This is a genomic window from Sphingomonas sp. Leaf412, assembly GCF_001425405.1.
In the GTDB taxonomy this organism is placed as follows: Bacteria; Pseudomonadota; Alphaproteobacteria; order Sphingomonadales; family Sphingomonadaceae; genus Sphingomonas.
Genome location: NZ_LMQP01000003.1, coordinates 956,871 through 997,261 on the forward strand (window position 1 = coordinate 956,871; position 40,391 = coordinate 997,261).

Genomic DNA, 40,391 nt, shown 5'->3' on the forward strand with positions numbered 1-40,391 from the left:
GCGACGAACTCCGCCACCGACACCGTCTCCGCCCGCCGCGTCGCCTCGATCCCCAGAGTCTCAAGCGTTTCAACGGCTTGCGGCACACCCTTCAAACTCTGCCGCAGCATCTTGCGTCGCTGCCCGAACGCAGCCGCGGTGATCCGTTCCAGCACCTCCAGCCGGACGCCCCCGGGCGCCGCATCGGGCAGGATGTGCACCACCGCCGACATCACCTTGGGCGGCGGGGTGAAGGCGGAACGGTGCACCGGCATCGCGATCCGCGGCGTCGATCGCCACTGGCTCAGCACCGCCAGCCGCCCGTAATGCTCGCCGTCGACCGGCGCGACGATCCGCTCCGCCACCTCGCGCTGGAACATCAGCGTCAGCGATCGCCACCACGGCGCCCAGTCCGCCGACAGCCACCCGACCAGAAGGGCGGTGCCCACGTTGTACGGCAGGTTGGACACGATATGCGGCGCGTTTTCGAACAGCGACCGCGCATCCACCTCGGTCGCGTCGCCCTCCACGACGGTCAGCCGCCCGGGATACGCCTCGCCCAGCTCCGCCAGCGCCGGGATGCAGCGCCGGTCGCGCTCGATCGCGGTCACCCGCGCGCCCGCCGCCAGCAAGGCGCGCGTCAGCCCGCCCGGTCCCGGTCCGACCTCCAGCACCTCGGCATCGGTCAGGTCGCCCGGTATCCGCGCGATCCGCGCCAGCAATTGCGCGTCGAACAGGAAATTCTGCCCCAGCGCCTTCGACGCGGTCAGTCCGTGCCGCGCGATCACCTCGCGCAGCGGCGGCAGGTCGGGTGCGGTCACGCCGCCCGCATCCGCGCCGCCGCGTCGGCCATCGCGATCGCCGCGATCATCGGCCCGGCATGCGCCTCCCCCCGGCCCGCCAGGGCGAAGGCGGTGCCGTGGTCGGGGGAGGTCCGCACGATCGGCAGGCCCAGCGTCATGTTGACGCCCTCGTCGAAATACAGCGCCTTCAACGGGACCAGCGCCTGGTCGTGATAGGCGCACATCGCGACGTCGTAGCGCTCGCGCGCCCGTCCATGGAACATCGTGTCCGCCGCCCACGGCCCGATCGCGTCGATGCCTTCGTCGCGCAGGATCGCGATGGCGGGGGCGATGACGTCGATCTCCTCGCGTCCCAACGCGCCGCTCTCGCCCGCATGGGGGTTCAGCCCGGCGAAGGCCAGCCGCGGCCGCTCGATCCCGAAATCGCGGCGCAGCGCGCGCGCGGTGACCCGCGCCTTGCCCAGGATCAGGTCGACGGTCAGCAGCCGGGGCACCTCGGCCAGCGGGACGTGCACCGTCATCGGCACGACGCGCAGGCCCGGTCCGGCCAGCATCATGACGGCGTTCTCGGGCGACACGCCGCATCGTTCGGCGACGAATTCGGTCTGTCCGGGCTGCGTGAAGCCGATGGCGTACAGCTGCGCCTTGGACACCGGGCCGGTCACCAGCGCGCGCGCCGCCCCCGACCGCGCCAGCCCGGAGGCCAGCTCCAGCGCGACGAGTGCGGTCCGCGCGCCGTCCAGATCGGCGACACCGGGCGTCACGCAACCGGCGGTATCGATCGCGAGGACCGGCAGGCCATGGTCGAACGCCGCGACCGCCTCCGCCGGTGCGGCGATGCGCGCCACCGGGCCGGGCCATACCGCGGCGACGGCACGCGGATCGCCGACGACCATGAAGGGGGGGAGCGCCGCGGCACGACGTGCCTCCCACGCGCCGGCGACGATCTCGGGCCCGATCCCTGCGGGGTCGCCCATCGCGACCACGATGGGGGCGTGGGCGGGGAAGGGGGCGACGGGCATCACGCCCGGCTCACCGATATTCGATCACCGCGTCGCGGCGCAGGTCGCGCAACGCCTGCTGCGCGCGCAGGTTGACGCGCTGCTGCTCCAGCTGGCTCTGGATCTGTTCCGCCCCCGGCATCTGCCCGGACGCCACTTCGTCGCGGCCGCACAGGACCAGCGTGCGCACGCCGTCGGTGGGCGATCCGAACGGCGGGGTCGCCTCGCCCACGTTCAGCTTCGTCATGATCGCCTGCAACGGCGCGGGCAGGTCGCGGACCCGGATCGCGTCATTGTCGACGACCTCGGCGTTCAGCGTCGCCGCGACTTTGGCGACCGACCCGCAGCCCTGCAATTTCTGGATCGCCGTGGCGAACGCCGCGGTCTTCGCGCTGGCCTGCGCCTGCGTCGTGCCTGCCGGGAACTTGATCGTCATCTGCTTCAGCGACAGCTTCGAATCGCGCGGATCCGCGGTCAGCACTTGGCGCTTGTCGACCAGGTACAGGATCGAAAAGCCGCCGGGCACCGGGATCGGGCCGGCGACCTGCCCGATCTGCATCGTCTGCGACGCCTCGGCCAGTTCGGCGGGCAGCTGCGCGCTGCGCACCCAGCCCAGGTCGCCGCCGACGCCGCGGGTCGACGCTTCGGAAAAGTTGCGCGCGAAATAGCTGAAGGGCGCCTGTCCCTTCTGGATCTCCGCGATCACCTGCCGCGCATTGGTCAGCACCTGCTGCTCGCGGTCGGGCGTCGCGGCGAGGTAGATTTCGTTCAGGTGATATTCCTCGGTGCCCTTCGCCGCCTCCAGACGGTCGATGATGGCCTTCACCTCCTCGTCGCCGACGTTGACGAACGGTTCGACCTTGCGGCGCAGATACCGGTTCCAGGCCAGTTCGCCCTCGATCTGCCGCCGCATCGACCGGTCCGACGACCCCGAATCGCGCAGGTAGGCGGCGAAGCCGTCGGGGGCGCGGCCGAAATTCTTGGCGACGCGGGCGAAGCTCTGGTCGATCTCGTCCTTCGTGATCGTGACGTCCGCGGTCCGCGCCTGCTGGATCTGCAACGTCTCGTCGATCAGCTGGCGCAGCACCTGGAGCCGCAGCCGCTCGCGGTCCTCCGCCGACAGCTTCACGTTGTTCGCCGCCGCGATCAGCGCGACGCGCTGGTCCACGTCGGTGCCCGTGATGACCGTCTCGTTCACGATCGCGGTCGCCTTGCGGACGTTGGGATCGACCTTGCCGAAGATCTGGAGGTTGGCGGGGATGTCGAGGCCGGAGTTGGCCGGGACCGACTGGTCCTCCACCGTCTGCGACCATGCGGCCCCGGCGGCGCCCAGCATCAGCGCGGAGATCGTGAACCGGCGGGCCAGTGCCCGGACCTTCGTCGTCATCATCACGTGCTTTTCGAAACCTTCGCGCCGATGTGGGATGTGTCGGCGACCGATGCCCCATCGCGCCTGAACCGCGGCTTAGCGCCCGATGTTCTTCAAGGAAAGCGTGAACAGGTACGCGTTCCCCCGGCGCGCGTCCCCGGTGCTGCGATAGTCGCGCCGCCACGTCAGCCCCAGGTCGATGCAATCGTCGCCATAGGCGATGCCCAGCCGGTGGCGCAGCGGCGTGAACCCGTCCGAGGTCGACAGGACGTCCTCCGACTTGTCGGTCAGGTCGATGATCGCGGAGCCCCACACCGACCAGTAGCGCGCGAACGCCGCCCGCCCGCCCAGGCGCACTTCCTCGCGGTCCTGCAAATCCTCCAGCGAGGTGATGTCGCGATTCAGCCGCAGATAGCCGATCGTGCCGTAGGTCGCGCGCGATCCGACGGTGGCGTCCACCTCGTTGCGCCGGATCGCCAGGTCGTCCTTGTCGAGGCGATAGCGGTGGATGAACGACACGAAATCCGCGACGCGCACCGTCGTGCGCCCGACGATATCGGAAAAACTGTCCGACAGGCCGGTGCCGTTGGGCAGGATCGAGGGCCGGCTGTCGAGGCGGTAGCTCTGCCCGATGTTGCTGGTGATCGCCACGCCGGGCAGGTCGAGCGCCCAGTCCGCGCCATACGTCACGCGGCTGGAATCCTCCCAGCGGTCGTAGCCGGGGAAGCGGTTGAGCGAGAAGAGGTTGGTATCCTCCAGGTCTACCGCGCGCGAATCCTCGTTCGGCACGCGCAGGTTGGCGATACGGGGGGAGGCGACGACCTGCACGCGCGGGGTGAAGCGCTGCACGCCGCCGAACGCCTCGCCGATCAGCGGCCATTTCACGTCCGCCGCCACCGCGCCGATCGCGCGGGTCGAGAAGCCTTCGGTCCCGCGATAGCTGACGATGTTCGTCGCGCCGGTGTTCTCGGCATTGTACACGTCGGCGCGCGCGAACGCGGTCAGGATCACTTCCTGCCCGCCCGACGTGACGCCCCTCAGGTCCCAGCGCCCGCTGGCGAAGGCGCGCTGCGTGTCCTGCCCCTCCTTCCGCCCGATCGCGAGCGTGTTGAGTTGCAGGTTCAGCGTCCCGCCCAGCACGGTGTCCGCGACGCGGCGGCGATAGTCGATCTCGGGCAGTGCGACGGGCTGCAACCCCTGCCGCTCGCCGACCCGCATCGTCTGCACCGCCCAGCCCGCGATCGACAGGTAGCTGTCGCGGTCGATCCGTTCGATCGACAGGTTGGTGCGCAGCCGGTCCTCGCGCGAGATGTCGTAGCGGCGCAGGAACGTGCGGTCGGATACCAGGCGCAGCGACCCCGACATGCTCCAGTTCGGGTCGAGCTGGAACCGGCCGACGCCGTCGATATAGCCGCGGAAGGCATGCTCCGTCGCCGACGCGAACCCGGTCGAGAGGTCCTCGCTGCGGCGGCTGGACGTGGCGTAGCCGCGGACCGCGAACGCGCCCAGTTCGGTGCGCTGGGCGTACCGCGCCTCCAGCATCGGCAATTCGCCCGAGAAGATGTGCGGCGCCACCACCAGCGACTTGTCGGGCGACAAGGCGATGTTGATCGGCAGGACCAGTTCGACGCCGTTGACGCGCGACAGGCCGATACTGGGCGTCAGCAGGCCGGTGTCGTTGCTCGCGGTGGTGGGCAGGCTGAACGACGGCAGCGCGGGGCTGGCCAGCCCGAACAGGTGGACGCGCGGACGCTCGAAATACACCCGCTCGCGGTCGGGGCGATAGGTGACGCGGACCGACGTGATCTTCCACGTCGGCTCCTTCGGGCATCCGTCGGCGTCGGCGACCGCGCACGGGGTATAGGCGGCGCGATCGAGCCGGACGGTGCCGTCCTCCTCGCGCGTACCCTTCACCGCCGCCAGCCGCCCGCCGCGTTCCAGCACGACCAGCATGTTGTCGACCACCCCGTCGCGCAGCGAATCGGTCAGGTCGATCGAATCGCCGTAGGCGACGTCGCCCTGCGGGTTCGTGACCGCGACGTTGCCGGTCGCCAGCACGCGCCCGGTCTTGCGGTTCCACGTCACCGTGTCGGCGCGCAGGCGATCGCCGCGGCGGCTCATGCGGACGTCGCCGGTCGCGGTGACGACGTCCTGCTCATAGGCGTATTCGAGCGTGCCAGCGCTGAACTGCACCTGGTCCGGGTCGGCGGCGACGGCGCCCTCGGGCGCGGGCGGCGGCGGGCCGCGATCGGTCAGGTCCTGCGCCCCGGCGTGCGACGCGGTCGTCAGGAGGGCGGCGCCCGCGAGAAGGTACAAACGCAACACGACGATCCCGCACCGGCCCCTTCGCGATCCGGGATGCGGCCGCGTCGACAGCGCCTATCGCATCGTCGCGCCACGGCTGCAACGCTTTGCCAGTCGCGACATCGCGGCGTAGGGGGTGGGAATGATCGATAAGGAACGCGCCGACATGAAGATCGCCTTCGCCGCCACCCGTCCCGCCGACGCGGGCGTGATCGCGCTGCCCGTCCGGAAGGGCGCCGCGCCGACGCTGGGGGAGGGCGATCGCGCACTGGTGCAGGCCGCCGCGGCGGCGCAGCGGTTCGAGGGCGAGGCGGGCACCGCCGCGGAGGTCTACGTCCCCGGCGCGCAGGGGGCGACGCGCCTGCTGCTGCTGGGCGTCGGCACGGGCGACGACGCCGCGTTCGAGCGCGCGGGCGGGGCCCTCACCGCGCGGCTGCTGACATCGGGCGTGACCGCGGCGGTCGCCGACCTGTCGGGCGAGGACCCGCTGGCGGTCGCGCGCTTCGCGGCGGGCGCGGCACAGCGCGCGTGGCGGTTCGACGAATATCGCACGAAGCTGCCCGAGAAGCAGAAGCCGACGCTGGCGACGCTGACCGTCGTGGGCGACGATTCGGGCTGGGCCGCGCGCGCCGCGATCACCGACGGGATCGCGCTGTCGCGGACGCTGAAGACGCTGCCGCCCAACATCCTGTATCCCGAAAGCTTCGTCGCGCGAGTCACCGCCGCGGTCGACGGGCTGGGGCTGGAGGTGACCGTGCTGGACGAGGACGCGATGCGCGACCTGGGCATGGGCGCGCTGCTGGGCGTCAGCCAGGGGTCGCGGCGCGAGGCGCGTATCCTGGCGCTGAAGTGGAACGGCGGCGGCGATGCGCCGGTCACCGCGCTGGTGGGCAAGGGCGTGACGTTCGACACCGGCGGCATCTCCATCAAGCCCGCGGCGGGGATGGAGGACATGAAGTGGGACATGGGCGGCGCGGCGGCGGTCGCGGGCGCGATGCTGACGCTGGCGACGCGCAAGGCGAAGGCGAACGTCGTCGGCGTCATGGGCCTGGTCGAGAACATGCCCGACGGCGATGCGCAGCGTCCCGGCGACGTCGTCACCAGCATGTCGGGACAGACCGTGGAGGTCATCAACACCGATGCGGAAGGGCGGCTGGTGCTGTGCGACGCGATCACCTGGACGCAGTCGGTGTACAAGCCCGCGACGATCGTCGACCTCGCGACGCTGACCGGCGCGATGATCGTGGCGCTGGGCAGCGAGCACGGCGGGCTGTTCGCCAACGACGATACGCTGGCGGAGCAACTTCTGGCGGCGGGCCGGGCGACCGGGGACCTGCTGTGGCGCTTCCCGCTGTCGCCCGCCTATGACAAGCTGATCGATTCGCCGATCGCGGACATGAAGAACGTCGGCCCGCGCGGCGCCGGCTCGATCACCGCGGCGCAGTTCATCCAGCGCTTCGTCGACGACGGCGTGAAATGGGCGCACCTCGACATCGCGGGCATGGTCTGGGCGGACAAGGACGGCGCGACCTGGGCGAAGGGGGCGACGGGCTACGGCGTGCGCGTGCTCGACCGGTTCGTCGCGGACAATTGCGAGGGGTAAATTAGGGACACCCGGCCTCCGTTCGCCCTGAGCGTAGTCGAAGGGAATGCGGTGACGTTGCCCCATAGGCTTCGACTTCGCTCAGCCCGAACGGAGGATGGTGGAAGGATATCATGCAGGTCGACTTCTACCACCTGACCGCGATGCCGCTGGAACGCGCCCTGCCGCGGATCGCGGAGCGCGTGGTGGCGGGCGGCGGCCGGTTGCTGATCGTGGCGGAGGAGGAGGCGCAGCGCGTCGCGCTCGATCGCCTGCTGTGGACCTATGCCGCGGACGGCTTCCTGCCGCATGCGCAGATCGGCGGCGCGGACGATGCGCGGCAACCGGTGCTGATCGCACCCGACGTGAACGCCGCCAACCGCGCGCGCAACGTGGCGCTGGCGGACGGTATATGGCGCGACGACGCGCTGGATTTCGACCGCGCCTTCCACTTCTTCGACGAGGGCCGGATCCGGGAGGCGCGCGCGGCGTGGAAGTCGCTGGCGGACCGCGACGGCGTCGAGCGGCGGTACTGGAAGCAGAACGAGGCCGGGCGCTGGGAACAGGCGGCGTAGCGGCGCCCGCTTGCCTCCGCCCCCGCACGCGCCTACGGGGGCGCCACTTTTGCCGCATCCCAACATCAGGAGCACGTGACCGTCATGGCCGCGAACCGTACCTTTTCGATCATCAAGCCCGACGCCACGCGCCGCAACCTGACCGGTGCGGTGACGAAGATGCTGGAGGAAGCCGGCCTGCGCGTCGTCGCCTCCAAGCGCATCCAGATGACGCGCGAGCAGGCCGAGGGCTTCTACGCCGTCCACAAGGAACGCCCCTTCTTCGGCGAGCTGGTCGACTTCATGATCTCCGGCCCCGTCGTCGTGCAGGTGCTGGAGGGCGAGAACGCCATGCAGCGCAACCGCGACATCATGGGCGCGACGAATCCCGCCAATGCCGAGCCGGGCACGATCCGCAAGGAACTGGCCGAATCGATCGAGGCGAATTCGGTCCACGGGTCGGATTCGGACGAGAATGCCGCGATCGAGATCGCCTATTTCTTCACGCCGGAAGAAATCGTCGGTTGATCGACTGGCGCCTGCGACGGGCGGGGGCGGGCGATGCCGCGCGCCTGTCGCTCGTCGCGGGCGCGACGTTTCTGGAGGCGTTCGCGGGTGTCCTCGACGGCGACGACATCGTCGCGCATGTGGCGCGCAACAGCAGTGCGGCGGCGTTCGACCGCTATCTGTCCGACGGTGCGATCGTCACGCTGGCGGAGGCCGCGACCGGCGCCGCGCCGCTGGGCTACACGCTGCTGACCGACCCCGACCTGCCGGTGGCGCCGCGCGACGGCGATATCGAGCTGAAGCGCATCTATTCCCTCGCGCCGATGCACGGTGGCGGCATGGGCGCGGCGCTGATGACGCGCGCGATCGACGACGCACGGGCCGTGGGACGACGGCGGATGCTGCTGGGCGTCTACGGCGGGAACGCACGGGCGCAGCGCTTCTACCTGAAACAGGGTTTCGCCGTGGTCGGCGAGCGCCGCTTCCGCGTCGGCGCGACGTGGCACGACGACCTCGTCTTCGCGCGAGAATTGTAGCGCGCGCGACGAAAGCCTGTCCCGACGGTACCGGTCAGGGCGTCATTTCGATGTTCTGATACCAGCCGTTCGAAAAGAGGGTCACCGTCCTGGTGACCAGCCTGCTGCCGCCGCACGTCGTCGCGTTGAAGACGACGTAGGTGATCTCCTGCCCGGTGCTCCAGAAACCCAGATTGATCGCGACCCCGTTCGCGGCCGTGACCGTGCGCGACGTCCGGTTGGGGAGGATGAACGCGATGCAACGTACCGCATTCGTGCGGTTATAGGCGGTCACCGCGATGTCCTTCAGCAGGTACTGGGCGGACGCCGGAATCGCGGTGGCGGCGATGCACGCCAGGATCGTCGCGAGCGAGGATAAACGTCGTACCATGGGCCTGGACCTTCGGTGGTGACCGGTGTCCCGCCGATACGGCCGCTTCATGTCGGTTTGACGACGGGCCGTGTCCCGTCGCGGCAGGCGTCAGCGCCCGCCCGCCTCCAGCAACCGCCGCGGCGCGGCCAGTTCCCAGCTCCGCGCGATCCGGTCGTCGACCAGCGGCCAGTCGACCTCGCCGGTAAGGTCCATCGATACCCAGCCCGACGGCCCCAGATAGGCCGGACGCGAATAGACCTGCGGCGCCGCCTCGATCAGCATCGCCTGCTCGTCCGCGCCCCCGGTACGGACGCACACGACGGTCAGGCCGTCGTCGTGGTGGTCGTCGCGGAACTGCGCGAACTGCTTGCCCGCGACGAAGAAGGTCGGCTGGCCGTGGCTCTCCCGCTCCTCGGTTTCCGGCAGTGCGAGCGCGGCCTCGCGCAGGCGGGACAACAGGTCGGTCATCGCGTCACGAACTCCTTCAGCGCGGCGGGATACAGCCGATGTTCGGCCGCCAGGACGCGCGCGGCCAGCGTGTCGGGGGTGTCGTCCGGTTCGATCGGGACTTCCGCCTGCGCCAGCACGTCGCCCGCGTCCAGCTCCTCGGTCACGACGTGGACCGAACAGCCCGCGACGCGGTCGCCCGCCGCGATCGCGCGCGCATGGGTGTCGAGGCCCTTGTAGCGGGGCAGCAGCGAGGGGTGGATGTTGACGATCCGGTCGCGCCATGCCGCGACGAAATCGTCCGACAGCAGCCGCATGTACCCCGCCAGCGCGATATAGTCCGCCCCCGCCTCGCGCAGCGCGGCGTCGAGCGATGCTTCGTAGGCGGGCTTGCCGATCCCCTTCGGCGACAGCGCGAACGTGGGGATCGCCTGCTCCCTCGCCCAGCGCAGGCCGGGCGCGTCGGGCTTGTTCGATGCCACGACGCAGATTTCATATCGCCCGTCCGCCTGTTCGACGAGCGCCTGCATGTTCGATCCCCGGCCGGAGATGAGGATGGCGACCTTCGGGACCGTCATGCGCTATGCGTCGCGGTCCAGTCGGCACGCGCGCTCCACGTCTCGGTCGATCCGCGGACGGTGCAGCCGCGCGCGCCCGCCTCGACGCGGCCGATCCTGAAGACCGTTTCGCCCGCCGCCTCCAGCGCGGCGGCGACGTCGTCGGCGGTGTCGGCGGCGACGATCACCGCCATGCCGACACCGCAGTTGAACGTGCGCGCCAATTCCTCCGGTTCGATCGCGCCCTGCCCTTGCAGGAACGCCATCAGGCGCGGGAGCGGCCAGCCGTCGGCATCGATCACCGCATGTGCGCCCTGCGGCAGGACGCGCGGGATATTCTCCAGCAACCCGCCGCCGGTGATGTGCGCCAGCCCCTTGATCCGCCGTTCGCGCAGCAGCGGCAGCAGGCTGGCGACGTAGATGCGCGTCGGCGCCATCAGATGGTCGATCAGCAGCCGTTCCTGGTCGAACAGGGCGGGGCGATCGAGCTTCCATCCCTTGTCCGCGGCCAGCCGGCGGACGAGGCTGAAGCCGTTGGAATGGACGCCCGAGGATGCGAGGCCGAGGATGACGTCACCGGCCGCGATGTCCGCGCCGGTCAGCACGTTGTCGCGCTCCACCGCGCCGACGCAGAAGCCCGCCAGGTCGTAGTCGCCGTCGGCATACATCCCCGGCATCTCCGCCGTCTCGCCGCCGATCAGCGCGCACCCGGCCAGTTTGCACCCTTCGGCGATCGAGGCGACGACGCGCGTCGCGACGCCCTCGTCCAGCTTCGCGCTGGCGTAATAGTCGAGGAAGAACAGCGGCTCCGCGCCCTGCACGATCAGGTCGTTGACGCACATCGCGACCAGGTCGATGCCGACGCCGTCATGCCGGTCGTGGTCGATCGCCAGCTTCAGCTTCGTGCCCACGCCGTCGTTCGCCGCGACCAGCAGGGGGTCGGTAAAGCCCGCGGCCTTCAGGTCGAACATGCCGCCGAACCCGCCCAGATCGGCGTCCGCCCCCGCACGGCGCGTCGCGCGGGCGAGCGGGGCGATGGCGCGGACCAGCGCATTGCCCGCCGCGATCGAAACGCCCGCGTCGGCGTAGGTATAGGGTTCGTTGCGGCGATCGGTGCTCATGCCGCGCGGGTTAGGATGTGAGGGGGCGGGGGGCAAGAGTGTCTCCCCTCAAGCCCCCTCCCCGAAGGAGAGGGGGCTTGCGCGGTGCGCGAGCCGACGCCGCAACCATTCGCCGCTTGGTTTTCCCCCGCCGCTTCGCCAAAAGGCGCGCGACATGCGTCGTCTCGTTCTCGCCCTTGCCGTCACGGCCTTCGCCGGCGCCGCCGTGGTGGCGCAGATCGAGGGCGGGGATCGCGGCGTCGCGGCGGTCGACAGCAGCCGCGATTTCGAGGTCGCGGGGATCCGCGTCGACACGAGCGGGCCGAATGCGGACGCCGCGCGACTGGCGGGCTGGCGCGAGGCGCAGCGCAAGGGCTGGGTGCAATTGTCGCAACGGCTGGGCGGCGGCGGCGCGGCGCTGCCCGACGGCGTGCTGGACCAGGTCGTCTCCGCCATCGTCGTCGACAGCGAGGAGATCGGGCCGAACCGCTACATCGCGCGGCTGGGCGTCCTGTTCGATCGCGATCGCGCTGCGTCGCTGCTGGGGATCAGCGCCTATACCAGCCGCTCGTCGCCGATGGTCGTCATCCCCGTCGTCTGGTCCACCGGCGTCGGGACCGCGTTCGAGCAGCGGACGGCGTGGCAGGAGGCGTGGGCGCGCTATCGCACCGGACAGAGCGAGATCGACTACATCCGCCCCGCGGGCAACGGGCCCGACCCGTTGTTGCTGAACGTCGGGCAGACGCAGCGGCCCGCGCGCGGCTGGTGGCGCAGCACGCTGGACCAATATGGCGGGCTGGACGTGTTGATGCCGACCGCGCGATTGTACCGCCAATGGCCCGGTGGGCCGGTGATCGGCGTGTTCCAGGCGCGACAGGGGCCGGACAACCGCCTGCTGTCGCAATTCACCCTGCGCGTCGGCGCGGCGCGGGGGCTGCCCGCGATGCTGGACACCGCGGTCGCGCGGCTCGACGGCATCTATCAGGGCGCGTTGCGTAACGGGCAACTGGGCCTCGACCCCGGCCTGACCGCGCCCGAAGCGACGCCCACTCCTTCCGCCACGCCGACGCCGGGGATCGACCCGTTCGCGCCCGAGGCGATCGCCGCCGCCACGACGACGATCACCGTGCAGTTCGATTCGCCCGACGCGGGCGCGGTCTTCGCCGTGGAGGGCGCGATGCGCGGCGTGACGGGCGTGGCGCGCGCCGCGACGACCAGCCTGGCGCTGGGTGGCGTATCGCTGATGCAGGTGGGCTATGCCGGCACGCCCGAGGCGTTCCGTGCCGCGCTGGAGGCGCGGGGGTGGCAGGTGCTGGGGTCGGGCACCACGTTGCGCGTGCGCCGCGCGCCGCAATTGCTGCCGCCCGACATCCAGCCCGACGCCGCGACGACAGGGTAGGGCGGGGGCCGACGTCATGACGCAGATCGCGCTGCCGCTGGCCTGGCCGGACGAGGGGGGCGAGGGCGGGTTCCTGGTCACCGCATCGAATGCGCAGGCGGCACGGACGCTCGAACATTGGGCGGGATGGCCGGTGATGGCGGCGCTGCTGATCGGTCCGCCGCGATCGGGGCGCAGCACGCTCGCACGCGTCTTCGCGGCGCGCAGCGGCGGTACCGTCATCGACGACGCGCAACGGCAGGATGAGGCCGCGATCTTCCACGCGTGGAACCGGGCGCAGGCGGAGCGGCGGCCGCTGGTCGTCGTGGCGGATGCCGCGCCGCCCGCCTGGGCGGTGGCGCTGCCCGACCTGCGTACCCGTTTGGCCGCCGGTCCGCTGGCGACGATCGGCCCGCCCGACGACGCGCTGGTATCCGCCTTGCTGGAACAGGGCTTCGCGCGGGCGCGGGTCGATGCGCGGCCGGATCTGATCGCGTGGCTGTCGGCGCGGGCGGAGCGGAGTCACGTATCCGTCATGCACGTGATCGATACGCTGGTCGCGGCCGCGCTCGGCGGGCATCGCCGGTTGTCGATCCCGATGGCGCGCGAAACCCTCGGCGCGTCCGCGACGTTCATCCCGGATACCCCCCCATCATGACCCGCCCCGCCAGCCTTTCCCGCGACACGCGCGACGACGATCCGTTCGAGGAGGCGGGGAGCGAGCGCTATTTCAATCGCGAACTGTCCTGGCTGGCGTTCAACCGCCGGGTGATGGAGGAGGCCTGCAACGAGGCGCATCCGCTGCTCGAACGGCTCCGCTTCCTCTCCATCTCCGGCTCCAACCTCGACGAATTCTTCATGGTCCGCGTCGCGGGGCTGAAGGGGCAGCAGACCAAGGATGTCGAGCGGCGGTCCGCCGACGGCCTGACCCCGACGCAGCAGCTGGCGGGCATCACCGCGGAGGCGGACGCGCTGCTGGCGGGACAGCAGGGCGTGTGGCGCGACGTGCGCGCCGCGCTGGCCGACGCGGGGATAGAGGTGCTGGGCCATCGCGCGATCGACGCCGCGCTGGATGCGACGCAGCGCGCATGGCTGGACACGCATTTCCGCGAGCAGGTCTTCCCGATCATCACGCCGCAGGCGCTCGATCCCGCGCACCCGTTTCCCTTCATGCCCAACAAGGGGATGGCGGTGATGTTCGACCTGGTCCGCCGGTCGGATCAGGAACCGATCCGCGAGCTGGTGATGCTACCGGCGGGGATGGCGCGCTTCATCCGCGTGCCGGGGGAGAAGGCACGCTACATCGCGGTCGAATCGATCCTGAAGCGGTTCGCGGGCCTCATCTTCCCCGGCTACGACGTGCTCGGCGCGGCCGAATTCCGCGTGCTGCGCGACAGCGATATCGAGATCGAGGAGGAGGCGGAGGACCTCGTCCTCTACTTCGCCAACGCCATCAAGCGGCGCCGCCGCGGGCGCGTCATCCGGCTGGAGCTGGAGACGAACATGCCCGAAAGCCTTTCCGCCGCGCTGCGCGACGAACTGGGCGGGGCCGACGCGATCGTGACCGAGACGGGCACCTTCCTCGGCATCGGCGACCTCGCGGCCTTGGCGGACGAGGACCGGCCTGACCTGAAATTCCCCAGCTTCACGCCGCGTTTCCCGGAGCGCGTCCGCGAGTTCGGCGGCGACTGCTTCGCCGCGATCCGCGCCAAGGACATCGTCGTCCACCATCCGTACGAGACGTTCGACGTCGTCCTGGCCTTCCTGAAACAGGCGGCGAACGATCCCGACGTCGTCGCGATCAAGCAGACATTGTATCGCGCGGGCAAGCAGTCCGCGGTCGTCAACGCGCTGATCGCCGCGGCGGAGAACGGCAAGTCGGTGACCGCGGTCGTCGAGCTGAAGGCGCGGTTCGACGAGGAACAGAATCTGTACTGGGCCAGCGCACTCGAACGCGCGGGCGTGCAGGTGGTGTACGGCTTCATCGACTGGAAGACTCACGCGAAGGTCAGCATGGTCGTCCGGCGCGAAGGGGGGGCGTTCAAGACATACTGCCACCTCGGCACCGGCAATTATCACCCCGTCACCGCGCGCATCTACACCGACCTCAGTTTCTTCACCGCCGACCCGCGCGTCGGGCGCGATGCGGCGCGGATGTTCAATTACATCACCGGCTATGTCGAACCGGCGGACATGGAGCTGATCGTCCTGTCGCCGCGCTCATTGCGCGACAAACTGATCGAGAAGGTCGACGTCGAGATCGCGAACGCGCGCGCGGGGAAACCCGCCGCGATCTGGGCGAAGATGAACAGCCTCGTCGATCCCGCGCTGATCGAGAAACTGTACGAGGCCAGCGGCGCGGGGGTGGAGATCGACCTGATCGTCCGCGGCATCTGCTGCCTGCGCCCGCGCGTGCCCGGCATGTCCGAACGTATCCGCGTGAAGTCAGTCGTCGGCCGCTTCCTCGAACACAGCCGCATCGCCGCGTTCGGCAACGGCGCCGCGCTGCCCAACGACGGGGCGGTGGTCTACATCTCGTCGGCCGATTGGATGCCGCGCAATTTCGACCGCCGCGTCGAATATATGCTGCCGATCGAGAACGAAACCGTCCACGACCAGATCCTGGATCAGGTGATGGTGGCCAACCTGATCGATAGCGAGCAGAGCTGGGAACTGGAGCCCGACGGCACGTATATCCGCGTCGCGCCGGGCGAGAAGGGATTCAACCTGCACCGTTATTTCATGACCAATCCGTCGCTGTCGGGGCGCGGCGCCGCGCTGGAGGACGGGACCGAGGTACCGACCCTGTCGCTCAGGCGCAGGGCGTGAGCCTGCTGCGGCGGCGCGCGCAGGACGTTTCGATCGAACCGCGCTCCGCGATCGTCGACATCGGATCGAACTCGATCCGGCTGGTCGTCTACCAGGGGCCCGCGCGCGTGCCCGCGGTCCTGTTCAACGAAAAGGTGCTGGCCGGATTGGGGCGCAGCCTCGCCGCGTCGGGAAGGATAGACTCGGCGTCGATGGCGATGGCCGCGACCGCGCTGCGCCGCTTCGCCGCACTGGTGCGCGAAATGGACGTGGCGACCGTCCGCACCGTCGCCACCGCTGCGGTCCGCGATGCGGCGAACGGCGCGGAACTGATCGCGATCGCGAAGGACGCGGGACTGACCGTCACGATCCTGAGCGGGGAGGAGGAAGCCGCTGCCGCGGGCCATGGCGTGATGTCGGGCATCCCCGGTGCGGACGGGATCGTCGGCGACCTGGGCGGGGGCAGCCTGGAACTGGTCCGCGTGAAGGACGGCGTGCTCCACCGACGCGTGTCCTTCCCGCTCGGCGTCCTGCGCCTCGCTGCCCTGAGCGATCCGGGCAAGCTGGACCGCAAGGTCGCGAGCCTGCTGAAGGAAACCGGGTGGAGCGGCGCGGGCAAGGGCCTGCCGCTGTACCTCGTCGGCGGGTCGTGGCGCGGACTGGCGCGGCTGGACATGGTGGCGACGCGCTATCCGCTGCCCGTCATCCACCAATATGCCATGCCGCCCGCGACGATCGCGCGACTGCGCCGCGTGCTGTCGCACACCGCGCGTGCGAAGCTGAAGACCGTGCCGGGCCTGTCGGGCGGACGCATCCCGACTTTGGGTCATGCCGCGTCCTTGCTGGGGGTGCTGCTGAAGTATCTTAAGTCCAGCGGCACGATCGTCTCCGCCTACGGCCTGCGCGAGGGGTTGCTGCATCAGGCGCTGGACGACGAGGAACGCGCGCTCGATCCCCTGATCGTGGCGACGCGGGACGAGGGGCGGCGCAGCGGGCGCTTCCCGGAACATGGCGATCTGCTCGACCGCTGGATCGCGCCCTTGTTCGGCGACGACGCGCCCGCGGCCGCCCGGCTGCGCAACGCGGCATGCCAATTGTCGGACGTGGGCTGGCGCGCGAACCCGGAATTCCGCGCCGAACGCGGCGTGGAGGTCGCGCTGCACGGCAATTGGGTGGGGATCGACGGCGCTGGCCGCGCGATGCTGGCGCAGGCGCTGTGGACCGCGCTGGGCGGGGAGACGAGCACGCCGGTACCGCTGCCCGGGCTGGCGGGGGAGGCGGCGTTGCGCCGCGCCGCGCACTGGGGCCTGGCCATGCGGCTGGGGCATCGATTGAGCGGCGGGATGGCCGGGCCGCTGGAACGCTCGAAGCTCGATATCGCGGGCGGCGCGTTGCGGCTGGAACTGGCGGCGCAGGACGCCGGCCTGTGGGGCGAGGCGGTGGAGAAGCGCCACCGCGCGCTGGTGGCGGCGATGGGTTTGGCGAGATAGGACGGGCCGCGAAGGCCGCGGCTCCTTATCCGCAGGTCAGCTTCACGATCCTGCCCGCCGCGTCGGTTTCCACGTTCAGCCGGTCCGGGCGCAGGTCCATCGTCAGCATGTCGCCGGTCCTATAACGGCGCACGGTCCGCGCGCCGCTCAGCCGCTGCGCCTCCGCCGCGGATGTATCGGCGGCCGTCCCGATCAGCCGCTGCGCCGCATTGGCGTCGCACCGCGTCCCCGGCACCGCCGCCTCGGCGGGCGGGGCGGGGGTGGTCGCGGGCGGCAGGCGCGGCGGGTTGGCGGTACACGCGGCGAGCGGGGCCATGCAGGCGAGGGTCAGGATACGCATCACGCGGCCTCCGTCCGGGTCATCTTCAATCGGCCGTCGACCACCGCGAAGGCCAGCCGCCCCTCGACCAGGTCGAGCGCGTCGCGCCCGAACTGATCGAAACGCCAGCCGTCGAGCATCGCCAGGCCCTCGCGCTGCCCCGCGGCGAGCAGCTCCAGTTCCTCGTTGCGGGCCAGCAGGCGCGAGGCGACGTCGATGTCGCGCGCGCGGATCTTCAGCAGCAGCTTCAGCAGGTCCGCGACCAGCGACCCCTCGCGCCCCAGCCCCGGCTTGCGATCGTCGCGCGCGGGCAGCTCGTCCGCGCCCAGCGGCTGCGCGCCCTCGATCGCGGCCATCAGGCGCGCGCCGATATCGTTGCCCGCCCAGGTGGCGGACAGGCCCCGGACCTTGGCCAGGTCCGCCTGCTTGCGCGGGGCGTGGCCGGCGAGGTCCGCGATCGTCTCGTCCTTCACGATCCGGCCGCGCGGCAGGTCCTTCGCCTGCGCCTCCAGCTCGCGCCAGCGCGCGATCGCCTTCAACCGGCCCAGCACGTCCGGCTTGCGGCTGGAAATGCGCACGCGCTTCCATGCCAGATCGGGATCGTTGGCGTAGTTCGCCGGATCGCCCAGCCGCTCCATCTCCTGGTCCAGCCACGCGCCGCGCCCGGTCTTCTTCAACCGCTCCAGCATCTTGGGGAAGATCTTCGCCAGATGCGTCACGTCGCCGATGGCGTAATCCACCTGCCGCGCGTCCAGCGGGCGGCGCGACCAGTCGGTGAAGCGCGCGCCCTTGTCGATCTGGATGCCCAGCCAGCTGTCGACCAGGTTGGAATAGCCGATCTGCTCCCCCTGACCCAATGCCATCGCCGCGACCTGCGTGTCGAACAGCGGGTGCGGGGTCTTGCCGGTCAGGTTGTAGACGATCTCCAGATCCTGCCCGCCCGCATGGACGACCTTCAGCACGTCCTCGTTGTCGACCATCAGGTCCAGCAGCGGCTTCAGGTCGATCCCCGGCGCCATCGGATCGATCGCCGCGGCCTCGTTCGCATCCGCGATCTGGATCAGGCACAATTCGGGGTAGAAGGTGCTTTCGCGCATGAACTCGGTATCGACGCAGACGAAGGGGGCGTCGGAAAGGCGCGCGCACAGGTTCGCGAGCGTGGCGCTGTCGGTGATGAGGGGGTGGATATGCATAAGCGGGGGGCCATAGCCCGGCGCGGCCTGCTTGACAAAGAGGGTTGTGAAGGGGAAGCGCGCGGCAACCCAATCACCTGTCACCCCAGCGGACGCTGGGGTCTCGTGCCGTAAGGACGCCCCTGCGGCCTGAGACCCCAGCGTCCGCTGGGGTGACGTAATCCAGAGATTACGTCATGCACGCCTATCGCTCCCACACCTGCGCCGCGCTGACCGAGGCGAACACCGGCGAGACCGTGCGTCTTTCGGGCTGGATCCATCGCAAGCGCGACCATGGCGGCGTGCTGTTCGTCGACCTGCGCGACCATTACGGCATCACGCAGGTGGTGGCGAAGGCGGGCAGCGACGTGCTCGCGCTGCTCGACGGGCTGCGCACCGAATCGGTCGTGACCGTGACGGGCGAGGTCGTGGCGCGCGGGGCGGAGGCGACGAACCCCAACCTCGCGACCGGCGCGATCGAGGTCGTGGCGGACACGGTCGTGGTACAGTCGGAAGCGCACGAACTGCCAATGCCGGTGTTCGGCGAGGCGGAATATCCCGAGGATATCCGGCTGAAGTACCGCTTCCTCGACCTGCGGCGCGAGAAGCTGCACGCCAACATCATGCTGCGTTCCAGCGTGATCGCCAGCATCCGCAGGCGGATGGTCGAGCAGGGGTTCACCGAGTTCCAGACGCCGATCCTGACCGCATCGTCGCCCGAAGGCGCGCGCGACTATCTCGTGCCCAGCCGCGTCCACCCCGGCAAGTTCTACGCGCTGCCGCAGGCGCCGCAGATGTTCAAGCAGCTGCTGATGGTCGCGGGCTTCGACCGCTATTTCCAGATCGCGCCGTGCTTCCGCGACGAGGATGCACGCGCCGACCGCTCGCCGGGTGAGTTCTACCAGCTCGATTTCGAGATGAGCTACGTCACGCAGGAGGACGTGTTCCAGGCGATCGAGCCAGTGCTGCACGGCGTGTTCGAGGAATTCGCGAATTGGCAGGGGAAGGGGCGCACCGTGTCGCCGCTGCCGTTCAAGCGCATCCCCTATCGCGAATCGATGCTGAAATACGGCAACGACAAGCCGGACCTGCGCAATCCCCTGCTCATCAGCGACGTCAGCGAGCGGTTCGTGGGCTCCGGCTTCGGCCGCTTCGCCTCGATCGTCGAGGCGGGCGACGTGGTCCGCGCGATCCCCGCGCCGGGCACCGCGGACCGCAGCCGCAAGTTCTTCGACGACATGAACGCCTGGGCGCAGTCGGAAGGGTTCGCCGGCCTCGGCTATGCCACGCGCAAGCAGGGCGAATGGGGCGGGCCGATCGCCAAGAACCACGGCGAGGAGAGGATGTCCGCGATGGCCGACGCGCTTGGCCTCGGCCCCGACGACGGCCTGTTCTTCGCCGCGGGCAAGGAAGCGCAGGCGACCAAGCTGGCGGGGCTGGCACGCACGCGCGTCGCCGAGCAGCTAAGCCTGATCGATGCCTCGCGCTTCGAATTCTGCTGGATCGTCGACTTCCCGATGTTCGAGTATGACGAGGAAACGAAGAAGGTCGATTTCAGCCACAACCCCTTCTCGATGCCGCAGGGGGAGATGGAGGCGCTGGAAACGAAGGACCCGCTCGATATCCTCGCCTATCAGTACGACATCGTCTGCAACGGCATCGAATTGTCGTCGGGCGCGATCCGGAACCACCGGCCGGAGATCATGTACAAGGCGTTCGAGATCGCGGGCTATACGCAGGCCGACGTCGATACGAACTTCGCGGGCATGATAAACGCGTTCAAGTTCGGCGCGCCCCCGCACGGCGGCTCCGCGCCGGGGATCGACCGCATCGTCATGCTGCTGGCGGACCAGCCCAACATCCGCGAGGTCATCGTCTTCCCGATGACGCAGAAGGCGGAGGACCTAATGATGGGCGCCCCGAACTTCGCGACGCCCAGGCAGTTGAAGGAGCTGAACCTGCGCTCGACGGCGGAGGTGAAGGGTTAGGTTGTGGACTCATAAGTTCTGAGGCGGATGCGTGTGGAGGCGAGCAGGACGGCGGCGAGGAAGTTTCGGGCGAGTTTGTCGAAGCGGGTTGCGATGCGCCGGAAGTGCTTGAGCTTGCAGAAGTAGCGTTCGACGGCGTTGCGTCTGCGATAGATGGCCGGGTCGATCGAGCGCTGAACCTTGCGATCGCGTTGGGTCGGGATGTGGGCGCATCCGCCACGTGATCGGACGAGGTCGATGATGGCCCTGGCGTCATAGCCGCGGTCGGCGACGAGCGCGGCGGCCGGCGGCAGGCCGTCGATCAATGCCTCGACCGCCGCTTTGTCAGACGCCTGGCCCGGCGAGAGCGTGACCCTGAGCGGCAGCCCATCCTGGTCGACCAGCGCGTTGATCTTGGTGCTCAGTCCGCCACGAGAACGGCCGATGGCGTGATCCGCGCCCCCTTTTTACCACCGGCGGCATGCTGGTGGGCGCGGACGATCGAGCTGTCGATCAGGTGCATCGATGCAGGCGCGCCTGCCGCCAGCGCCTCGAACACCCTGACCCAGACGCCCGCCTTCGCCCATCGGTTGAACCGGTTGTAGACCGTCGTGTGCGGTCCATAGCGCCCCGGCAGGTCGCGCCACGGCGACCCCGTCCGCAGGACGTAGAAGATGCCGTTCAGCACACGCCGGTCGTCCACCCGCGGCACACCGCGCGGCTTGTTCGGCAGCAACGGCTCGATCAGTCGCCACTCCATCTCGCTCAGATCGTATCGCGCCATCCAACGCTCCCTTCGGAAACCTTGAATCAGCTGCCGACCAACCTCGCAACCGTTATGAGTTCACGAGCCAGGACACTGGGCGAGTCATGTATGACTGTCGACACGTCGACGCATCGACATCGGGTCAGTCCGCGACGGGAACGTCGTAGGTCGAGCCGGTCGTGCCGATCGGATAGATCGAGGCGGTGAAGCTGCCCTCGACGTACAGCACCCTGCCGCCCGGCAAGGCGGCGATGAACTTGCGGTCGAACGGGTCGAGCCGGTCCCACATACCATGGGTTTCGAGGTCGGTGCGGGTCACCAGGCTGGCGTTGACGGCCTTACACGGCTCTTCTCAGAACAGGGTTTCGGCCGTGTGACCGGCATAGCGGAAGCGGATGGTGCAGGCGGGTTTGCCGCGCAGGGTGAAATCGTCCTTGCCCAATATCCGCGATCCGGCCGGGATCGGCGCAGGCTTCGGTTTCGTCGCGGACGCGCGCCTCGCCGCGGCGGGCGTGGTGGTCGGGCGGTTCTGGACCGGCTGCGACGTCGCGCCGGGTTCCGAGCATCCCGCCACCAGCGCGGCGAGCGCCGTCGTCCTGCGCCCCATCCGCGCTACCGGCCGGATTGACGTGCGAGCTTCAGCACGACCCCGTCATACCAGCTGAGCGCCAGCACGTCGTTACCCTGCGCATACAGGGTCGCCCCACCGGCCGCTTCCGGGCCCCAGTTTCCGCTGTCGCACTCGATGCCGTGCGGATCGCCCGGCGTGACGCCCAGCGCCTTCAACTGGGCGGCGAACTGCACGTCGTACGTCTTCGCCGTCGCGCCGGTGAGATGCTGCGTCACCGGCCCGTCGCACCGATCGCCGACCATGGCGCCGCCCTCTGCGGGCCCTTCCCAGGCGAGCCGGTCCGCGCTCATGTCGATCACCCGCCCCATGTAGGCCGGGTCGTCCTTTGCCATCGCCTGCACACCATCGCCGGGCGCGACGCCGACGACCTTCCACTTGCCGGCAAGCATCGCGAAGTCGACCTGCGATGCCGCCGGATCCGTCGGCAGTGCAGCAGGAGTAGACCGGGGCACCGGGGCGGCAGGGGCGGCGGTGGCCGTATTATTGGCCGTTGCCAAAGACGCTTCCCCCGTCGGCTCCCCCGTCGGCCGGGCAGGACCGCAGCCGGTCAGGGCCAATGTCAGGACCAGTGTCAGGACAGGCGCGGCAGGCCCGGCCGAGCGGTTACTTTGCATCGACCAGCACGTAGCTGAACGCCTTCTGCCCGCCAAGCGCGCCGACGAATGCGTTGAAGTCGCTCCTCGCCATCGTCTGGCACCCGGCCGACCAGGTGTTGCTGGCGCCGCCCTGATGGATCAGCATCGAGGTGCCTGCGCCGGTACGATCGATCCTGGCCGCATCGCGCGCGTCGAACAGCCCGTCGTGATTGGTGTCCCGCTCGGCCACCGTGGTCGCGGTGGCCCGGAAGAAGGTGTTGCCGAGGAACTGTCCGCCCTGCTGCACATAGCGGGTCGTGCCCGCCTGCAACCGGCCCAGGTCGTTGCGTCCGTCGCCATCGGCATCGACCGAGGATCCCTTCGCGGCCTTCGGCCCTTCCGTGGAATATTGCGCAGACGGGTCGGTGTTTCCGGCGAAGACGCGCGCATGGGCCGTGCCCCCGGCATCCTTCCACACCACGGCGATGCTGTCGTCATAGACGCCCTTCCCGCCGTTGTCGTGCGCATCGGTCGGCGTGCGAAGCGCCACGACCACCTTCCGTCCGGCGGCCAGATCAGCCTTCGCCCGCGCATCGCCGCTGCTTTCGACAATGCCGGCAAGTACCCCCGCGCTCCTCGCCTGCACGCCGTCCGTCGCCGCCACCGGCGGAGCCGGGGCCGCCGTCGGCCTCGCCTCGCCGCTGCCCGGGGTGTTGAACAGGGCCACTTCGTCGTTGCGACGATTGACGAGTCCCTGGTTCACCTTGCCGTCGGACTTGTTCCACAGCTTCATCGCTTCGGCCGCCCCGGCGCTGTCGCCGGCGTTCAGCCTGGCCAGCGCGCTGCTGCCGTCGAAACCCTTGATGCCGATATTATAGGCGAACGAGACCATCGCATCGAACTGGTTCTGCGTGACCGGGACGGTGATCTTGCCGCGAACATGGTCGGCATAGCCCTGCACCGTGTTGGTCAGCAACTGGCGCTCCTGCGTCTTGTTCAGGCTGACGAGGCTGCGATTGCCGGTCGCGAAATCGCGTGCGTCCGCGCCGGACAGGCCGGCGCCTTTGGCCACCTTCGCCGCCGTATCGACATCGACGCCGATCGCGGTGAGGTCGCGGATGACCTGTCCCTCGCTCTTGCCCTTCATGTCGTATCCAGGCCCCAGGGTCACGCCGCTTGCGCCCTTCGGCCAGTGCAGGCGGTTGGACACGCCGGCCTGTGCCTCGTGATCGTAGAGGAAGTCCTTTCCTTTCTCGGACAGTCCGCCGCTCGACGCCGTCGCCGGCCCGCCCCGTGCCGCAACCCGCGCTTCCGCCGCGACCGATGCACCGGCCGCCAGCGTCAGGGTCTGGCCGACGTCCAGCCGGTCGGGATCGCGCAGGCCGTTGATCCGCGCCAGCGTCGCGACGTCGCTGCCGTGGCGGGCGGCGATCCTGGACAGGGTGTCGCCTGCCTTCACCTGATAGCTTACTTCCGCCTTGGCCTTCGCCGGCGGTGTCGGCGCGGTTCCGGGCGGAGCGGCGAAACGATCGAGCGGCGAAGGCTGGGCCAGCAGCCTGTCCAGCCTGGATGCGATATTATCCAGCCCAAGCGCCCTCGCACCTGCCTGAAGCTCTTCACCGATCGCGTCCAGCAGGCCCTGTGCCCGCGCCCCGACACCGGATCCGCCCTGACCTTCGATGTTCGTCGCCATGGCACGTTCCTCGATTGAACCGGCCATATGGATATCAGCGTCGGCGGAGCGTCACGATAACCGTTCCGACTAGGACCGACCGTCCTTCACCCGATCGACATCCCGCAGCTCACGAGAAGGCGAATGCCGATCCGACCCGGGGCCCCGGGCCAGCGCGCGACGTAGGGATCGACGATCAGGCCCGTACCGCCACCCTGCGGGTCGCCTCTCGCATCCGGCGCATGGACCGTGCGTTATATCCCCATGGCCTGCACCGTTCCTTGTCGCACTTCCGGTTGCTCCTCGCTGGCAGCCGCAGCGGGTCAGGCCGCGCGGGTCGCGCTCGCGGCCTTGTCGCTGACGGCGTGCGGGCCCGCGTCGGTCGCGCCGGGCAATGCGGCCGAGGCAGCTGCCTCGCCTACCCCGACCCCGACCACGACCCCGACCCCGGCCCTGGCCCTGGCCCTGACCCCGATCCGCGCCGCGGACTGCGAACCCGATGCGCCGCAAAGCCCGTGCCCGATCGTCGGCCATTGGCGGATCGCGAAGGTCTATGTCCCCGGCGCAGGCAATCCGCTGGCGGACGATCGCGCGATGGTCGGCGCGACGCTGACCGTCACGCCCAACGGGGCCGGCCCGGGCGCGCTGCGTTGGGACGGGCCGGACACCGGGCAGTTCGATATCCGCGACGTGTGCACCGGGCCTTTCCTCAGCGCGCAGGGCGTCCCCGCGGGCGACGTGGCCGCGCGCCGCACGCTGGCCGCCGCGCTCGCCGCCTGGGGCGTGCCTGCGGACGCCGCAGCGGCGCGCATGCTTGAGTGCGACCAGGGGCAATGGGCCGTTCCCGACACCACGGGCGGTCATGGCCTGGTCCTGCCGATGGGGGCTCGCGTGGCGATCCAGTGGTACGAGGGCCGCTTCCTGCTGCTGGAGCGCCGCGCCTTAGGTGTTTGATCCCACGGTTTGATGGTGTGATCCTTTCGTTGGAATGGAAGGAAGCCGTATGGGACAGGTTCGTCACGGGAGCGCCACGACCACGCACGCCGTCCGAGCAGCAATACAGCGATCGCAGGCTTCGCTCGCGACGTTGAGCCGAGAGCTGGGGATCAACCCGAAGACGGTCGCGAAGTGGCGCAAGAGAGCGACGGTCGATGATCTGAAGACCGGGCCGAAGGCCCCTCATTCTACGACCCTGACTGAAGCCGAGGAAGCGATGGTTGCGGCGTTCCGGCGCCACACGCTGCTGGCGCTCGACGACTGCCTCTACGCCCTGCAGCCATCGATCCCGCACCTGACACGCTCAGCGCTGCATCGGTGCCTGCAGCGGCACGGCATCTCACGGTTACCGGATATCGAGGGCGACAAGCCGAAGCGGCAGCGCTTCAAGCGCTACCCCATCGGTTTCTTCCATATGGACATCGCCGAGGTGCAGACCGCCGAAGGCAAGCTGTATCTGTTCGTTGGCATCGATCGCACCAGCAAGTTCGCGGTCACCCAGTTGGTAGACAAGGCTGACAGGCGAACGGCGTGGGAGTTCCTCGAGCACCTGCTGAAAGCCGTGCCCTACCGGATCCATATCATCCTGACTGATAATGGCATCCAGTTTGCCGAGCAGCCGCGCAACCGAAACACCGCCTGGTCGCGTCAGATGCGCTTCGACATGATCTGCGAGGCGAACGACATCGAACACCGCCTCACGAAACCCAACCACCCTTGGACGAACGGTCAGGTCGAGCGGATGAACCGGACCATCAAGGAAGCGACCGTCAAACGCTTCCACTACGAAAGCCACAACCAGCTCCGGACGCACCTCGCCGACTTCATGGCCGCTTATAACTTCGCCCGCCGGCTCAAGACACTGAGCGGCCTCACACCCTACGAATACATCGCCAAAATCTGGACGTCAGAGCCAGACCGGTTCATCGTCAACCCGATCCACCAGATGCCGGGACTAAACACCTAAGTCCATTTGTGTTCCTGCGAACGCAGGAACCCAGGGTTGCGAACGGACACGTTCTTGGCTCTGGGTTTCTGCGTCCGCAGGAACGCACAAGAGGTTACGCCACCTCGAACCGGTCGTCCTCGCCCAGCACGTGCAGCTTGCCGTCGGCGATCGCGAAGATCGCGCCGCGCAGTTCCAGCTTCCCCGCCTCGACGCGCTCCTTCACGAACGGGAAGGTCATGAGGTTGGCAAGCGAGGTGCGGACGCCTTCCTGTTCCAGCGCCGTCTGCCCGTCCGGGCCCTTCCCGTGCCTCGCCACCACCCGGTCGCGCGCGTCGTCCAGCAGGTGGATCCAGCTGGCGACGAAGCCGCCTTCGCCGGGTGCGGCATCCTTCAGGTCGCCCGACAGCGCCGCCTTCACGCCGCCGCACGCGCCGTGGCCCAGGACGACGATCTCCTCCACGCCCAGCACCGTCACCGCAAATTCCAATGCCGCGGACACCCCGTGCAGGCCGCCGCTGGAATCGAACGGCGGCACCAGATTGGCGACGTTGCGGACGACGAACACCTCGCCCGGACGGCTGCCGAAGATCGTCGCCGGCTCGACCCGGCTGTCGGAACAGGCGATCAGCATCACCTTGGGTGACTGGCCCGCCGCCAGTTCGGCCCAGCGCTCGCGCTCTTCCTGCCATTCCGTGTCGCGGAAACGGTGATATCCGTCGATCAGATCGGAAAACTTGCTCACGTCTCTAACACCCTTTCGTTGTTTCGTGGCCATGCAGACGCTATCTGCACCGGCATGAACGACATGACCCCGATCAAGGCTCCCCGCGAACGCAAGCCCGACTGGATTCGGGTGAAGGCGCCGACCTCGGCCGGTTTCGCCGCGACGCGGGCGCTGATGCGGTCGAAAAGCCTGACGACGGTGTGCGAGGAGGCGGCCTGCCCCAATATCGGGGAATGCTGGTCGAAGAAGCATGCGACCGTCATGATCCTGGGCGATACCTGCACGCGCGCCTGCGCCTTCTGCAACGTCAAGACCGGGATGCCGCGCGCGGTCGATCCGATGGAGCCGAACAACGTCGCCGATGCCGCGGCGCAGATGGGGCTGGCGCATATCGTGGTCACCAGCGTCGATCGCGACGACCTGCCCGACGGCGGCGCGAGCCAGTTCGTGAAGGTGATCGAGGCGATTCGGCGGTCCAACCCCACCACCACGATCGAAATCCTGACACCCGATTTCCGCAACAAGCACGAACGCGCGGTGGAGGCGATCGTCGCGGCGCGGCCCGACGTCTACAACCATAACCTGGAAACCGTGCCGCGGCTCTATCCGACGATCCGCCCGGGCGCGCGCTATTATGCGTCGCTGCGCCTGCTGGAGAGCGTGAAGAAGCTGGACCCGTCGATCTTCACCAAGTCCGGTGTGATGCTGGGCCTGGGAGAGGAGCGGCTGGAGGTTCATCAGGTGATGGACGACATGCGGTCCGCCGACGTCGATTTCCTGACGATGGGACAATATCTGCGTCCGACCCCGCGTCATGCGGAAGTGAAGGATTTCGTGCCCCCCGCCGCGTTCGATGCCTATGCCGCGATCGCGCGGGCGAAGGGGTTCCTGCTGGTCGCCTCCTCGCCGCTGACGCGGTCGAGCTATCATGCGGGCGACGATTTCGCGAAGATGCGCGACGCGCGCGCGGCGAAGCTGGCGAGGGTGCGTTGAGCGTACCTCCCCGGAACGGGGAGGGGGACCAGCCGCAGGCTGGTGGAGGGGTGACCTCCGCGAACGTATCGCCTGTGGCTACCCCTCCACCACTCGCTTCGCGAGCGGGCCCTCTCCGCGTTTCGGGGAGGTATTGACGTGCCCAAACACGCCGAGACCCGCACGCTTCCCTACACGCCGGAGCAAATGTTCGACCTCGTCGCCGACGTGCGCCGCTACGCGGAATTCCTGCCGTGGGTGTCGGCGATGCGTGTGCGCCGCGACAGCGATACCGAAACGCTGGCGGACATGATCGTCGGGTTCAAGGGCCTGCGCGAGACGTTCACGAGCAAGGTGGCCAAGATCAGGCCAGACAGCATCCGGGTCGATTACGTCGACGGGCCGTTGAAATATCTGCGCAACGACTGGCGCTTCCGTCCCGACGGCAACGGGGGATGCCATGTCGATTTCGCGGTGGACTTCGCGTTCAAGAACCGGGTGTTCGAGATGCTGGCGGGGCAGGTGTTCGGCGCGGCGCTGCGGCGCATGATCGGCGCGTTCGAGGAGCGCGCGGCAGTCCTCTACGGCGTGCCGTCGTCCGACGGGGGCAGCAGCAGTTCGAGCGCGCACAACGCCGCCTGAAGCCGGATTCCCGCGCGGCCCAGGTCGCCGAACAGCCGCTTGTCCGCGACCACGTCCGACGGGTCGCCGCCGCGCTCGGCGCGTGCGAAGACGACGGTGCCGATGGGCTTCTTCTCGGTTCCCCCGCCCGGTCCCGCCACCCCGGTGATCGCGACCGCGACGTCGGCATCGGTCACCTTCAGCGCGCCCTGCGCCATGCTCCACGCCACCGCGATCGACACCGCGCCGAACGTGTCGAGCACGTCGTTGCTGACGTTCAGCAGCTTCGCCTTGGCTTCGTTGGAATAGGTGACGAGCCCTGCCTCCAGCACGTCGGACGAGCCGGGTATTTCGGTCAGCGCGGCGCAGACGAGGCCGCCGGTGCAGCTTTCGGCGACCGCGATGCGGCGGCCCGCGGCGCGGTTCTCCTCGATCACGCGCCGCGCGGCGTCGATCAGGCGGTCGGGAAGGACGCCGTCGTCGGCTGGCGCGGTCATTTCGCGGCGCACACCGGCAGGTCGGGAATGTCGATGCGCCCGCCCTTCGCGCGCTCCGCCTTCAGATATTGCAACGTCGCGGCGACGATCCCGGCGGTGTTGCGCGCGGGCAGCGGCTCCAGCAACGTCACGAGGCGGTCCAGCGTCGGGCAGTCGGCAGCCTGGATCTGGCCCGTCACCTGTGGCGCGACGAGCGACGTGACCAGCGGCCGCGCCAGATCGCTCATCAGCAGCGCGGAAAAGCGCGGATCGCTCAGCTTCCCCAGCGCGGCGCGTGCGGCGGGCCAGGCGCCATCCGCCGCGACATCGTATTTCGACAGGAACGCGCCCGAAGGGCGACGCAGCAGGCTGGTCGCGGGCAGGGTCGCGCAGACGCGGCCCGCATCGCGGATCACCTCGGGCAGCGATACCTGCACGATCGCCTCCGCCTCGGTCGCGGTCAGGCACGATTGCGCGGCGGCGGGGGACGCCAGCGACGCGGCGGCAAGGAGGGCCAGCAGCGGCCTCATGCCGGCAGCACGATCGTCGCCACCGCCTGCGCGGCGATACCCTCGCCGCGGCCGGTGAATCCCAGTTTCTCGGTGGTCGTCGCCTTCACACTCACCCGATCGGTCGACAGCCCCAGAAGTTCCGCGATCCGCGCCTGCATCGCCGCGCGGTGCGGCCCGATCTTCGGCGCCTCGCACATCAGCGTCAGGTCGACGAAGGTGATGCGGCCGCCCTTCGCCTCCACGAGGGATCGCGCATGCGACAGGAACTGGCCCGATTCGGCGCCGCGCCATTGCGGGTCGCTGGGCGGGAAATGCGTGCCGATGTCGCCTGCCGCGATCGTGCCCAGCACCGCGTCGGTGATGGCGTGGAGCGCGACGTCGGCGTCGCTGTGCCCCGACAGGCCGTGGGTATGCGGGATCAGCACGCCGCCCAGCCACAATTCGTCGCCCGCTTCCAGCCGGTGGACGTCGAAGCCGGTGGCGCTGCGCGTCTCGCCCGCGACACGCGCGGCGGCGGTCGCGAAGTCGGCCGCGTAGGTCACCTTCTCCAGCATCGCATCGCCCTCGACCATCGCCACCGATCCGCCCGCGGCGCGCACCATCTGCGCATCGTCGGTCGCCTCGCCACCCTGCCACCGGGCGTGGGCGCGCGCCAGCGCGTCGCGGCGGAACGCCTGCGGCGTCTGCACGCGGTTCAGGCCCGCGCGCGGGACGATCGTCCCGTTTTCGGACACCAACGTATCCGCGACCGGCAGGACGGGGATCGCGCCGTCATGCGTGTCGAGCGCGGCAAGCAGGCGGTCGATCACCGCGGCGGGCAGGAACGGGCGCGCGGCGTCGTGGACCAGCACGCGATCCGCCGCCACGCCGTCGAGCGCGGCGGCGACGCTGTCCTGCCGCCGCGCGCCGCCATGGACCCAGCACGCGCCCGGCACCGCGGCGTCGAGCAGGGCTTCCTGTCCCGGCGCGATGACGACGACGACCGAATCGATCGCGGGATGGGCCGTCAGCGCGGCGTGGCTCCACGCGATCATGGCGCGGCCCGCGAGCGGGGCGAACTGCTTGGGCAGCGCGGCGCCGCTGCGTTCGCCTCTTCCGGCGGCGACGATGATCGCGACGATGGTCATGCCCGCCGCCTAGCCGCTCCGGCGCGCGCTTGCCAGTGGGGCGGGAAACGACTAACTGCCCGTTTTTCAGGCAGTAGATATGGCGACCCTCACTCCCATCCAGATCGGTCCCGTGCGGATCGACCAGCCCGTCGTGCTGGCGCCGATGACCGGCGTCACCGACCAGCCCTTCCGTACGCTCGTCCGCCGCTACGGCTCCGGCCTGAACGTGACCGAGATGATCGCCAGCCAGGCCGCGATCCGCGAGACGCGCCAATCGGTGCAGAAGGCGATGTGGCATTTGTCCGAAGAGCCGGTCTCGATGCAATTGGTCGGCTGCACCCCGTACGAGATGGGGGAGGCGGCGAAGCTGGCGCGCGACAAGGGCGCGGCGATCATCGACATCAACATGGGCTGTCCGGTCCGCAAGGTCACGAACGGCGACGCGGGCTCCGCGCTGATGCGCGTGCCCGAACTGGCGCGCGCGATCATCGACGCGGTGGTGAAGGCGGTCGACGCGCCCGTGACGCTGAAGATGCGGATGGGCTGGGACCTGGACAGCCTGAACGCCCCCGAACTGGCGCGCATCGCACAGGACCTGGGGGTGCGGATGGTGACGGTCCACGGGCGGACGCGGAACCAGATGTACAAGGGGTCGGCGGACTGGCGCTTCATCCGACGGGTGAAGGATGCGGTGACGATCCCCGTCATCGCCAATGGCGATATCTGCTCGATCGAGGATGCGGAGGCGGCGCTGGAGCAATCGGGCGCCGACGGCCTCATGATCGGGCGCGGCGCCTATGGCCGTCCGTGGCTATTGGGGCAGGTGATGCGCTGGTTCGAAACCGGCGAGCGCGTGCCCGCCCCGTCGCTGGACGAACAATATCGCGCGATCGCCGAACATTACGAGGCGATGCTGACGCATTACGGCACCGTCACCGGCGTCAACATGGCGCGCAAGCATATCGGCTGGTACACCAAGGGACTGACCGGATCGGCGGAATTCCGCAACGCCGTGAACCAGGAACCGGACCCGGCGCGCGTGAAGGCGATCCTGGCCGAATTCTACGCCCCCTATCGCCTGCGGGCCGCGGCCTGATGTTCGCCGCGCGCGGTCCGGACGAGGCGGAGCTGATCGCGGCGCTGCCGGTCGCGCTGCTGGTGGTCGATCCCGACGGACGGGTGGTGCGCGCGAACGGCGAGTGCGAGGCGTTGCTGAACCGGTCCGAACGATCGATGCGCGGGCAACCGATCGACACCGTCCTGCCCGAGGCGGGCGGACAGCGCGACGGGCAGGGCGACGGGCAGGCGGTCGCCGCCTTCGATGCCGAGATCGGGACCAGCAGGGGCGCGGTGCGCGTCGACATGATCCAGGCCGAGGTGCCCGATCACCCCGGCTGGCGCACGATCACCCTGCACAACGCCGCGGGCCGGCGGCTGGCACACGATCGCACCGCGGCGGCGCGGTCCGCGGTCGGGGCGGCGGCGATGCTGGCGCACGAGATCAAGAACCCCCTGTCCAGCATTCGCGGCGCGGCGCAGCTGATCGCCGACGGCGCGGAACAGGCCGACCTGACCCGGCTGATGATCGCGGAGGTCGACCGCATCGCCGCGCTGATCGACCATATGGAGGGGTTCACCGACACGCGCCCTCGGAATGTGGAGCCGCTGAACATCTATCCCCTGCTGGCCCATGCGCGCGAGGTCGCGCTGGCGGGGTTTGCACGCGGCATCGCGATCGAGGAGCAATACGATCCTTCGCTGCCCCGCGCCTTGGGCAACGGCGACGCCTTGTTGCAGGTGTTGCTGAACCTGCTGACCAACGCCGCGCACGCGCTCGGGCGGATCGGGGAGCGGCGGATCACGCTGGCGACCGCCTATCGCCACGGCTTCACGATGGCAAGCAGGGGGCAGCCGCGCGTCGCCTTGCCGATCGAGATATGCGTCATGGATACCGGCCCCGGCGCGCCGGCTGACATCGCGGACCATCTGTTCGACCCGTTCGTGTCGGGGAGGCCGGAGGGGAAGGGCCTGGGCCTCGCGCTCACCGACAAGCTGGTGCGCGATATGGGCGGCGTCATCCGCTACTCGCGGGAGGGCAATCCCCACATGACCGTCTTCCGCATCCTCCTGCCGCGCGCGCCGAAATGAGCGGGCGGATCCTGCTGGTCGACGACGACGATGCGGTCCGCGTCGTGGTGGCGCAGGCGCTGCGGCGGTCGGGACACGACGTGCGGACCGCGGCCAGCCTGGCGGAGCTGGAGCGCGAACTGGTTTCGCATCCCCCCGACGTCCTGGTGACCGACGTGGTCCTGCCCGACGGCGACGGGATCGAGCGGGCGCAGGAGGTGCTGGCCACGCGGCCGGGGATGCCCGTGATCGTGCTGTCGGCGCGTAACACGCTCACCACCGCGGTGCGCGCGAACGAGGCGGGGGCGTACGATTATCTGCCCAAGCCGTTCGACCTCGATACGCTGACCCGCACCGTCGCTGCGGCCCTGGCGCGCGCGGGATCGTCCGCGCCGGTCGAACCGCGCGGGGAGGATCTGCCGCTGATCGGGCGGTCGGCGGCGATGCAGGAGGTGTATCGCGTCATCGCGCGCGTCGTTTCCAACGACCTGACCGTATTGGTGTCGGGCGAATCGGGCACGGGCAAGGAACTGGTCGCGCGCGCGGTCCACGATCTGGGCGCGCGGCGCGCGGCGCCGTTCGTGCCGATCAACATGGCGGCGATCCCCCGCGACCTGATCGAGGCGGAGCTGTTCGGGCACGAACGCGGCGCCTTCACCGGGGCGGGGCAGCGCAACGCCGGGCGTTTCGAACAGGCCGCCGGGGGCACGTTGTTCCTGGACGAGATCGGCGACATGCCGATCGAGGCGCAGACGCGGCTGCTGCGCGTGCTCCAGTCGGGCGAGTTCACGACGGTCGGCGGCGCGCGGACGATCCGTGCGGATGTGCGCATCGTCGCCGCGACGAATCGCGACCTTCAGGGCGCGGTGGCGTCGGGGCAGTTCCGCGAGGATCTGTACTACCGTCTGGCGGTCGTTCCGATCCTGCTTCCTGCGCTGAGGGAACGGCGCGACGACGTCGCCGAACTGGCGCGGCACTTCCTCCAGAAGGCGAGCGACGAGGGGCTGCCGCGCAAGACGCTCGACGCTGGCGCGGTCGCCGCGCTGGAGGCGCACGACTGGCCCGGCAACGTGCGCGAGCTGGAAAACCTGATGCGCCGGCTCGCCGCGCTCAGCCGCGACGACCATATCGGCGCGGCGGAGGTGCAGGGCATGATCGGACGCGCCGCGGCGGTCGAGCCGGTCGGCGACGTCGGGATCGAGGCGGCGGTGCGCGCGATGATCGACCGGCTGGCGCGCAACGATCCTGCGGCGCTGGACGACGGCAGCCTGTACGATCGCGTGATCGGGGAGGTGGAGAAGCCGCTGATCGAGGCGATGCTGGCGCGCCATGGCGGCAACCAGCTGCGCGCCGCGCGCGCGATCGGCCTGAACCGGAACACGCTGCGCAAGCGTCTGGACGTGCTGGGGATCGATCCGGTGGGGCGCGGCGCGGATTAGGATCGCCCCGCGCGTCCCGCGAAGGATCGGGTCGTGTCGCGCCAACGTTCCGACGAATATGTGTTCTCTATGCAACACCATTGTTGTAGCGGGAGGGCGATGACCGCGCCGACCGCGACAGACCCTGCCCCCGGCCGTCGGGGGCACCGGACCCTGGTGACCCCCCGGGTCGAGCTGGCCGTGCTGGCGGTCGTCATCGCGATCGCGGCCGGGACCTATTTCGTGGTGCGGGACGAGGGCGGGGCGCAGCGGCTGCTGGCGCCGCAGACGGTCGCCTTGCTGCTGGTCGCCAACCTGGTCGCGGGCATCGCGCTGATGATCCTGCTGGGCCGTCGCATCGCGCGGAAGCGCGCGGCGCAGTCTCCCGTCGGTGGGGAGGGGCGGCTGCATGTCCGGCTGGTGCTGCTGTTCTCCTGCGTCGCCGCCCTGCCGGCGATCCTGGTCGCCATCTTCGCCTCCCTGCTGTTCCAGTACGGCGTGCAATTCTGGTATTCGGACCGCGCGCGCGGGTTGTTCGAGAATGCGGCCTCGTTGACGCAGGCGTCGTACGACCAGATCGTCCAGCGTTGGGACGAGGCGACGGTGACGATGGCGGACGACCTTTCCGCCTTCCTGCGCGAACGGCCGATCGACGCGCCGGACTTCGCCGATTTCTTCGGGCGCCAGGTCTATTACCGCAGCCTGTCCGAAGGCGCGCTGTTCGCCCTGAACCCGCGCGGTGGCCTACAGATGCTGGCGCTGGTCGATCCGTACGAGATCGATATCGCGCGCCTCGTGACGCCGCAGGTGATCGCGCGGTTGCGCGGCGACCGGCGCAGCGTGGTGATCGTGACCGGCGACCGGATCCAGGTGTTCACGCGCCTGCCCGGTGCGGACCGGGTCTATCTGTACGCCGCGCGCGTGACCGATCCGAAGGAGATGACGACGCAGACCGCGCGCGCGCAATCGGCGCTGGCCAATTATCGCCAGCTGCTGGTCCGTGCGCGATCGTTGCAGCTGCAATTCAACGCCGCCTTGTTGATCGTGTCGCTGCTGATCGTCGGGGTCGCGGTATGGATCGCGCTGGCAGTCGCGGACCGGCTGGTGCGGCCCGTCGGCGAACTGGTGCAGGCGGCGCGCAGGGTCGAGGGGGGCGACCTGTCCGCGCGCGTCGTGGAAACGCCGGAGCGCGACGAGCTGGGCGTCTTGTCCAATGCGTTCAACAGCATGACGGCAAGACTTCAGGGGCAGAATGCGGAGCTGGTCACCGCCAACGAACAGGTGGACAGCCGTCGCAAGCTGATCGAGGCGGTGATGTCCGGCGTCTCCGCAGGCGTCATCTCGATCGCGGAGGACCGGACGATCCGCCTCATCAACAGTTCGGCGAAAGTGCTGCTGGGCCTGGACGCGTCCCCGATCGGGCGATTCCTGGCCGACGTCGCGCCCGAACTGGCGCACGTGCTGGATGCGGAGAAGCGCGAATCGACCGTCCAGTCGACCGTGCGCGGCGAGGGGCGGACCTTCGCCGTGCGGGTCACGCGCGCGGGCAGCGGTCCGATCCTGACCTTCGACGACATCACGCAGCAACTGACCGACCAGCGCCGCGCCGCCTGGGCCGACGTCGCACGGCGCATCGCGCACGAGATCAAGAATCCGCTGACGCCGATCCAGCTGGCGGCGGAACGGCTCCAGCGGCGCTACGGCACGAAGATCGAGGAGGGGGATACCACTTTCTCCCGCCTGACCTCCACGATCGTGCGACAGGTCGGCGACCTGCGCCGGATGGTCGACGAGTTCAGCAGCTTCGCACGGATGCCCAAGCCCGTTTTCCGCGAGGAATCCCTCGTCGATATCGCGCGCCAGACGATGTTCCTGCACGAGGTCGCGCACCCGGGCATCCGGTTCGAGATCGTCCACGACGATCCCGGCCCGACCCTGGTCTGCGACCGCCGGCAGTTGGGCCAGGCGTTGATGAACATCGTCAAGAACGCGGTCGAAGCCGTGGAAGAAGCGGACGAATCGGAAGGTTCGATCACGATGACGCTGGCGCAGACGGGGGCGGACGCCGGGGGACGCGTGACGATCGCGGTGGCGGATTCGGGCGTCGGCCTGCCGCTGGAACGCGACCGGATCGTCGAGCCGTACATGACCACGCGTGCGCGCGGCACCGGGCTCGGCCTCGCTATCGTGAAGAAGATCGCGGAGGAACATTTCGGTACGATCGCATTCGCCGATCGGCCGGGCAGGGGGACCATCGTGACGTTGTCGTTCGACGCGGGCATGCTCGCCACGCTGTCGGAAGGGGACGATTCCGCAACCGAGGGCGACGATCGCACGATCGCTGCGCTCACCAGACATCGGACCTAAGCCATGGCGATCGACATCCTCGTCGTCGACGACGAACTCGACATCCGCGAACTGGTCGCCGGCGTGCTGGAGGACGAGGGCTACGACACCCGGATGGCGGGCGACAGCGACGCGGCGCTGAACGCGATTTCGGAACGACGCCCCAGTCTCGTCCTGCTGGACGTGTGGCTTCAGGGCTCGCGCCTGGACGGGCTGGACCTGCTGGAGGAGATCAAGCGCCGCGATCCGTCGATCCCGGTGCTGGTGATATCCGGGCACGGCACGCTCGACACCGCGGTCGCCGCGATCCGGAAGGGCGCGGCGGACTTCATCGAAAAGCCGTTCCAGGCCGAACGCCTGCTGCTGATGGTCGAGCGCGCGACCGAAACCGAGCGCCTGCGCGCCGAGGTCGCCTCGTTGCGCCAGGCGGTGGGGCGCGCGATCGACCTGACGGGCAGCTCGACCGCGATCAACGCGGTCCGCGCGACGCTGAAGCGCGTGGCGGGCACGGGCAGCCGCGTCCTCATCATGGGGCCCGCGGGCGTGGGCAAGGAGGTCGCCTCGCGCCTGCTCCACGGCTGGAGCCAGCGCGCGCACGCCAACTTCGCGATCGCCAGCACCGCGGGGATGGCACCGGAGCGGGTCGAGGAGGATCTGTTCGGCGTGGAGGAGGGCGGCGACCTGATCCGCACCGGCCTGCTGGAACAGGCGCACGGCGGCACGCTGTTCCTTGACGAGATCGCGGACATGCCCGCCGCGACGCAGGCGCGGATCCTGCGCGTCCTGACCGACCAGTCGTTCACGCGCGTCGGCGGCACCCGCGTGGTGAAGGTGGACGTGCGCGTCGTGTCCGCCACCGCGCGCGATCTGGCGGTGGAGATCGCGGAGGGGCGGTTCCGCGAGGATTTGTTCTATCGCCTGAACGTCGTGCCGGTGACGATCCCCCCATTGGCGGAACGGCGCGAGGATATTCCCGCGCTGGTCGAGCATTTCGTCGCGCATTACGCCGCCGACCGCCGCGTCCCCCCGCCCGAAATCGCGACCGACGCGCTGGTCGCGCTGCAATCCTACGACTGGCCGGGCAACGTGCGCGAATTGCGCAACGTGGTGGAACGCACGATCATCCTCGCACCGGGCGACCGGATCGGGCGGATCGACGTCGACATGCTGCCGGCGGAGATCCTGGGATCGCCGGATGCGGGCACGGGCAGCAGCTCGATCATGGGCGCGCCGCTGCGCGAGGCGCGCGAGACGTTCGAGCGCGAGTATCTGCGCGTCCAGATCCGCCGCTTTTCCGGCAACATCAGCCGCACGGCCAGCTTCATCGGGATGGAGCGTTCGGCGCTGCACCGGAAGCTGAAGCTGCTGGGGATCACCGAAACCCGCGACGAATGACGCCACTGGACGCGGGGCATACGGAACCATAGCTATATCCCGTCGCTTCGAGCGGCACGCCACCGACGCCGGCAACGGCGCATCCGCGGGGAACCTCCCGCCAAGAACAAGGATTAGCCGACATGGCCGACAAGCAGACCTCGCTCCAGGACCTGTTCCTCAATGCGCTGCGCAAGACCAAGACCCCCGTCACGATGTTCCTGGTCAAGGGCGTGAAGCTTCAGGGCATCGTCACCTGGTTCGACAATTTCTCCGTCCTGCTGCGCCGCGACGGCCAGTCGCAGCTGATCTACAAGCATGCGATCTCCACGATCATGCCCGCCGGCCCGATGGACCTGACCGGCGTGGTCGTCCCCCCGGCGGAGGGGAAGAAGCAGCCCCTGTTGCAGGACATCTTCCTGTCCGCGGTGCGAAAATCGGAGGATCCGGTGACCATGTTCCTGGTCAACGGCGTGATGTTGCAGGGCGGGATCGCGTCGTTCGACCTGTTCTGCATGCTGCTCCAGCGCGACGGGATGGTCCAGCTGGTGTACAAGCACGCGGTGTCGACGATCCAGCCGTCGCGCGCGCTGAACCTGGCCGAGGAGCAGGGCGCGGACGATCAGGACGACGGAGACGGACGGGATTGACCGCGTGAGCACCGGCTTCGAGCGCGACCGCGACGAATTCTCGCGCGGCGCGAAGGCGGTCGTGGTCTATCCCGACCTCGGCGGATCGGCGCGCGACGCGGACTCGCGGCTGGCGGAGACCGCGGGCCTGGCCGCCGCGATCGGGATCGAGGTGGTCGACCGGATCGCGGTGAAGGTCCGCTCGCCGAAGGCGGCGACGCTGATGGGATCGGGGCAGGTGGAGGAGATCGCCACCCGCGCGCGCATGGAGGATGCGACGCTGGTCGTGATCGACGGCGCGCTGACCCCGATCCAGCAGCGGAACCTGGAAACCGCGCTGGCGGTGAAGGTGATCGACCGCACCGGCCTGATCCTGGAAATCTTCGGCGAGCGTGCCGCGACCGCGGAAGGGCGGTTGCAGGTCGAACTGGCGCATCTCGACTATCAGTCGGGGCGGCTGGTGCGCAGCTGGACCCATCTGGAACGCCAGCGCGGCGGCTTCGGCTTCCTGGGCGGTCCGGGCGAGACGCAGATCGAGGCCGACCGCCGCCTGATCCGCGACCGCATGGCGCGGCTGAAGCGCGAGCTGGAGCAGGTGACGCGCACCCGCGGCCTGCACCGCGAACGGCGGCAGCGCGCGCCGTGGCCCGTCGTCGCGCTGGTCGGCTATACCAATGCGGGCAAGTCCACGCTGTTCAATCGCCTGACCGGCAGCGACGTCATGGCGGAGGACCTGCTGTTCGCCACGCTGGACCCCACGCTGCGGCAGATCAGCCTGCCGGGGATCGACAAGGCGATATTGTCCGACACGGTCGGCTTCGTCTCCGAACTGCCGACGCAGCTGGTCGCGGCGTTCAAGGCGACGCTGGAGGAGGTCGTGTCCGCGGACCTGCTGGTCCATGTCCGCGACGTGGCGCACCCCGACAGCGCGGCGCAGAAGGCGGATGTCGAGGCGGTGCTGGCCGAGGTCGGCGTATCGGAAACGACTCCGCGGATCGAGGCGTGGAACAAGCTCGACCTGCTCGACGGCGACGCGCGCGAGGACCTGCTGGTCGAGGCGATGCACCGCGACGATGTCGCGGTCCTGTCCGCCCTGACGGGCGAAGGGGTCGACGCCCTGGTCCGGCGGCTCGGCGACCTGCTGACCGGCGGGCACGTCCGCTATACCGTCTCGCTCGACGCCGGCGACGGCGCGGGGGCGGCATGGCTGCACGCGCATGGCGAGGTGCTGGACCGGGAGGTTGAGGACGATCGCGCGGTGTACGAGGTGCGGATGTCACCGGGCGACTATGACCGCTTCCTGACGCGGGGGGCGTAGCTCCCGGTCGCCCCTGCGCAGGCGGGCGCCGGTGTCTGTCGGAGCGGTCGAACCGGCTGCTTACGGCTCCCGTCCGCTCGTGATTTATCGCCTACCCGGACGAGACAGCCATAGGCCCCTGCCTACGCAGGGGCGACGGCCAGGCGTCATTGCGAGCGTAGCGAAGCAATCCAGGGGTTCCGCGCGACGCCCCGGATTGCTTCGCCGCGCTCGCAATGACGAACCGCGCGGGTCAGGCCCACCCCTCTAGCACCTGATCCGGCGGGCGGTGGCCGTCGGCCCACATGCGGATGTTGGCGATCACCTTCTCGCCGGACGCAAGCCTCGCTTCGTAGGTCGCGGATCCCATGTGCGGGGTCATCACGACGTTGGGCAGCGCCAGCAGTCGCGGGTCGATCTCCGGCTCGTGCCGCCAAACGTCCAGCCCCGCGCCTGCCAGCCGCCCCGCCTCCAATGCCTCGACCAGCGCATCCTCGTCCAGGATGCCGCCGCGGCTGGCGTTGATGACGAAGACGTGCGGGCGCAGCAGCGCGATCCGCTGCCGGTCGATCAGGTCGTGCGTATCGGCGTTCAGCGGCGTGTGCAGCGTCAATATGTCGATCGCGCCCAGCATCTCGTCCAGGTTCGGGTGCCATTCCGCCTGAAGCTCCGCCTCCACCACCTTGGGCAGGCGATGGCGGTTGTGGTAATGGATCGACAGGCCGAACGCGCGCGCGCGGCGCGCCACCGCCTGGCCGATCCGGCCCATGCCGACGATGCCCAGCGCCTTGCCGCCGATGCGATAGCCCAGCATGCCCCCGGGGGACCAGCCGCTCCACTCGCCGCTGCGTACCAGCTTCTCCCCCTCCGCCAGCCGGCGCGGGACCGACAGGATCAGCGCCATCGTCATGTCGGCGGTATCTTCGCTCAGCACGCCGGGCGTGTTGGTCACGATGATCCCGCGCGCGCGCG

39 protein-coding genes and 1 pseudogene are annotated in these 40,391 nt (G+C 69.5%); 20 read left to right on the forward strand and 20 right to left on the reverse strand.

Annotated elements, in window-relative coordinates:
* The 4 genes from rsmA to ASG29_RS11745 form a co-directional block, all read right to left on the reverse strand.
* On the reverse strand, positions 1–800 hold an 800-nt coding region (rsmA, locus tag ASG29_RS11730; protein WP_055985530.1), incomplete at its 3' end, for a 16S rRNA (adenine(1518)-N(6)/adenine(1519)-N(6))-dimethyltransferase RsmA.
* Positions 797–1,804, reverse strand: a complete 1,008-nt coding sequence (gene pdxA / locus ASG29_RS11735; RefSeq protein ID WP_055984004.1) for a 4-hydroxythreonine-4-phosphate dehydrogenase PdxA — start codon at positions 1,802–1,804, stop codon at positions 797–799. The genes pdxA and rsmA, both read right to left, overlap by 4 nt.
* A 10-nt stretch (positions 1,805–1,814) precedes the next feature.
* Positions 1,815–3,173 carry a peptidylprolyl isomerase gene (locus tag ASG29_RS11740; RefSeq protein WP_055984009.1) on the reverse strand — a complete coding sequence of 453 codons (1,359 nt, stop codon included), beginning with the start codon at positions 3,171–3,173 and terminating at the stop codon, positions 1,815–1,817.
* Between the two features lie 75 nt (positions 3,174–3,248).
* Positions 3,249–5,477, reverse strand: coding sequence for an LPS-assembly protein LptD (locus ASG29_RS11745; protein WP_055984013.1), 2,229 nt, complete (start codon positions 5,475–5,477; stop codon positions 3,249–3,251).
* A 145-nt stretch (positions 5,478–5,622) separates the two neighbouring features.
* Between ASG29_RS11745 and ASG29_RS11750 the strand changes: the two genes are divergently transcribed.
* From ASG29_RS11750 to ASG29_RS11765, 4 genes are all read left to right on the forward strand, one after another.
* Positions 5,623–7,059 carry a leucyl aminopeptidase gene (locus ASG29_RS11750; protein WP_055985533.1) on the forward strand — a complete coding sequence of 479 codons (1,437 nt, stop codon included), beginning with the start codon at positions 5,623–5,625 and terminating at the stop codon, positions 7,057–7,059.
* Between the two features lie 113 nt (positions 7,060–7,172).
* On the forward strand, positions 7,173–7,613 hold the full coding sequence (locus ASG29_RS11755; RefSeq protein ID WP_055984017.1) for a DNA polymerase III subunit chi: 441 nt from the start codon (positions 7,173–7,175) through the stop codon (positions 7,611–7,613).
* A gap of 84 nt (positions 7,614–7,697) precedes the next feature.
* The gene (gene ndk / locus ASG29_RS11760; protein WP_055984020.1) at positions 7,698–8,120 is read left to right on the forward strand and encodes a nucleoside-diphosphate kinase; all 423 of its coding nucleotides are present in this window, start codon (positions 7,698–7,700) and stop codon (positions 8,118–8,120) included.
* Positions 8,120–8,635 (forward strand): GNAT family N-acetyltransferase, encoded by a 516-nt coding sequence (locus tag ASG29_RS11765; RefSeq protein ID WP_200932514.1) that lies wholly within the window; start codon positions 8,120–8,122, stop codon positions 8,633–8,635. Before ndk ends, ASG29_RS11765 begins: the two co-directional genes overlap by 1 nt.
* Before the next feature lie 34 nt (positions 8,636–8,669).
* On the opposite strand, the gene ASG29_RS11770 is transcribed toward ASG29_RS11765, so the two are convergent.
* The 4 genes from ASG29_RS11770 to purM form a co-directional block, all read right to left on the reverse strand.
* Entirely contained in the window at positions 8,670–9,005 is a 336-nt protein-coding gene (locus tag ASG29_RS11770) for a hypothetical protein (RefSeq protein WP_055984028.1), read from the reverse strand.
* Between the two features lie 90 nt (positions 9,006–9,095).
* Complete coding sequence (locus ASG29_RS11775; protein ID WP_055984031.1) at positions 9,096–9,455, reverse strand: MmcQ/YjbR family DNA-binding protein; 360 nt, start codon at positions 9,453–9,455, stop codon at positions 9,096–9,098.
* Entirely contained in the window at positions 9,452–10,012 is a 561-nt protein-coding gene (gene purN / locus ASG29_RS11780) for a phosphoribosylglycinamide formyltransferase (RefSeq protein ID WP_055984034.1), read from the reverse strand. Before purN ends, ASG29_RS11775 begins: the two co-directional genes overlap by 4 nt.
* The gene (purM, locus tag ASG29_RS11785; protein WP_055984037.1) at positions 10,009–11,112 is read right to left on the reverse strand and encodes a phosphoribosylformylglycinamidine cyclo-ligase; all 1,104 of its coding nucleotides are present in this window, start codon (positions 11,110–11,112) and stop codon (positions 10,009–10,011) included. The genes purN and purM overlap by 4 nt, the downstream gene beginning before the upstream one ends.
* A gap of 154 nt (positions 11,113–11,266) precedes the next feature.
* Here purM and ASG29_RS11790 point away from each other — a divergent pair, with 154 nt between their 5' ends.
* From ASG29_RS11790 to ASG29_RS11805, 4 genes are read left to right on the forward strand one after another with little or no spacing between them, the layout of a single operon-like run.
* The gene (locus ASG29_RS11790) at positions 11,267–12,490 is read left to right on the forward strand and encodes a hypothetical protein (protein ID WP_055984040.1); all 1,224 of its coding nucleotides are present in this window, start codon (positions 11,267–11,269) and stop codon (positions 12,488–12,490) included.
* A gap of 16 nt (positions 12,491–12,506) precedes the next feature.
* Positions 12,507–13,127 carry a DnaA ATPase domain-containing protein gene (locus ASG29_RS11795; protein WP_055984043.1) on the forward strand — a complete coding sequence of 207 codons (621 nt, stop codon included), beginning with the start codon at positions 12,507–12,509 and terminating at the stop codon, positions 13,125–13,127.
* On the forward strand, positions 13,124–15,298 hold the full coding sequence (locus ASG29_RS11800) for an RNA degradosome polyphosphate kinase (protein ID WP_055984047.1): 2,175 nt from the start codon (positions 13,124–13,126) through the stop codon (positions 15,296–15,298). The genes ASG29_RS11795 and ASG29_RS11800 overlap by 4 nt, the downstream gene beginning before the upstream one ends.
* On the forward strand, positions 15,295–16,767 hold the full coding sequence (locus ASG29_RS11805) for a Ppx/GppA family phosphatase (protein WP_200932450.1): 1,473 nt from the start codon (positions 15,295–15,297) through the stop codon (positions 16,765–16,767). The genes ASG29_RS11800 and ASG29_RS11805 overlap by 4 nt, the downstream gene beginning before the upstream one ends.
* A gap of 25 nt (positions 16,768–16,792) precedes the next feature.
* Here ASG29_RS11805 and ASG29_RS11810 read toward each other — a convergent pair whose 3' ends face one another.
* Positions 16,793–17,107: an I78 family peptidase inhibitor gene (locus ASG29_RS11810; protein WP_055984049.1), complete on the reverse strand. Its 315-nt coding sequence runs from the start codon at positions 17,105–17,107 to the stop codon at positions 16,793–16,795.
* The gene (rnd, locus tag ASG29_RS11815) at positions 17,107–18,279 is read right to left on the reverse strand and encodes a ribonuclease D (RefSeq protein ID WP_055984051.1); all 1,173 of its coding nucleotides are present in this window, start codon (positions 18,277–18,279) and stop codon (positions 17,107–17,109) included. Before rnd ends, ASG29_RS11810 begins: the two co-directional genes overlap by 1 nt.
* A 176-nt stretch (positions 18,280–18,455) precedes the next feature.
* On the opposite strand from rnd, the gene aspS reads away from it, so the two are divergent.
* Positions 18,456–20,246, forward strand: a complete 1,791-nt coding sequence (gene aspS, locus ASG29_RS11820) for an aspartate--tRNA ligase (protein WP_055984054.1) — start codon at positions 18,456–18,458, stop codon at positions 20,244–20,246.
* Here the strand turns inward: aspS and ASG29_RS16455 are convergent.
* The 5 genes from ASG29_RS16455 to ASG29_RS11845 form a co-directional block, all read right to left on the reverse strand.
* Positions 20,243–21,009, reverse strand: a protein-coding gene (locus ASG29_RS16455) for an IS5 family transposase (protein ID WP_156457988.1) whose coding sequence is annotated in 2 segments (ribosomal slippage) — positions 20,243–20,685 and positions 20,685–21,009 — 768 coding nt in all. Because the reading frame shifts where the segments join, the coding sequence is not laid out codon by codon here. The two genes, aspS and ASG29_RS16455, sit on opposite strands and share 4 nt — an antisense overlap.
* Positions 21,010–21,133: 124 nt before the next feature.
* Positions 21,134–21,310: a hypothetical protein gene (locus tag ASG29_RS16755; protein ID WP_156457989.1), complete on the reverse strand. Its 177-nt coding sequence runs from the start codon at positions 21,308–21,310 to the stop codon at positions 21,134–21,136.
* A 33-nt stretch (positions 21,311–21,343) separates the two neighbouring features.
* Positions 21,344–21,598: a hypothetical protein gene (locus ASG29_RS11835; protein ID WP_055984059.1), complete on the reverse strand. Its 255-nt coding sequence runs from the start codon at positions 21,596–21,598 to the stop codon at positions 21,344–21,346.
* A gap of 5 nt (positions 21,599–21,603) precedes the next feature.
* Positions 21,604–22,119 carry a hypothetical protein gene (locus ASG29_RS11840; protein WP_156457990.1) on the reverse strand — a complete coding sequence of 172 codons (516 nt, stop codon included), beginning with the start codon at positions 22,117–22,119 and terminating at the stop codon, positions 21,604–21,606.
* Positions 22,120–22,225: 106 nt separating this feature from the next.
* Positions 22,226–23,890, reverse strand: a complete 1,665-nt coding sequence (locus tag ASG29_RS11845; RefSeq protein WP_055984065.1) for a glycoside hydrolase family protein — start codon at positions 23,888–23,890, stop codon at positions 22,226–22,228.
* Positions 23,891–24,133: 243 nt separating this feature from the next.
* On the opposite strand from ASG29_RS11845, the gene ASG29_RS11850 reads away from it, so the two are divergent.
* Positions 24,134–24,823 (forward strand): hypothetical protein, encoded by a 690-nt coding sequence (locus ASG29_RS11850; RefSeq protein ID WP_156457991.1) that lies wholly within the window; start codon positions 24,134–24,136, stop codon positions 24,821–24,823.
* Between the two features lie 49 nt (positions 24,824–24,872).
* Positions 24,873–25,832 (forward strand): IS481 family transposase, encoded by a 960-nt coding sequence (locus tag ASG29_RS11855; RefSeq protein ID WP_055984071.1) that lies wholly within the window; start codon positions 24,873–24,875, stop codon positions 25,830–25,832.
* 94 nt (positions 25,833–25,926) lie between these two features.
* On the opposite strand, the gene ASG29_RS11860 is transcribed toward ASG29_RS11855, so the two are convergent.
* A complete protein-coding gene (locus tag ASG29_RS11860; RefSeq protein WP_055984074.1) occupies positions 25,927–26,556 on the reverse strand; it encodes a carbonic anhydrase in 630 nt (209 codons plus the stop codon).
* Positions 26,557–26,610: 54 nt separating this feature from the next.
* Here ASG29_RS11860 and lipA point away from each other — a divergent pair, with 54 nt between their 5' ends.
* Both lipA and ASG29_RS11870 read left to right on the forward strand, forming a co-directional pair.
* Entirely contained in the window at positions 26,611–27,531 is a 921-nt protein-coding gene (lipA, locus tag ASG29_RS11865) for a lipoyl synthase (RefSeq protein WP_055984077.1), read from the forward strand.
* A 138-nt stretch (positions 27,532–27,669) separates the two neighbouring features.
* Positions 27,670–28,152: a type II toxin-antitoxin system RatA family toxin gene (locus ASG29_RS11870; RefSeq protein WP_055984079.1), complete on the forward strand. Its 483-nt coding sequence runs from the start codon at positions 27,670–27,672 to the stop codon at positions 28,150–28,152.
* Here the strand turns inward: ASG29_RS11870 and ASG29_RS11875 are convergent.
* From ASG29_RS11875 to ASG29_RS11885, 3 genes are read right to left on the reverse strand one after another with little or no spacing between them, the layout of a single operon-like run.
* Positions 28,092–28,628 carry a CinA family protein gene (locus ASG29_RS11875; RefSeq protein ID WP_055984082.1) on the reverse strand — a complete coding sequence of 179 codons (537 nt, stop codon included), beginning with the start codon at positions 28,626–28,628 and terminating at the stop codon, positions 28,092–28,094. The genes ASG29_RS11870 and ASG29_RS11875 overlap by 61 nt on opposite strands.
* Complete coding sequence (locus ASG29_RS11880; protein ID WP_055984085.1) at positions 28,625–29,137, reverse strand: hypothetical protein; 513 nt, start codon at positions 29,135–29,137, stop codon at positions 28,625–28,627. The genes ASG29_RS11875 and ASG29_RS11880 overlap by 4 nt, the downstream gene beginning before the upstream one ends.
* Positions 29,134–30,246, reverse strand: a complete 1,113-nt coding sequence (locus ASG29_RS11885; RefSeq protein WP_055984090.1) for a bifunctional 2-C-methyl-D-erythritol 4-phosphate cytidylyltransferase/2-C-methyl-D-erythritol 2,4-cyclodiphosphate synthase — start codon at positions 30,244–30,246, stop codon at positions 29,134–29,136. Before ASG29_RS11885 ends, ASG29_RS11880 begins: the two co-directional genes overlap by 4 nt.
* A gap of 79 nt (positions 30,247–30,325) precedes the next feature.
* Here ASG29_RS11885 and dusB point away from each other — a divergent pair, with 79 nt between their 5' ends.
* The 7 genes and pseudogenes from dusB (at position 30,326) to hflX (ending at position 39,440) form a co-directional block, all read left to right on the forward strand.
* Positions 30,326–31,324 carry a tRNA dihydrouridine synthase DusB gene (dusB, locus tag ASG29_RS11890; RefSeq protein ID WP_055984093.1) on the forward strand — a complete coding sequence of 333 codons (999 nt, stop codon included), beginning with the start codon at positions 30,326–30,328 and terminating at the stop codon, positions 31,322–31,324.
* On the forward strand, positions 31,324–32,376 hold the full coding sequence (locus ASG29_RS11895; protein WP_055984096.1) for a two-component system sensor histidine kinase NtrB: 1,053 nt from the start codon (positions 31,324–31,326) through the stop codon (positions 32,374–32,376). The genes dusB and ASG29_RS11895 overlap by 1 nt, the downstream gene beginning before the upstream one ends.
* Positions 32,373–33,794, forward strand: a complete 1,422-nt coding sequence (gene ntrC, locus ASG29_RS11900; protein WP_055984099.1) for a nitrogen regulation protein NR(I) — start codon at positions 32,373–32,375, stop codon at positions 33,792–33,794. The genes ASG29_RS11895 and ntrC overlap by 4 nt, the downstream gene beginning before the upstream one ends.
* Before the next feature lie 99 nt (positions 33,795–33,893).
* Complete coding sequence (locus ASG29_RS11905; protein ID WP_055984102.1) at positions 33,894–36,140, forward strand: ATP-binding protein; 2,247 nt, start codon at positions 33,894–33,896, stop codon at positions 36,138–36,140.
* Positions 36,141–36,143: 3 nt separating this feature from the next.
* Positions 36,144–37,514, forward strand: a complete 1,371-nt coding sequence (locus ASG29_RS11910) for a sigma-54-dependent transcriptional regulator (protein ID WP_055984104.1) — start codon at positions 36,144–36,146, stop codon at positions 37,512–37,514.
* Between the two features lie 62 nt (positions 37,515–37,576).
* Positions 37,577–38,143, forward strand: a pseudogene (gene hfq / locus ASG29_RS11915) (RNA chaperone Hfq); the annotation flags it as partial.
* A 4-nt stretch (positions 38,144–38,147) separates the two neighbouring features.
* The gene (hflX, locus tag ASG29_RS11920; RefSeq protein WP_055984108.1) at positions 38,148–39,440 is read left to right on the forward strand and encodes a GTPase HflX; all 1,293 of its coding nucleotides are present in this window, start codon (positions 38,148–38,150) and stop codon (positions 39,438–39,440) included.
* 232 nt (positions 39,441–39,672) lie between these two features.
* Here the strand turns inward: hflX and ASG29_RS11925 are convergent.
* Positions 39,673–40,391, reverse strand: a 719-nt coding sequence (locus ASG29_RS11925; RefSeq protein ID WP_235532888.1) for a 2-hydroxyacid dehydrogenase, incomplete at its 5' end; no start/stop codon positions are given.

Excerpts from the sequence above, each read along its gene's own strand:
- ASG29_RS11790 (WP_055984040.1), top strand. The coding sequence starts at position 11,267 with ATGCGTCGTCTCGTTCTCGCCCTTGCCGTCACGGCCTTCGCCGGCGCC.
- rnd (WP_055984051.1), bottom strand. The coding sequence starts at position 18,279 with ATGCATATCCACCCCCTCATCACCGACAGCGCCACGCTCGCGAACCTG.
- ASG29_RS11850 (WP_156457991.1), top strand. The coding sequence starts at position 24,134 with ATGGCCTGCACCGTTCCTTGTCGCACTTCCGGTTGCTCCTCGCTGGCA.
- ASG29_RS11775 (WP_055984031.1), bottom strand. The coding sequence starts at position 9,455 with ATGACCGACCTGTTGTCCCGCCTGCGCGAGGCCGCGCTCGCACTGCCG.
- purN (WP_055984034.1), bottom strand. The coding sequence starts at position 10,012 with ATGACGGTCCCGAAGGTCGCCATCCTCATCTCCGGCCGGGGATCGAAC.
- ASG29_RS11750 (WP_055985533.1), top strand. The coding sequence starts at position 5,623 with ATGAAGATCGCCTTCGCCGCCACCCGTCCCGCCGACGCGGGCGTGATC.
- ASG29_RS11855 (WP_055984071.1), top strand. The coding sequence starts at position 24,873 with ATGGGACAGGTTCGTCACGGGAGCGCCACGACCACGCACGCCGTCCGA.
- ASG29_RS11740 (WP_055984009.1), bottom strand. The coding sequence starts at position 3,173 with ATGATGACGACGAAGGTCCGGGCACTGGCCCGCCGGTTCACGATCTCC.
- dusB (WP_055984093.1), top strand. The coding sequence starts at position 30,326 with ATGGCGACCCTCACTCCCATCCAGATCGGTCCCGTGCGGATCGACCAG.
- lipA (WP_055984077.1), top strand. The coding sequence starts at position 26,611 with ATGAACGACATGACCCCGATCAAGGCTCCCCGCGAACGCAAGCCCGAC.
- ntrC (WP_055984099.1), top strand. The coding sequence starts at position 32,373 with ATGAGCGGGCGGATCCTGCTGGTCGACGACGACGATGCGGTCCGCGTC.
- ASG29_RS11795 (WP_055984043.1), top strand. The coding sequence starts at position 12,507 with ATGACGCAGATCGCGCTGCCGCTGGCCTGGCCGGACGAGGGGGGCGAG.
- ASG29_RS11835 (WP_055984059.1), bottom strand. The coding sequence starts at position 21,598 with ATGGGGCGCAGGACGACGGCGCTCGCCGCGCTGGTGGCGGGATGCTCG.
- ndk (WP_055984020.1), top strand. The coding sequence starts at position 7,698 with ATGGCCGCGAACCGTACCTTTTCGATCATCAAGCCCGACGCCACGCGC.
- ASG29_RS11845 (WP_055984065.1), bottom strand. The coding sequence starts at position 23,890 with ATGGCGACGAACATCGAAGGTCAGGGCGGATCCGGTGTCGGGGCGCGG.
- ASG29_RS11770 (WP_055984028.1), bottom strand. The coding sequence starts at position 9,005 with ATGGTACGACGTTTATCCTCGCTCGCGACGATCCTGGCGTGCATCGCC.
- purM (WP_055984037.1), bottom strand. The coding sequence starts at position 11,112 with ATGAGCACCGATCGCCGCAACGAACCCTATACCTACGCCGACGCGGGC.
- ASG29_RS11895 (WP_055984096.1), top strand. The coding sequence starts at position 31,324 with ATGTTCGCCGCGCGCGGTCCGGACGAGGCGGAGCTGATCGCGGCGCTG.
- ASG29_RS11910 (WP_055984104.1), top strand. The coding sequence starts at position 36,144 with ATGGCGATCGACATCCTCGTCGTCGACGACGAACTCGACATCCGCGAA.
- ASG29_RS11905 (WP_055984102.1), top strand. The coding sequence starts at position 33,894 with ATGACCGCGCCGACCGCGACAGACCCTGCCCCCGGCCGTCGGGGGCAC.
- ASG29_RS11810 (WP_055984049.1), bottom strand. The coding sequence starts at position 17,107 with ATGCGTATCCTGACCCTCGCCTGCATGGCCCCGCTCGCCGCGTGTACC.
- ASG29_RS11875 (WP_055984082.1), bottom strand. The coding sequence starts at position 28,628 with ATGACCGCGCCAGCCGACGACGGCGTCCTTCCCGACCGCCTGATCGAC.
- ASG29_RS11755 (WP_055984017.1), top strand. The coding sequence starts at position 7,173 with ATGCAGGTCGACTTCTACCACCTGACCGCGATGCCGCTGGAACGCGCC.
- ASG29_RS11880 (WP_055984085.1), bottom strand. The coding sequence starts at position 29,137 with ATGAGGCCGCTGCTGGCCCTCCTTGCCGCCGCGTCGCTGGCGTCCCCC.
- ASG29_RS11800 (WP_055984047.1), top strand. The coding sequence starts at position 13,124 with ATGACCCGCCCCGCCAGCCTTTCCCGCGACACGCGCGACGACGATCCG.
- pdxA (WP_055984004.1), bottom strand. The coding sequence starts at position 1,804 with ATGCCCGTCGCCCCCTTCCCCGCCCACGCCCCCATCGTGGTCGCGATG.
- ASG29_RS11885 (WP_055984090.1), bottom strand. The coding sequence starts at position 30,246 with ATGACCATCGTCGCGATCATCGTCGCCGCCGGAAGAGGCGAACGCAGC.
- aspS (WP_055984054.1), top strand. The coding sequence starts at position 18,456 with ATGCACGCCTATCGCTCCCACACCTGCGCCGCGCTGACCGAGGCGAAC.